Source organism: Pseudomonas sp. 28 E 9, from assembly GCF_900004785.1.
GTDB classification, from domain to species: Bacteria; Pseudomonadota; Gammaproteobacteria; order Pseudomonadales; family Pseudomonadaceae; genus Aquipseudomonas; species Aquipseudomonas orientalis_A.
On record NZ_CVTK01000054.1, the window covers coordinates 125,543 to 183,213 of the forward strand.

The following is a 57,671-nucleotide window of genomic DNA, read 5'->3' on the forward strand; positions in this document are numbered from 1 at the left end:
CCGATATACAGCCCGACGTGACTGACCCGCCCCTGCCCATTGCCTTTGAAAAAGACCGCGTCGCCCGGCTTCAACGCCGTGCGCTTGATGGTCGCGGCCGTTGAACGGTGCATCGCAGCCGTGGTGCGCGGCAGCTGGATATTGGCTTGGGTCTTGAACAGATAGACCAGGAAACTGCTGCAATCGAACCCTTGCTCAGTGGAGGTACCGCCCCACTTGTAGGGTGTACCGAGCAGTTGATGGGCGCGGTCGATCACATTTTCGACCGAAGACGGTGCATGGGCGGAAACAAACGTCGGCGGCTGTTGAAGAGTGGCCGAGGCTGAGGAAATAAGACAAGACAGACTGACAATGACGGAACAGATAAGTGACTTGAACATGATGAACATCGCGGCGGATTAAACACGGCGCGAATCTTAAAGAACCACCACGTAAGCTCACGAAGGCCAATTCTCTGGCTCTTGTAGGATTATTCCTTAAAGGCAGATGAAGAATTGTATGAAAGACATTTCATGCAATTCATCGGCTTACTCCACGCAAAATGCCCCCTCCTGGTGCCGAGCGCCGCTCAAACGCACCAAATTGCAACACGCTCGCCCTGTACGAATGCCCTGCCGTGTAGCGCTCGCGCCCTGCTGACAGGGATTTCCTACGCGCCAGCCGGGTTGGCAAGGCCCTTGCTCTACCACCTTTATAGCCCCTTTATCGTTAATAGCTGGAAACCCTCCGATGCTGGTGATCCACCGCCGAATCGCCCCCCAGGCCCTCTGGGCCGCCGAGCTGCTGCTGAACTTCGAAGCCCGCAGCAAAAGCCGCCTGCGCTGTTTCAGTGCCGACGGTGAAGACGTCGGCCTGTTTTTGGAGCGTGGGCAACCGCCGCTGCACGATGGCGAATTCCTGCAAGCCGAGGACGGACGCGTCGTACGTGTCTGCGCACGCCCTGAGCAACTGCTGCATGTCACCTGCCGCAACGCGTTTGAACTGACCCGCGCGGCCTATCACCTGGGCAATCGCCATGTCGCCCTGCAGGTCGGCGATGGCTGGCTGCGCCTGCTCGATGACTATGTGCTCAAGGCCATGCTGGAACAGCTGGGCGCCGATGCGCACCCCATCGAGGCGCCTTTCCAACCCGAGCACGGCGCCTATGGCGGTGGTCATCACCACTCGCGCCACGGTGACGAAGACTTCAATTACGCGCCCAAACTGCATCAGTTCGGCGTGCGTCCATGAACCCGGCCTGGGCGCTGTTGCGCCTGGCCAGTCCGCAATTGCCGATTGGCGGCTACAGCTACTCCCAGGGCCTGGAAATGGCGGTGGAGAACGGCCGCGTCAACGATGCCGCCAGCGCGCGACGCTGGATCAGCGATCAATTGCTGCTCAACCTCGCGCGTTTCGAAGCGCCCTTGCTGCTCGCCCACTGCCGCGCCGCAGCGGAACAGGCCTGGCCGCGCCTGGCGCAGTTGTGTGAAGAACACCGTGCCAGCCGCGAAACCCGCGAGCTGTATCAGGAGAGCCGGCAGATGGGCTACTCCCTGCAACAACTGCTCAGTGGCTTGCCCGAGTTGGACGCCGACGCCCGTGATTTCCTTGACCAACAGCCTGAACCCCATCTGGCCCTTGGCTGGGCCCTGGCCGCACGGGCCTGGGCCATCCGCCCCGACGACGCCCTCGCCGCCTGGCTCTGGAGCTGGCTGGAAAACCAGTTGGCCGTGCTGATGAAAACCCTGCCCCTGGGCCAGCAAGCCGCGCAGCGCCTGACCAGCGAACTGCTGCCGCTGTTGCAGCAGGCCCAGCACGAGGCTGGCCGCGTCGAACCCGATCACCTTGGCAGCGCCGCGTTTGGCCTGTCTTTGGCGTGCATGGCCCACGAGCGCCAGTACAGCCGCCTGTTCCGTTCCTGAGGCTTTTTTGGAGAACCCACCATGAACACACAACCCCTGCGCGTCGGCATCGGCGGCCCGGTCGGCTCCGGCAAGACCGCCCTGACCCTGGCCCTGTGCCTGGCGCTGCGCGACCGCTACAACCTGGCAGTGGTTACCAACGATATCTACACCCGCGAAGACGCAGATTTTTTGGTGCGCAACCAGGCCCTGGCGCCGGAGCGCATCATCGGCGTGGAAACCGGCGGCTGCCCGCACACGGCGATCCGCGAAGATGCCTCGATCAACCTGGAGGCGGTGGACCAGCTCAACCGCCGGTTTCCAGGCCTGGACCTGATTCTGGTGGAGTCCGGTGGCGACAACCTGTCGGCGACGTTCAGCCCCGAGCTGTCGGACCTCACCATCTACGTGATCGATGTGTCCGCCGGCGACAAGCTGCCGCGCAAGGGCGGGCCCGGTATTTGCAAATCCGACCTGCTGGTGATCAACAAAATCGACCTCGCGCCGCTGGTGGGCGCCTCGCTGGAATTGATGAACAGCGACACCCAACGCATGCGCAATGGCAAACCCTTTGTGTTCAGCAATCAGAAAACCGGCGTCGGCCTGGATGAAATCGTCGCCTTTATCGAACGTCAAGGCCTGCTGACCGCTGCCTGATTCCCCTACGGAGCCTGTTTATGAACCTCAAGAAACTGTTCGCCACCGCCGCGCTGCTGCTGGCCCCCGCCCTCGCCTTCGCTCACCCGGGCCACGGCGACAATGGCCTGGTCGCCGGTATCAGCCACCCATTGGGCGGGCTCGACCACCTGCTGGCCATGGTTGCGGTCGGCCTGTGGGCGGCGCAGCAAAAAGGCAACGCACGCTGGGCGCTGCCGTGTGCCTTCGTCGGCACCATGTTGATCGGTGGCATGCTCGGTTTTGAAGGCCTGCAACTGCCGGCACTGGAAAGCGGGATCGCCGCATCGGTACTGGCGCTGGGCCTGGCGGTAGCGCTGGCAGTGCGGCCACCGCTGTGGGTGGCGGTGGGGGCAACGGCGTTGTTTGCGTTGTTCCATGGCGTGGCCCATGGCCTGGAACTGCCGGACATGTCCAGCCCCTGGGCGTACGCGGCAGGGTTTGTCGGCGCGACGGCTGCGTTGCATGCGGCGGGTTACGCGGTGGTGCGTTTCCTGCCTGCGGCGGCGGCACCGTTGGTACGGGTGGCGGGGGCGGCTTCGGCGGCGACCGGGGTTTGGTTGTTGGCGGGCTGATCTTCAGCGCTGCTGAAGGCCTCATCGGGGCATCTAAACAACTCTGTAGCGCTCAACCGTACCCACGATGCGAAGCGAGTCGCCCTTGATCTTGATCTGCTTTTGATCTTGATCTCAGGCGCCCCGTTAAACCACGCTGGCCGAACGCAGGCTTGAATCCGTGGGCAACCCGGCAGGACGCCGGGTTAGCCGCCCCGCGCCATGGATGGCGCGTGGCGGCGGCCCACGGATTCAAGCCTGCGTTCGGGCACACCGAGCCTAAGCGAGGTGCCGAGTGGTGGGGCAAGAGCGTTTTGCTTACTTTTGCGCTTTTCAAAAGTGAGCCGCCGTTGGGCGGAACCCTAAGTGGCCGTTACCGCAGAAACGGATATGTACTCGGTCTAATCCAACACCCTGGTCGGCCCTGAGGGCCCCATCGGGGGCAAGCCCCCTCCCACACTTAGATTTGTGAATACAGTCAAAAGGTGGGAGGGGGCTTGCCCCCGATAGCGGCGCCACAGACACCACAGTTCTCAAGCCTGATAACATGCGCGCCACACCCCTGCCGTGACGACGCCAGCCAATGCCCATCGCTTCTCCACCCGCTTTGAATTCCGTGCTCACGCACTTCCATGACCTGATCGTGCCGCTGTGGCAGGGCCCGGGCTGGAATGCCGACCTGGCACTACCGTTTGAGGCGCTGGACGCCGAGCATCGGCCACTGCCCCCGCAACGCTACCGCGCCATGGCCTGCGCCCGCCAGTTGTACCTGTTTGCCAGCCTGATCGGCGAGCCCGGCACGGACTTCGCGCAAGCGCGTGCGGCGCAGTTGTTCCGTTCCCTGCAACAGCATTTCCACGACGCCGAACACGGCGGCTGGTTCTACAGCATCGACCCGGCCGGGCAGCCACTGGATAAACGCAAAGACCTCTACACCCACGCCTTTATCATCTTTGCCTGCGCCCAATACTGGGCCAAGGTACGTGAACCCTTGGTGGAGTCGGTGCTCAACGCCGCGCTGGAAGTGGTCGCCCAACGCTTCGCCACCGGTGACGGCCTGTACGAAGCGGTGCTGGACCGCAACTGGGCCTCGCTCAAGTCCGGCCCATTGCAAAACCCGTTGATGCACCTGGCCGAAGGCTTCCTCGCCACCCTCGCGGTGCGTGAGGACGCCGAGGTACAAGCGGCCCTGCTGGCATTGGCGACGGCCATGCAGCAACGCTTCATCGACCGCGAACATGGCGTGATGCTGGAAAAACCGCTGGGTGCTGTGGACAACTGGTTTGAACCGGGGCACCAGTTCGAATGGTTCTTTTTGCTCGAGTCCTCGCCCGTACTGCGCGGCACACCGCTGCATGCGTCGCTGACACGGGCGTTCGCCTATGCCGAACACACCGGTGTGGATAAGTTGAGCGGTGCGGTCAGTGGCATGCTTTCAGTGGATGGCGCGGTGCGCGACGGCACCCAGCGTATCTGGGCCCAGGCCGAGTACCTGCGGGCATTGACCTTGCGCCCCGGCAGCGAGGTGGTGCTGCAGCGTCAATTGCTGGCGCTGCAAGAGCATTTCCTGCATGAGAAGGGCTGGCATGAATGCCTGGATGCCGAGGGCACGGTGAGCCGGCGGGATATGCCGTCTACCACGCCTTATCATTTGGCGACTTGCTATCAGGGTCTGATCCAGTATTTGGGCTGATCTTCAGGGCCTCATCGGGGTCTAACAGCCCTCACGCAATCCACTTGCGATCCCCAGTAAAACTGATCGTCAACCAGCGCGCCGCATCCGGCGTGCCCAGCGCTGTGGATATCTCTTCGCGCAATCCGTCGAGGGTCGCGACCTTATCCACCGGGTAATCGGCCGGCAACACCACATGAATTTCAATGAATCGTGCCCGCCCGTGCTTCTGCACGTAGGACACGTAGTCGTCGAAGCCATGCCGGGCCTGCGCCGCGTCCATCACTTCGCGCACGGTGTCGTCCAAGTGATCCGGAGCAATCCCCAGCACCTCACGCAAGGCCGGGCGCAGGATCTTGAACGCCGGCGCGAGCATGCTCAGGGCCAGCAGAATCAGGATCAGCGGGTCGACGTACACCGCCCACTCGCCATAGCCCTGGGATTTGAGCAACAGTGCCGCCAGAAAGCTGATCAGCAAGCCCACCGACAGCATCGCGTCCACCAGCCAACTGATGTTGTCGAACTGGATCAGCGATGACTTGAGCGTGCGATTGCGGTAACGCACATAGAAGAAGTAGGCGAATTCCACCACGGTAAACACCGCCGCATACACGATCACCAGCCCCAACTCGATGTCGCGACCGCCATTGATGATGCCGAACACACCGTTGAGAAACGCATAGATGGCGATCAGCAGCAGGAAGCTGCCTTCGATCAACAGCACCATCGGTTCCAGGTGCCAGTAGCCGAACTGGAAACGCTCGTTGCTTTTCTTGGCGATCAGCTTGGCCGTGATCAGCATCAGCACCTTGATGGCGGTGGCGATCAGCGAGAAAAAGCCGTCGAACAGAATGGATTGGGCGCCGGATATCACACCCGTGACGATCCCGGCGATCGCGACGGCGAACATCAGGATGGTCGATTGTTTGAGCAGTGCCTGCTCACCTCGGTTACTCACATTTCCTCCCGTCAAAACCTTTAAACCGCAGGGTGCGGTGGGGTTTCCAGGCGCGGAGTGTACCTTATGGCCTGTTTTTGGCCGATTTGACGTCATCGGGGGCAAGCCCCCTCCCACACTTGAATGGATTACAAATCAAAATCTGTGAACCCGATCCAATGTGGGAGGGGGCTTGCCCCCGATGGCAGCGCCTCGGTCCAAAGCCTTACTTGGCCCCACGCTCAATCGCAAACCCAGCCCAGGTCTGGCTCACCGGCATCAGCTCCAGCCGGTTGATATTCACGTGCGCGGGGGTGTTGAGCACCCAGAAGATTGTGTCGGCAATATCCTGCGGCTGGATCGGCTCGGCGCCGGCATAGGTCGCGTCATAGCGCGCCTGATCCCCACCGAAACGCACCAGGGAAAACTCGCTCTCACACAGGCCCGGCTCGATGTTGGTCACACGCACGCCAGTGCCTTGCAGGTCGCAGCGCAGGTTCAGCGAGAATTGCTTTACGAACGCCTTGGAGCCGCCGTACACGTGGCTGCCCGGGTAGGGGTAGCTGCCGGCGATGGAACCCAGGTTGATGATCCCGGCGCCACGGCCATGGGCGATCAGGCGCGGCAACAACAGGTGGGTAGTGGTCAACAGGCCCTTGATATTGGTGTCGACCATGGTTTCCCAATCGTCGAGGTTGCACTTGGGCGCAGGGTCGGTGCCCACGGCCAGGCCGGCGTTGTTGATCAGCCCGCGCAGCGTGGCGAACGATGGCGGCAGGCTGGCGATGGCCTCTTCCATGCCTTGGCGATCACGCACGTCCACCACCAGGCCATGCACTTCGGTCTGACGGGAGAGCTCTTCGACCAGCGCGTTCAAGCGCTCGGCCCGCCGACCGGTGAGTACCAGTTTCCAGCCGGCCTCGGCAAAACGGCGGGCGCAGGCTTCACCGAAACCTGATGTGGCGCCAGTAATAAACAGCGTGTCGGACATGGTGTTCTCCTTGCGGGCAACGAAAAAAGTTGCCAGCAGAATGCCCTTACGCCGCCGTTGCGGCAACCGCTATACGCACGCCTACATGCTGGCTTGATCATTTTTTAACCACACCTGGCAGCGCTATATGAATCGCGGCCTGCAGCCATGTACGCGCAGGTTATCCACAACTGCGCCCACAGTCTTTGGGGGCAAGTGCATATCGCCTCGGGCCACGGTATACAAGGCTTGCAGGTGTTTGCAGAAAGTTTTTTGCTTGACCAGGACGCAGGGCGTATGCAGGCAATTTCACTCGATGGGATACGAACGATGGCTACAGGCCAGTCATTCCGGCCTCTGCGGCGGTCTTTCCAGAGTTTAATCACAGACTTATCCACAGGCTGAACTGACCTGTTTCGGTCATATACCTGTGTCTTTAAACAGGTTGACAAAACCCTCGGACGGTCGTGAAAAAGCCCCTGATCAAAAAACAACCACGAGCCTGCAGGCCGCGTATTCAAAGGCTTGCAGCCAGGTACTCCCACGTTACCCACAGCCGGTTCCACAGTGGATGGGGACAAGTCAAAACTGTGACAAAACAGGGATTTGCGGCGGCTATATGTCGCGCTTCAGAGGAGGGCTGGAATTGTTTTCCACAATTTCAAAAGCCACTCGAAATCAAATGTGGGAGGGGGCTTGCCCCCGATGGCGGTGGGTCAGTGTCAGATGTGCTGACTGACGAATCGCTATCGGGGGCAAGCCCCCTCCCACAGGGTATTGCGCAGTCAGTGACCGCCGAGGTAGGCGTTGCGCACTTCCTCGTTCACCAGCAATTCCTTGCCGGTCCCCGTCAGGCGAATCTCACCGTTGACCATCACATACGCCCGGTCCGAGAGGCGCAGGGCGTGGTTGGCGTTCTGTTCCACCAGAAAGATGGTCATCCCGGTGGAGGCCAGCTCGCGCAGGGTGGAAAAGATCTGCTTCACCACAATCGGCGCCAGGCCCAGGCTCGGCTCATCGAGCAGTAACAGCCTGGGCCGGCTCATCAGCGCGCGGGCGATGGCGAGCATTTGCTGCTCGCCGCCGGACATGGTCATCGCCCGCTGGTTGCGCCGCTCCTTGAGCCGTGGGAACAGCTCGAACATGCGCTGCATGTCCTCACCGGCGAACTTGTCGCCAATGGGAATGGTGCCCATCAGCAGGTTTTCCTCGACGGTCATGTCGGGGAATACCCGCCGCCCTTCCGGCGACTGCGCGATGCCGTTGGAGGCAATGTAGTGGGACGACTTGTGGGTGATGTCCACGCCGTTATAGAGAATCTGCCCCGACTCGGCCCGTGGCTGGCCGAAGATCGACATCAGCAGCGTGGATTTGCCCGCGCCGTTGGAGCCGATCAGGCTGACGGTTTCGCCTTCGTTGATGTGCAGCGAGACTTTTTTCAGGGCCTGGATCGGGCCGTAGAACACGTCCAGGTCCTTCATTTCGAGGATAGGCCCGCTCATACCAGCTCCTCTTCGTCCGCGCCCAGGTAGGCGGCAATCACTTTCGGGTCGTTGCGGATCGCGTCCGGCCCGCCTTCGGCAATCACGTTGCCGTGGTCCAGCACCACGATGTGGTCGGAAATACTCATCACCATGCCCATGTCGTGTTCGATCAGCACTACCGTGAGGTCGTGTTCGTCGCGCAGCAGGCGAATCATCGCGCTGAGGGCTTCGGTTTCCTGGGGGTTGAGGCCCGCTGCCGGTTCGTCCAGGCAGATGATCTGCGGCCGGGTGCACATGGCGCGGGCGATTTCCAGGCGGCGTTGCTGGCCGTAGGAAAGCTCACCGGCCAGGCGGTTGGCGCAGTCCACCAGGTCGACCACTTCCAGCCAGTAGAACGCGTGGTCGAGCGCATCGCTTTCGGCCTTGCGGTAGCCCTTGGTGTTGAGGATGCCCGCGAGCATGTTGCGGTTGACCCACATGTGCTGGGCCACCAGCAGGTTTTCCAGCACCGACATTTCCTTGAACAGGCGAATGTTCTGGAAGGTCCGCGCCAGGCCGGCGCGGTTCACCAGGTGGGTGCCGCCGAACATCTTGTAGTACACGCGGCTGAGGAAGCTTTTCGGCGATACGAAATCGCTGGCCTTGAAGCGCTCGCCCAGCAACTGGATCACGTTGGTCTGCTTGCCGCGCACGTTGAGTTCGATCTTGCCGCCACTGGCCTTGTAGAAGCCGGTGAGGCAGTTGAACACCGTGGTCTTGCCGGCGCCGTTGGGGCCGATCAGGGCGAAGATCGAGTTGCGTTCGACCTTGAGGCTCACATCGCTCAAGGCCTTGATGCCACCGAAGTGCATCATCAGGTGTTCGACGGACAGCACTATTTCCTTGCTCATGGCGCCACTCCTTTACGTGGCGTCACACCGGTGCGGCTGATGCGGATCAGGCCGCGCGGTCTCCAGATCATCATCACCACCATCAACACGCCAAACAACAGCACGCGGTATTCAGAGAAACTGCGCAGCAGTTCCGGCGCAACGGTCAGCACGAACGCCGCGATGACTACGCCGACCGTCGAGCCCATGCCGCCCAGCACCACAATGGCCAGGATCAACGCCGACTCGAAAAAGGTAAACGACGACGGGTTGACGAAGCCCTGGTAGCTGGCAAAGAACACCCCGGCCAACCCGGCGGTGGAGGCGCCGATGGTGAATGCCGAGAGTTTGACCAGCACGTGATTCAGGCCCATGGACCGGCAGGCGATTTCATCTTCGCGCAAGGCTTCCCAGGCGCGACCTACCGGCATACGGGTCAGGCGATGCTTGATATACAACACCGCCAGCACCACCAGGAACAGCACGATGTAGATGAACATGAACTTGATGTTGGGGTTGTAATCGAGACCGAAGAACTCGTGGAACGGAATCCCGCCATCTTTGGCACGCTTGCCGAACTCAAGGCCCAGGAACGTCGGCGAAGGCACCGGCATACCGTTTGGCCCGCCGGTAAACGACAGCCAATTGTTCAGCACCAGGCGGATGATTTCACCAAAACCCAGGGTCACGATGGCGAGGTAGTCCCCGTGCATTCGCAGCACCGGGAATCCGAGTATGCACCCCGCCAAAGCCGCCGCGATCGCCGCCAGTGGCAGCACGCTCCAGAAGCCCAGGCCGAGGTATTGATAACCCAGCGCCAGGCCGTAGGCACCGATGGCGTAGAACGCCACGTAACCCAGGTCGAGCAGACCGGCCAGGCCCACCACGATGTTCAGCCCCAGGCCGAGCAACACGTAGATCAACCCGAGGATCACCACGGTGAGCAGGTACTTGTTGGCGAAAATCGGGAACACGATGGCGATCACGATCAGTGCCGGAATGATCCAGCGCAGCCGCGATTTGTAGTCCGGCGGCAACACGTGCACGCCGGAGCCGCTGCTTTCGAAACCCTGCAGGATCTTCACGCCCTTGGGGGTTTGCAGGAACAGGCTCAAGGCAAAACGCCCGGCCATCACAATGGCGACCAACGTGGCAACGCGCGCAGGTTCCAGGTTGAAGCTGTAGCCGTCGAGCACCACGCCTACGATCGGGCCGAACACGATCAGCGAAATCAGCCCGGCGAGGACCGTATCGACCACGCTTTTCTTGATATCAATGGATTTGGCAGCAGACATGTTTACACCTTCGCCACGAGTGGGCGACCAAGCAGGCCCTGGGGACGGAAAATCAGAATCACCACCAGCAGGGAGAAACTGAACACGTCTTTGTAGTCAGAGTTGATCAACCCCGCGAACAACGACTCGGAGATACCGAGGATGATCCCGCCCAGCATCGCCCCAGGCAGGGAGCCGATGCCGCCGAGCACCGCTGCGGTAAACGCCTTGATGCCGATAATGAAGCCGGCATAGAAGTCGAAGGTGCCGTAATTGAGGGTGATCAGCACGCCGGCCAGGGCAGCCATGGCGGCGCCGATGACAAACACGTAGGAGATCACGCGGTCGGTGTTGATGCCCAGGATCGAGGCCATCTTGCGGTCTTGCTGGGTGGCCCGGCACATGCGGCCGAGCTTGGTGTACTTGATGATGTAGGTGAGCAACGCCATGCCGGCGAAAGCCGCCACGAGGATGAACACTTTAGTGTAGGTCAGTTGCACGAAGCCGGTGCCGATATCCACGCGCCAGGCGCCGGCGAGCAGGGTGGGAATGCCTTGTTGCTTGGCACCCTGGGCGATCTGCGCGTAGTTCTGCAGGATCAGGGAGATGCCGATGGCGCTGATCAGCGGTGCCAGTCGGGTGGAGTTGCGCAGCGGTTTGTAGGCGACACGTTCGATGACCCAACCGTACACGCCGGTAACGACCACGGTGAAGATCAGGGTGCCGAGAATGAGCAGCGGGAAGGATTCGATGCCGAAGTAAGCCAGCAGTGCCAGACTGATCGCCGCGAGGTAAGCGGAAATCATATAAACCTCGCCGTGGGCGAAGTTGATCATGCCAATGATGCCATAGACCATTGTGTAGCCGATGGCGATCAGGCCATAGACCGACCCGAGGGTCAGGCCGTTGACCAGTTGCTGCAGGAAAATACCATCCATAACGCAATCTCACGCGGTGAGCACCTGCACACCGGTGGGTGTGCGGTGCTTCTGGAGGAAAACAGAGGCTAGGCACGCGCCCTCCCTTGTAGGAGCGAGCTTGCTCGCGAAAAACCAGAGAACGCCGTGTGCATCCAGGAAACCAGCGTTATCGTTGACGTTCTTCGCGAGCAAGCTCGCTCCTACAGGGAGGTCATGCAGTCGGTTGAATTACTTCTGTTTTTCCAGCTGGTGGTATTTGCCGTCTTTATCCCACTGGTAAACCACGTAGTCGGAGATTTTCAGGTCGCCTTTGGCATCCCAGGTTTTTTCGCCCATGACGGTTTTAACCGGGTTGGCCTTGAGCCACTTGGCAGCGTCCTCACCCTTGTTGGACTTGGCGCCGTTGAAGCCGGCGGCCAGGGCCTGGATCGAGGCGTAGGCATACAGGGTGTAGCCTTCCGGCTCGTACCCGCTTTTACGGAAGGCATCCACCACTGCCTTGCTCTCTGGCAACAGACGCGGGTCAGCACCGAAGGTCATGTAGACGCCATCCACGTACTGGTTGCCACCGGCGGTTTTTGCCAGTTCATCGGTCACTACGCCGTCATCGGACATAAACGCGGCCTTGAGGCCTGCCTCGCGAATCTGGCGAACCAAAGGACCGGCTTCGGGATGCAGGCCACCGAAGTACACGACATCGGCGTCAATGGAACGGATCTTGGTGACCAGGGCACTGAAGTCTTTCTCGCCACGGGTCAGGCCTTCTTCCAGCACCGGCTTGACGCCGCGCTTGGTCAGCTGGGCAGCGGTGGCGTCGGCCAGGCCCTTGCCGTAGGTGTCCTTGTCATTGATGACCGCGACTTTCTTGCCCTTGAGCACGTCGACGATGTAGTCGCCGGCGACGATGCCCTGCTGGTCATCGCGCCCGCACATGCGGAACATGGCGCCCAGGCCGCGCTCGGTGACCTGTGGGTTGGTGGAGCCGGGCGTGATCGCGATAATGCCCGCTTCGTCGTAGACCTCAGACGCCGGGATGGTGTTGGACGAGCAGAAGTGCCCGACCACGCCGATCACTTTGTCCTGGTCGGCCAGGCGGTTGGCCACTGCGACTGCCTGTTTTGGCTCGCAGGCGTCATCGCCGGCCACCAGCTTGATCTGCTCGCCGTTAATGCCACCGGCCTTGTTGATAACATCGGCTGCCGCCTGGGCACCCTTCATGTACTGCTCACCGAAAGCGGCGTTGGCGCCCGTCATCGGGCCTGCCACACCAATTTTCACATCAGCTTGAACAAACGTAGAAACACCCAGCGCCGCTGCAACGGCGAGGGCCAGAAAACCTTTCTTGTAAAACGTCTGGGACATGAGTGGTGCTCCGATATTTTTGATTTTTGGCACGACAACTTGCATTCAAACCTTTCACTGAAAGCTCAGAGCAAGCCGCGTGCCATTACTTTTTTATTCTTCAAAAAGACACGGTGTCATTGTTATTGCAGGCGTTTCGCGTCCCCCCGCCAGGACGTGCAACCGTCTAGTCTCGACAGGTGCAACCAGCAAGCCAAAAAAGTGCAACCTTGAACGGTGGCACCTGCAACCGAAGGGATAAACGACAGCTCCAGGTGCTGTAACCCCGTGCGTAACGGAACTGCACATTTACAGTGCGTGATTGCTACGACTTGCACCAATACAGATGGGTAGCCGGCTAAGAAAATACCGGCTAACGAGCGCTGTTACGCGGGTCAGACCACGATCCGCAGGCATTGCCCAGCGTGGTACAGCGAGAACCCCGCTTCATAGAGGCAACTGCGCAGGCCCGCGCCCGCCAGGGGTTGCATCGGTGCGAAGGGAATCGGCAGCGACTGGGGATTGTGGTGACACAAATAGTCGGCAAACGCCTTGCCGACCACGCTGCCGGTGGTCACGCCGCGTCCGTTGTAGCCGGTGACCGCCACCAACCCGGGCGCCGGCTCGAACAAACGCATCAAGTGATCGGGGGTAAACGCGATGCAGCCGGTCCAGGTGTATTCCCACTGCACCGATTTGAGATAGGGAAAATAATGCTGCTGCACCCGATCGGCCCACGCTTTGAGGAACCAGGTCGGCTTCTGGTTGCCGTTGCCCAGGCTGCCGAGCAACAGACGACCATCGGCGTCGCGGCGAATGCTGCTCAGCACCTGGCGCGTGTCCCATGACCCCTGGCCGCCAGGCAGGATGCGCCCGGCGGCGTCATCGGTGAGCGGCGCCGATGCCACCTGATAGTAGTAACCGGGGAAGAAATTACGCCGCAGTTCGGTCCATTCACCTTCGGTATAGGCATTGGAGGCGATCACCACCTGGGCGGCCTGCACCGCGCCCTGGACGGTCTGCACAGACCAGACTGCACCCTGGCGCTCAAGCCGGGTGACGGGGGAATGATCGAACAACTGCCCGCCCAACCCGACGGCCGCATTCGCCAGACCGCTGGTGTAGGCCATGGGGTTCAAGGTGCCGGCGCGGCGGTCCAGCAAGGCGGCGGCGATTTTCGTAGTGCCGGTGGCCTGCTCGCAGGCTTGCCCGGTGAGCAACTCGACCGGCGCGCCACGGCGCTTCCATTGTTCTTCACGACTGCGCAGATCCGCCTCGCCACGGGCGTTATGCGCCATGTGCAGGGTGCCCTCGCGGCGCAACTGGCAATCGATGTTGTACTTGTCGATCAGGCCGAACACCAGCGCCGGCGCCGCGCCCAGCATGCGGTTGAGCTGGCTGCCTACGGCTGTGCCGAAACCGGCTTCGATCTCGTCCGGCGGGATCCACATACCGGCGTTCACCAGGCCGACGTTGCGCCCCGAACCGCCGTGGCCGGTGCGATGGGCCTCCAGCACCGCAACGCTTTTACCCTGTTCGAGCAAATGAATGGCGGCCGACAAACCGGTGATGCCGGCGCCGATCACGCACACATCCACCTTGACCTCACCTTTGAGCGCGGCACGATCCGGCCGGTTGGGGGTGAGGTGTTCCCATAAACATGTTTCGCGCAGCGCCATTGCCAGACTCCGATGAGACCTAACAGACCACAATCTTGACGTGTAAATGAGATCAACTGTGGGAGGGGGCTTGCCCCCGATGCGGTGTATCAGTCAAAAAATGTGCAACTGACCCACCGCAATCGGGGGCAAGCCCCCTCCCACATGGACTCAGTCGAACGTAATGCCCTGCGCCAACGGCAACTCCAGCGAGTAGTTCACGGTATTGGTCTGCCGGCGCATATACCCGCGCCACGCATCCGAGCCCGACTCACGCCCGCCGCCGGTCTCTTTCTCACCGCCAAACGCGCCGCCGATCTCCGCGCCGCTCGGGCCGATATTGACGTTGGCAATCCCGCAGTCACTGCCCACCGCCGACATGAACTGCTCGGCTTCACGCACATCGGTGGTGAAGATGCACGACGACAAGCCTTGTGGCACCGCGTTGTTCAGGCGCAGCGCTTCGGCAAAGTCGCTGTAGCCGATCACATACAGAATCGGCGCGAAGGTTTCGGTGCACACCACGTCGCTCTGCTCGGGCATTTCCACAATCGCCGGCGCCACGTAGTAAGCGTTGGGGAACTGGTCTTGCAGTTGACGCTTGCCGCCGAACACCTTGCCGCCCTCGCTCAAGGCCTGCTCCAGGGCATCCTGCATGTTGTCGAAGCCGTGCTTGTCGATCAGCGGGCCGATCAGGTTGCCTTCCAGCGGGTGGCCGATGCGCACCTTGGCGTAGGCAGCCTTGAGACGGGTGACGATTTCCGCCTTGACCGATTCGTGGGCGATCAGCCGGCGCAGGGTGGTGCAACGCTGGCCGGCGGTGCCGACGGCGCTGAACAGGATCGCACGCACGGCCATGTCCAGGTCGGCGCTCGGGCCGAGGATCATCGCATTGTTGCCGCCCAGCTCAAGGATGCTGCGGGCAAAGCGCGCGGCGACTTTGGGCGCCACTTCGCGGCCCATGCGGGTGCTGCCGGTGGCGCTGATCAGCGCCACACGCGGGTCATCCACCAACGCGGCGCCGGCATCGCGGCCGCCGATGATCACTTGGCTGAGGTACTGCGGCGCATCCTTGAAATTCTTCAACACACGCTCGAACAGCGCCTGGCAGGCCAGCGCGGTGAGCGGGGTCTTTTCCGACGGTTTCCAGATCACCGCATTGCCGCACACCAACGCCAGGGTGGTGTTCCACGCCCACACCGCGACCGGGAAGTTGAACGCGCTGATCACGCCGACCACGCCCAGCGGGTGCCAGGTTTCACGCATATGGTGACCGGGACGCTCGGAGGCGATGGTCAAGCCGTACAACTGGCGCGACAAACCGACGGCGAAGTCGCAGATGTCGATCATTTCCTGAACTTCCCCCAGGCCTTCCTGGGTGATCTTGCCGGCTTCCCAGGAGACCAGCTCGCCCAGGTCGGCCTTGTACTCGCGCAACACGTCGCCGAACTGGCGTACCAGCTCGCCGCGACGTGGGGCCGGTACCTTGCGCCAGGCGTCGAATGCATGCTCGGCGCGACTGACCTGCTGCTCCACCTCGGCGGCCCCTTCCCAGTTCACGGCGCCGATGCGGCTGCCATCGATCGGTGAATGCACAGGCTGTGTACCCGCCTGGTACAGCGCCGGGTTTACGCCTAGACGGTCAAGCAATGCAGCAACCATGGGGTACTCCTTCAAATCTGCAAACACAAAATTGCGCCGCCGCAGACACGGCGATCCAGGCCTCATTTGTAGCTGGCCCAAGACTTGCCAACAAACGACGATTAGGCGAGATATCATTCCGTTTATTCATGCGAAGAATAAAAAGAGGCATGCCGTGCTGAACAAAAGACATTTGCCCTCGATCACCGCCCTGCAGTGTTTCGAAGCCGCCACGCGTCACCTGAGCTTTACCCGCGCCGCCGAGGAACTGAACCTCACGCAAAGCGCGGTGAGCAAACAGGTGGCGCAGTTGGAAGAGTTGCTGCAGCACCTGCTGTTTCGCCGCGTGCGGCGCCGCTTGCAGATGACGCCGGCGGGCGACTTGTACCTGGTGGAAGTGCGCAAGATCCTCTCCCTGGTGGAGATGTCCACCCACTACCTGCGCTCCTACGGCGGCGAAACCGAAGTGCTGCGCGTGTCCACGCCCTACACCTTCGGCGCGCGCTGGCTGGTGCCGCGCCTCAAGGGCTGGCGCCTGCGCCACCCAAACATCCACCTGGACCTGTGCAACGAACAGGAACCGGATGAGCTGCTGCAGGGCAAGGCCGACATGGCGTTCTATTTCGGCCAGGGTTCACGCCCCGGCACCGAGAGCGTGAAGTTGTTCAGCGAAGAGCTTGTACCTGTGTGTTCGCCCGAGAGCCTGCCGGCAGAGCCATTCACCGACCCGACCCAACTGAGCGAACTGGTGCTGCTGCAGAACGCCTCGCGGCCCCAGGGCTGGCATGACTGGTTCGCCAGCCAGGATTTGCACACCGAGCACAGTTATCACGGGCCGCGCTTCGACACCTTTTATATGTGCATTCGCGCCGCGCAGGTCGGCTGCGGCGTGGCACTGTTGCCACGGTTTCTGGTGGAAGAGGAATTGGCCGAGGGTAAGTTGGTGATTCCCTGGCAGCATGGGATGCCGAGCCAGGATGCGTATTACCTGGCTTATCCGGAGCATGCGGCGGAGGTGCCCAAAGTGAGGGAGTTTGTGAAGTGGATGCTGGAGCAAGTTATTTAGTGCCTGAAATATAGCCATCGGGGGCAAGCCCCCTCCCACATTTGCAACGCATTTCAACCTGTGGGAGGGGGCTTGCCCCCGATGAGGCCAGTAGCCACACCCAAAAAAATCACTGGCAATACCCCACAGGTCTATGCGCCACTAGCCCCCTTCCTCAATTGTGCGTAAAGGCCGACGCCCAGCGTCGACCCGTCTGGAGATTCCCGTTATGAGCGAGAGTGTGTTTGCCGATCGCATCGTGCAGAACCTGCTCGACACCGACTTCTACAAGCTGACCATGATGCAGGCGGTGCTGCACAACTACCCCAACGTGGAAGTTGAATGGGAGTTCCGTTGCCGTAACAGCGAAGACCTGCGCCCGTACCTGGCGGAGATCCGCTACCAGATCGAACGTCTCGCCGAGTTAAGCCTGAGCCCGGACCAATTGGGCTTCCTGGAACGTATCAGCTTCATGAAGCCGGATTTTTTGCGCTTCCTCGGGCTGTTCCGCTTCAACCTGCGCTACGTGCAGACCGGCATCGAGAACGGCGAGCTGTTTATCCGCCTGCGCGGGCCGTGGCTGCATGTGATCCTGTTTGAGGTGCCGATGCTGGCCGTCGTCAGCGAAGTGCGTAACCGCTACCGCTACCAGACCGTGATCCTGGAACAGGCCCGCGAGCAGCTGTACCGCAAGTTCGACTGGCTGACGGCGAATGCCGCCAGCGATGAACTGTCGGAGCTGCAAGTGGCCGACTTCGGCACGCGTCGGCGCTTCTCGTACCGGGTCCAGGAAGAAGTGGTCAGCGTACTCAAGCACGACTTCCCCGGCCGCTTCGTCGGCACAAGCAACGTGCACCTGGCCCGCGAATTCGACATGAAACCGTTGGGCACCATGGCCCATGAATGGATCATGGCGCACCAGCAACTCGGCCCGCGCCTGATCGACAGCCAGATCGCCGCCCTTGACTGCTGGGTCCGCGAATACCGTGGCCTGCTGGGCATCGCCCTGACCGACTGCATCACCACCGATGCGTTCCTGGGCGACTTCGACTTGTACTTCGCCAAGCTGTTCGACGGCCTGCGCCACGACTCCGGCGACCCGGTGCAGTGGGCGGAAAAGGCCATCGCCCACTACCATAAGCTGGGTATCGAGCCGATGAGCAAGACCCTGGTGTTCTCCGACAGCCTGACGTTGCCCAAGGCCCTGGAGATTTTCCGCGCCCTGCGTGGTCGCATCAATGTGAGCTTTGGCATCGGCACCAACCTGACCTGCGACATTCCAGGGGTGGAACCGATGAGCATCGTGCTTAAAATGACCGCGTGCAATGGCCAGCCCGTCGCCAAGATTTCCGATGAAGCGGGCAAGACCCACTGCACCGACCCCAATTTTGTCGCCTATTTGCGCCACGTTTTCAAAGTACCTGCCCTATCCAGCAAGGAGTGAAGCATGCAAGCCGTACAGCGTGAGATTGCGCAGCAGCTCAAGGTGCAAGCGCCGTTCAAAGACCAGGCCGCCCTTGAGGCAGAAGTCGCCAGGCGCGTGGCCTTTATCCAGGACTGCCTGCGTAATTCCGGGCTCAAGTCGCTGGTACTGGGCATCAGTGGGGGTGTCGACTCCCTGACCGCAGGCCTGTTGGCCCAACGTGCCGTGCAGGAACTGCGCGTCAGCAGCGGCGACGCGGCCTATCGTTTCATCGCCGTGCGCCTGCCCTACGAAACCCAGTTCGACGAACTCGATGCCCAGGCTTCGGTGGACTTCATCGAGCCGGACGAGCGCCACACCGTCAACATCGGTCCGGCGGTCAAAGCCCTGGCCAATGAAGTCGCGGCCTTCGATGACAAACCGGCGGCCTCCCGCGATTTCGTGCTGGGCAACACCAAGGCGCGCATGCGCATGGTCGCGCAGTACACCATCGCCGGCGCGGCCGGTGGGCTGGTGATCGGTACCGACCATGCGGCGGAAGCGGTGATGGGCTTTTTCACCAAGTTCGGAGATGGCGCCTGCGACCTGGCGCCACTGAGCGGGCTGGTGAAAAACCAGGTGCGTGCGATTGCGCGGCATTTCGGGGCGCCGGAGTCGTTGGTGGAGAAAGTCCCGACCGCCGACCTGGAGGACCTGTCGCCGGGCAAGCCGGACGAAGCGTCACATGGCGTGACCTATGCCGAAATCGACGCGTTCCTGCACGGTGAGCCCGTGCGTGAAGAGGCGTTCAGGATTATCTGCGAGACGTACCGCAAGACCGAGCACAAGCGGGTGATGCCGTTTGCGCCTTGAGGTGAGGCAGGTAGTTTGCATTGATTGCCAGAATGCCATCGGGGGCAAGCCCCCTCCCACATTGACTGTGTTCACAAATCAAGTGTGGGAGGGGGATTGCCCCCGATGAACGATAACGCGGTCTTACTTGACGGTCACAGTGCCTTTCATCATCGAAATATGGCCTGGGAACGAGCAAAAGAACATGTAGTCCGTGCCCGCTGTCAGCTTGGACACATCGAACGTCACCGAATCTTTCTCGCCGGCACCAATGAGCTTGGTGTGGGCGATGATGCGGTCGTCGCCTTCCTTGAGGTAGTTTTTGTCAACACCGGCGGCCATGCCGTCGCTGGCAACCGGCTGCATGTTGGCGGCGCTGGTCAACACCCAGTTATGGCCCATGACATTTTTCGGCAGGTTGCCCGAGTGCGTCAGCTCGACGGTGAACTGCTTGCAGCTTTTGTCGATGGTGATTTCTTTGGTGTTGAACGACATCTGGTCGGTGGAGTCGACAGTGACCTTGCACTCTGCAGCAAGCAACTGGCCGCTAGCCAGAGTCAGCAGGGAAACAGCAACGAGTTTGGCGAACATGTGAATCTCCAGGGCAGGGTTGGAAAACGCGTATTGCGACAAAGGGTGCCTCAAGCAGGCTTAAGTTCTTATGATCTGCATCAACAGATTGTATACAACTTTAGGCTATCAGGCTGATCAACACAATCTAACATCCGCCTCCACGGCAACCGGATATGATCGGCCCATCCCCCACTGGAGCCCGCACCATGCCCCTCAATCAACTGTTCAACGGCCTGTTTGCCGCTTACGCCAGCGGTAAGTGAAGGCCAAGCGCGCTGCGAAGCTGCTACCATAGCGACCCAAGGCAGCCGCGCGCCGCCCACCCTCACCTTCGACCCTAGAGGATCGCCCATGGCCAAACCTAATTACTCCTTCGCCAAACGTCAGAGAGACTTGGCCAAGGAACAGAAGAAAGAGGAAAAGCTGCAACGCAAGAAAGCTGCTGCTGATGAAGAAGCGGGCGCACTGAACCCGGACGTCGACGCTGAAGCAACCGGCGATGACACTGAAACACCAAAAGATCCGGCTGAATAATTGATCGTTCCCACGCCCTGCGTGGGGATGCAGCCTGGGACGCTCCGCGTCCCGGCGCACCTGAAGCACGATCATTCCAGCGGCATCACCGTCACCCGCACCTCCGGGTCATGGTTCCCTCCCCCCAATATCACCCCGCGCAACGGCGACACATCGGAAAAGTCCCGGCCCCAGGCCAGGGTGATGTGCTCCAGCGCCGGCCGCACGTTATTCGTCGGATCGAAATCCACCCAACCCGACACCGGACAAAACACCGACACCCAGGCATGAGACGCATCGGCGCCGATCAGCCGTGGCTGGCCGGGCGGCGGCTGGGTGAGCAGGTAGCCGCTGATATAGCGCGCCGCCAGGCCCCGCGAGCGCAGGCAGGCGAGCATCAGGTGGGCGAAGTCCTGACATACGCCACGACGGCGCTCCAGCACTTCCACCAGCGGCGTGGCAACCTGGGTGGCTTCGGCATCGAAGGTGAATTCGCTGAAGATCTTCTGCATCAGCGCCTGCACGCCTATCAACAGGGGTGCGCCGGGCGGGAAGCAGCTTTCGGAGAACTCGACGAAGGTTCTTTTCAAATGCACGTAAGGCGATTCGAAGCGATAGCGGCAGGCTTCGATGACCTGCGGCGACAGCGGCTGGCTGCTGTAGGTAAAGCTGTCCCGGGTGCGGTCCCACGCCGGCGACTGGCGCAAGTCCAACGGCGGCCGCGCCAGCACTTCCACAGTCAGGCCGGCATTGATCAGCAATTCGTCATGGGGCCGTTCGAACGCCAGGCGGGTGATCGGGTTGCCGAATACGTCCAGCTCATCGCGGCGTGAAGAGGGCTGCGGGCTGATATCCAGGGTCTGCCAGGTGCACCGTTGCCACGCACAGGGTCGCGGCCATAAATGCGCCAGCTGCTGGGCTAGGGACACCGGGCTGTCGTAGTGATAATGGGTGTCATGGAAAATCTGGTAGCGCGCACTCATCACACCGACACCGTTTGCTGGCTGACATCATCCACATGGGCAAAGTGGCGCAGGGCGAGGCGGTCCGACACTTGCCCGCTTTCATCGGCGACCGCTTGCAGCAGGTCGGCCAGGCCATCCAGGGCGGCGCGCACGCCGGATTCGCCGAACAGCGGGTTCTCCAGGCATCCCAGATCGAAACGCGCCAACTGTTCCACCAACGCTCCCAGGCCGGTTTCCCGTGGCACGCCGAAATCATCGTTCAAGCGACGCAAGGTGCGGCTCACCAGCTTGAGCTGGAACAGCACCGCATGGGGGTTCTGCTCGTCGAGCAACAACAGGTCGAGCACCGGAATCAGTTGCGGCACCGCCAGGTACCGCGAACGGTAGGTGATGCTGCTGTTGCCCAGTTCCAGCAACCATTCCAGCCCGGCCTGATCGAAGACCGCCACCCCGCGCAGGAACGCGGCAAGGCTGCTGCTCAGAAACTGCAGGCGCTCGATACGCCGGCCCATCATCAGGAAGCGCCAGCCCTCGTCGCGGGTCATATCGTCCAGGGCAAACCCGGACAGCGCCGCCAGGGACATCACCAGACGGTTGAGGAAGTCCAGCAACTCGCCGAAGTCCGGGGTTTCACGCTCCAATTCCATGGCTTCGCGTTGCAGCTCCACCAGGGCCTGCCAGTTTTCCCGGGACAACTTGCCGCGCACCTGGGACGCCGCCCACTGCAAGCGCTGCAAATTGGCGCGCAGGCTCGAGGGCCAGTCATCGCCGAGCAAGGCGGCCAGCAAGCGCTCGGGCAACTCGCCCTCTTCCGGCAACAGCCGCAGGCTTTCGCCCAGTTCGACCGCCGCCTGCAAGGCCAGCGGGTCGTCGCCGTCGACATAGCGCGCCAGCACAATACGCAGCCAGCGCGCACTGTCATCGCAACGCTCGCAATAACGGCCAAACCAGAACAGGTTCTCCACCACCCGCGACGGCAGATACGGATCGCGGCGCACCAGGTCGTGCGCGCCAATCACGCGCTGGGCGCGCCACTGCTCGCCACCGGGCGCACGTTCGCCGAGTACCCAGGTGTCCTTGCTCGCTCCGCCGCGTTGCATCGACACCACTTCGGCATCGGCTTCGGCGGCTACGCGGGTCAGGCCGCCGGGCAGCACACGGTAGCCGTCGTCACTGGCTACGGCGTACACGCGCATGCCGATGGCGCGGTGTTGCAAGTGGTCGTCCACGGTGTGCCACACCGGCGCCTGGGACAGCTGCGCCAGCTCCTGGGCAACATAGGCGTAGGGCCTGGCGCGCATGCGGTCGGCCAGGGCCTGGCGTTGCTCGGCGTTCAGGTCGCGACCGAACACCGGGGCGAAACTCTGCGAAGGGAACGCCGGCTTGATCAACAACTGCGGCAGCTTCTCCAACGCCTCGGCCAGCACCGGCGCCTCGCCGCACCACCAGGTGGCGATGGACGGCAGGATCAGTGCTTCGCCAAATAAAAACTCATTGATCTTCGGCAGAAAGCCAAGCAGGCCCGGGGACTCCAGCACACCGCTGCCCAGGGCATTGGCCACCAGCACATTACCCTGGCGCACGGCATCCAGCAGGCCGGGGACGCCGAGGGCCGAATCGGTGCGCAGCTCCAGGGGGTCGCAGAAGTCGTCATCCAGGCGCCGCATGATTGCGTGAACGCGGCGCAGGCCACTGAGGGTCTTGAGAAACACGGTGCTGTCGCGCACGGTAAGGTCGCCGCCTTCCACCAGGGGGTAGCCGAGCTGACGCGCGAGGTAGAGGTGTTCGAAATAGCTTTCGTTGAAGCGCCCCGGCGTCAGCAGCACGATCAGCGGTGGCTGGTCATCGCCGGGCGCCTGGCGGGCCAGGGTTTCCTGGAGCGTGCGGAAGAAACCGGTGAGGTGTTGCACCTGCAGGTCACGGTAAAGGTCCGGGAAGGCGCGGGACACGATGGTGCGGTTTTCCAGGGCATAACCCGCGCCCGATGGGGCCTGGGTTCGGTCGGCCGTCACCCACCAGCGTCCATCCGGCGTACGGGCCAGGTCCACGGCGTACAGGTGCAGGAAGGCACCGTCCGGTGGCTGGATACCCTGGCACGGCCACAGGAAGTTGTTGTGACCAAATACCAGCTCGGCGGGCAGCAGGCCTTCCTTGATCAGGCGCTGCGGGCCATAGAGGTCGGCGAGCACGGCATTGAGCAGGCGCGCCCGCTGGGCAATGCCGGCCGACAGGTGCTGCCACTCGTCAGCGGCCAGCACGTGGGGCAACAGGTCCAGTTCCCATGGGCGATCGGCGCCCTTGGGGTCGGCGTAGACGTTGTAGGTCACGCCGTTTTCCTGGATCTGCCGGGTCAGCAAAGCCTGGCGCTGGGCCAGTTGGGCCGGCGTGCTGCGTTGCAGGTGGTCGAGCAGACGCTGCCAGTGGGCACGCACTGCGCCGCTGTCATCCAGCAGTTCGTGATAGGTGCCCGGAGTCAGCGGGTAACGGTCGAGCAAATCGGACATGGAACGCTCGGCAGAGGCAAGGGGGCTCAGGTTAACTCAACAAACACTGCAAATCCTTGTGGGAGGGCCCTCCCACATTTGGATTGTCATTCAATCATTTTTATTAGGGAAGCGGCGCAAATCCAGCGTCATTGGCAATTCATCGTTCACCACCACAGTCGGCACGCAGAGCTTGCCTGGACTATGCCCCAAGCGGAAAAACCGCGCCATCCGCCGGCTCTCGGCTTCATTGGCATTCACCGGCAAGCTGTCGTAATTGCGCCCGCCCGGATGGGCCACATGGTACTGGCAGCCACCCAGCGAGCGCTGCATCCAGGTGTCCACCAGGTCGAACACCAGCGGCGCGTGCACCGCGATGGTCGGCTGCAGGCAGTTGGCCGGTTGCCAGGCGCGGTAACGAACGCCGGCGACAAACTCGCCGACGCGGCCGGTCGGCTGCAGCGGCACCGGGATGCCATTGCAGGTCAGCACATAGCGTTGCGGCGCCAGGCCGCTCAACTTCACTTGCAGGCGTTCCAGGGACGAGTCCACATAGCGCACCGTACCGCCGACCGCGCCCTCCTCGCCCAGCACATGCCAGGGTTCCAGGGCCTGGCGCAGTTCCAGTTCGATGCCGCTGACGGCATAGTCACCGACCTTGGGAAAACGAAACTCCAGGTGCGCGGCAAACCACTCGGCGCGCAGCGGATAACCGGCGGCATTGAGCTCGGCGATCACATCGGCGAAGTCCTGCTCGATAAAGTGCGGCAACAGGAAGCGATCATGCAGTTCGGTGCCCCAGCGCGCCAACTTCGGTGGCGCGTAAGGCTCACGCCAGAACCGCGCGACCAGCGCCCGCAACAGCAACTGCTGGGTGAGGCTCATGCGCGCATGGGGCGGCATTTCAAAGGCGCGCAGTTCCAGCAGGCCCAGGCGGCCGGTGGCGCCATCGGGGGAATAGAGCTTGTCGATGCAGAACTCGGCGCGATGGGTATTGCCCGTGACGTCGATCAGCAGGTTGCGCAGCAGACGGTCGACCAACCAGGGCGGGCATTCTTCACCCGGCGCGGGCATTTGCGCAAAGGCGATTTCCAGCTCATACAGCGCGTCGTTGCGCGCTTCATCCACTCTCGGCGCCTGGGACGTGGGGCCGATAAACAGGCCGGAGAATAAATAGGACAGCGAGGGGTGGTTGTGCCAATAACTGATCAAGCTGCGCAGCAGGTCGGGCCGGCGCAGAAACGGTGAATCCTTGGGCGTGGCGCCGCCCAGCACAAAATGGTTGCCGCCGCCGGTGCCGGTATGACGACCGTCGATCATGAACTTTTCCGTGGTCAGGCGGGTTTGCCGCGCCTCTTCGTAGAGGAATTCGGTGCGCTCCACCAACTCGTCCCAGGTGGCGGACGGTTGCACGTTGACTTCGATCACGCCGGGGTCCGGCGTCACTCGGAAATTGCTCAGGCGTGTATCCGAAGGCGGCTCGTAGCCTTCCAGCAGCACCGGGCAATGCAGTTCTTCGGCGGTCGCCTCGATGGCGGTCACCAGCTCAAGGTAATCCTCGACACGCTCCAAAGGCGGCATAAACAGGTACAGGCGCCCTTCCCGCGCTTCGGCGCACAGCGCAGTGCGGGTCAGCCAGTCGGCGGATTCATCGACCTTCGGCACGCGCTCATCACTCGGGGCCGGTTCGTCATGACTGTGCAGTTGGGCAGTGGTAGGCAGCGCCGGTTGGTCCTGATTCGGGTCGGTGGGATGCACAAACGGATATTGCGCTGCCGTCACCCACGGCTGCGAGGCCAGCGGCAGTCGATAACCCAACGGCGAGTCGCCCGGCACCAGGCGGCAATGATTGTCGCGCAGGTACCAGCGCCCGCTCTGCCAGCGATCGTTGGCGGCGGTGCGCGCCAGCGGCAGCACCTGGCCGATGACTTTATCCAGGCCCTGGTTGAAGACTTTGCGCAGGCGCTCGCGCTCCAGGTCATCGCTCACGCGCGGGTCCTGGGCGGTGACGTTTTGCGGTAGCGCGCCCTCGCGCCACAGGTAGTAGAAATTGTCTTCGAACGCCGGGAACACGAAACGGGCCGGCAGCTTGAGACGCTCGGCGACGCTGGCCAGGAAGCGCCCGGCCAGTACGCCATCCGCGCCGTAGTCGGCTTGTTCATCGGCGATCAACGCGCTGTTGTGCCAGATCGGCACGCCGTCGCGGCGCCAGTAGCAGTTCAGGGACCAGCGCGGCAACTGCTCGCCGGGGTACCACTTGCCCTGGCCGAAATGCACCAGGCCCTGCGGCGCGTAGTGCCTGCGCAGGCGCTGGAACAGCTCGGCGGACAGGCGGCGCTTGTCCGGGCCCAGGGCGGCGGTATTCCATTCGGCGCCGTCGGGGTCATCGATAGAGACGAACGTCGGTTCGCCGCCCATGGTCAGGCGCACATCGTCCCTGTGCAGGTCAGCATCGATCTGCCGGCCCAGGGCCTGGATCGCCAGCCATTGCGCTTCGGTGTAGGGTTTGGTCACCCGTGGCGCTTCCCAGAGGCGTTCCACCGACATCTCGTGGCTGAACTCGCACTCGCACGGCTCAACCAGGCCACTGATCGGCGCAGCGGACGACGGATCGGGGCTGCAGGCCAACGGGATATGGCCTTCACCGGCGAACAAGCCCGAGGTCGCGTCCAGGCCGATCCAGCCGGCGCCGGGCAGATACACTTCGCACCAGGCGTGCAGGTCGGTGAAATCCACGTCGGTGCCGGAGGGGCCATCCAGGGCTTTGACATCGGCGGTGAGCTGGATCAGATAGCCGGAGACAAACCGCGCCGCCAGCCCGAGGTTGCGCAGCAGCTGCACCAGCAACCAGGCCGAATCGCGGCATGAGCCCGAGGCATTTTCCAGGGTGAACTCCGGGGTTTGCACCCCCGGTTCCATGCGGATCAGGTAGCCGATATCGGCGGCCAGGCGCTGGTTGAGTCCGACCAGAAAATCCACGGCCGGCAACGGCGTACGGTCGATACCGGCCAGGTAGGCGGCAAACTTCGGCGTCAGCGGCAACGTTTCCAGGTAGGGCGCCAGTTCGCGCTGCTCATCGGCGGCATAGCTGAAAGGGATGTTTTCGGCGTAGGGCTCAAGGAAAAAATCGAATGGATTGAATACCGCCATCTCGGCGACCAGATCGACCTCTACGCGCAGCTCGTCAGTCTTTTCCGGGAAGACCAGACGCGCCAGGTAATTGCCCTGGGGGTCCTGCTGCCAGTTGATAAAGTGCTGCTCGGGCAGCACCTTCAGCGAGTAGGACAGTATCCGCGTGCGGCTATGGGGCGTCGGGCGCAAGCGCACAATTTGCGGGCCGAGTTCGACAGCACGGTCGTAGCGGTAATGCGTAACGTGGTGCAACGCGACATGAATCGACACGGCGGCCTCCTGCGAGCCAGGGCATGGGCACAACGCGCGCAAGACTTATGCCAGAGCGGCGGTCATTGCGCTTTATCGTAAGACCCGGTGCAGTACAGCACCAAAACGACGCCAACGGTGGGGTCATGGTGCAGGCGCTGCACATATTTGTGGCGTGAGTGGGTGCAGCGGTAGCGATTGGGTGTGCGATGAGGTGGGGAATCACCTCGGTTTTTTTATTCTGATGATGGCGCGCTCGTGTTGGCGGCGCTTGTTGATGGCGGCTTGGACTTTTGCGCGCAGGTGGCGGAGTTCTACGGCTTTTGCACGAAATTCTTGGTGGCGTTTGCTGCGAAGCAGCAGTAGGCCGACCAGCGGCCAAACGATACTTTCTGCGAAAATGAATGGATGCGGTGAAAAACGCAAAGCCGGCAAAGCGACCAACAGACAGGCAATGAAAAAGCCATACATACCCCAAACCCACTTGGGACGCCCATAGCCAATCATGACATTGCACAGGGTGGTAAAGAGGGCCAACACTACACAGGCTTCCTCAGCAGAAGACGCCGATAAAGCCCACGGGGCTGTACGCGGATAATAATGTTCCAGCAGCGCCACAACGGCGGTCCCCCCCAAAATGCTCATAAAAATCGCACCGATGAAGACGGGAAAGTAACGCAAAAGAAATGGGCGTACCGGTATGAGGTATGTCCGTCTGAAAAATCTCATTCTGAAATTTCCTCATACAGCCCAACTGCGATGATCCGGATGTTCCCGGCCCGTACACTGCCAGCAACGGCCGATACGGCACCAAGAGCATCCAGCATCTGCAAGAGGGTTCCATGCTTTACTTCTGCCGAGGTATAGCGCTTGGGTATCTCTCCAGCCATTTGTTTCAGCTTGATCATTTTCCGGGTCATGTCCGGATGGTTGATACTCAGTAGCTCCCTGGTGAGCTTGACCCGCTCCTGCCGATTTAGCCCCTTGAGTACCTGATGCGTATTTTTCCCCGTTGCCTTTTTAAGCGTACTGACCATTCGAATCGTAGACATTGCTGTGTTGCCAGCACCTAATAACGAAGCGGCGTCTAGCCCAATCGTTATGGCTTGGTACCATTCATTGCGGTCCAGTTCGTCATTCAGCGCTGGGTCTACAAATTCATTTCGCGTTCGTCGAATACCCAGGGCGCATTGAAACGTGCTGGCTGACGCGCCTACCACGCTTATCGCAGCCGCGACCCCAGAGCCCCCAAAAGTAAAAGGACTCAATGCTAATCCTCCCGCGATCACCAACCAGCTGATCACCGCAGAAGTACACGCCAACGCTGTATTCACCGCCTCAAACGCCACCTGCGACTCACGCGGCTCATTCGCCAAGCGCCGAGCAAACTCCACCCGCCCGACATAGCCCGGCGCCTCACGCAAAAGCACCTTCTTCGGCGCCACACTGCAAATCGGCTGAAACTCGCGCAGCACTATCACCCGCATCTGCGCATCCAGATACACCACCCCCGCACCGACGATGGCGGGATCGGCATCAATCGCCGCAAACAATTTTCGTAGATCAATGCTGCTTTCAATCCACTCCCGCGTCGCGAGGTGCGCACTGGGAAACCCGTCTTTCAACACGCTGGAAGTCATCCCTTTACTCCGGCTTTTCACAAGAGCGCAGAGGTTAAAGAGTGGCTACCTACAAAAAATGTCAGAAGCTTCGCTTTATCAAGACAGGCACTTCCTGATCATGATGCAGCGTCTTGTAGGCCATATCCCGAATAGGAAAAAGTACGCCCCGCGCCACTCCCGGCGAACACTCAAACAGGGAGCGACCATGGCAACTGATATGTTTTTAAAGCTCGCAGACATCAAGGGTGAGTCCAAAGACCAGGGGCATCGCGATGAAATCGAAATCAGCAAATGGGGTTGGGGCATGTCCCAGACAGGCTCCATGCACACCGGCAGCGGCGGCGGTGCCGGCAAGGTCAATATTGAAAATCTGTCTATCTCCAAGGTCATGGACAAGTCTTCACCCAACCTGATGATGGCCTGCTCCACCGGCAAGCATTACCCCGAGGCCAGGCTGGTGGTGCGCAAGGCCGGCGGCAGCAGCGCCGTGGAGTATCTGGCAATCACGATGAAGGAGGTCATGGTCACCTCCTACCAAACCGACGCAGTAACGACGAGCGACGTACTGACTGAAGTAATCGGCCTGAATTTCGCCACCATCGAAGTCAGCTATCAGCCGCAGAAGGCCGACGGAGGCAAAGACGGTGGCGCGGTCAAATACGGCTGGAACATTCGCCAAAACGTCAAAATCTGACACCGCAAGCCGGAACTGCCCTCCAGCCTCGGCCGGCTCACGTTTGTGCCAAGGAAGGTTGGAGCGCAAGCCAGGTGACGACTCTACTCAGTCAACGAGCTTTTCGCTGCGCGATAACGACTTGCCGCAGGTGGCGAATTTTCACCAATTTGGCCCGCATCTCGCGCTGCCCCTTGCTGTTGAGTATCAGCAGCCCGAACAGTGGAAAAACCAGCGCCAACCCATAAAGAACAGGATGAGGGGCGTATTGGAACATCGGCAACACAAACAGCAGGCAGGCCACGTAGATACCGACCATCAACCATGTCCAGGAGGGTTTGCCGCGCAAAATCATAAAGTTGCTGTGCACCGTCAGCAGCGTGAACACGGCCCCGGCCAGCATGATCTTGCGCCCGACTTGCGCAAGGGGCGCATCATCAAAATAGGTCACGAACGCCAGCGCCATGACCAACGCCAATGAAAAATACGCCGCAAATACGCCGCCCAGAAATGTCAGAAAATAGTGCTTGAAAAAGTCCCGTAGCGTCATCAATTCGCCCATTCTTTGGCCAGGGGGTTGCCCATGGGGTGTTCTTCCTTGAAGAGGTAGAGACTGAAAGGACGCTATCGGGGGCAAGCCCCCTCCCACATTCGACTGCATTCTCATGCTGGAACTCAGTCAAGTGTGGGAGGGGGGCTTGCCCGCGATAGCCATTCAATGGGCGCCACCCTATCAAACGGGTTCACCACCGACCACAAAGCGAAACGCCAACCCGAGACTGGCGCTTTACAGGTCAGGGCGGCCGGCTGGTTTAGCGAGATATCCTAAAGCGGGCCAGACCTTCTGGTGAAGGTGCGAACACAGGTGGTGAATCTACCCAATCAACGGCGTTTATGTTGGGCAGTCATGGTCTGGCGCAGGCGGCGGACTTCGACCAGTTTGCGGCGCATTTGGCGGTGGCGTTTGCTGTTGAGCAGCAACAACCCGAGCAGCGGAAACAGCAGGCTCAATCCATAGGACAGAGGATGAGGACCAAAGGCAATAGTGGGCAGTACCGCCAGAACACAGAGTGCGAGCAGCGCCGCCAGCGGCCATACCCACTGCGGTCGCCCGCGGGCGATCATGAAATTGCACTGCACGATGCCCCACGTCAGCGCGAGGCCACCCAGGAAGGAATACTTGAGGTTGTCGTCCATCGGCAAGCTTGGGAAATAACTGTCGAAAATCAGTGGCACCGCAAACACAAGGCTGAACACCGCCGCGAAAATAGCGCCCATGAAGACCGGAAAGTACTGCGCCAGAAAACTGCGAATACCAGGTAGCTCATTCATCGCTCATTTCCTCATACAGCCCCACGGCAATGGTGCGCACATTCCCGGAAATTGCGCTGCCGGTAAAGCCGATGGCCGCGCCCAATGCATCCTGTATCTGGGTCACTGTGGCATGCCTGACCTGAGCGGGCGTGAACCGCTTGGTCGTCTCGCCGGACAGCTGCTTCAACTTGAGCATTTTGGCGCTCATGCGCGGGTCCTTGATGCTGAGCAGCTCCTTGGTAAGCTTGGCGCGCTCTTGCCGGTTCAATCCGCGCAGCACGTCCCGCACGCTTTTGCCGGTGGTCGCCTGGTTCAACCGCACCAGTTTTACCGTGGTCAACGTCGATGCACCGACCCCGATCAACGACGCCGCGTCCAGCGCGATCATCGTGTACTGGTACCACTGCGAGCTATCAAGCTTGTCATTTTTGGAGGGGTCGCTGATCTCATTGCTGACGCGATAGCCGCTGGCAAAACACTGGAGCGTGCTGGCCGTGGCAGCGGTATAGCCGATGGCCGTAATCACAGTGCTGGCGCCCGCCGTGAACGGCACAGCAACGGTGCCGCTGAGCACAACGATCCAACCGATAATCGCGCCCGCGCAGGATAGGGAGGTGTTGATCGCCTCCCCCACCAGGCGCGATTCGCGGGGGTTGTCCTGGACCTGTTGCGCAAACTGCGCCGGGGCGATGTATTTCTGCGCCTCACGCAAAATAACGCGCTTGGGGGCAATGCTGCAGATAGGCTGGAACTCACGCAGGGTCACCACGTTGAAGTCGGCGTCGATATACACCACGCCCGCACCAACAATGCCGGGGTCTGCGTCAATGGCCGCGAACAGCCGCGGCAGGTTGATCTGGCTTTCAATGCGCTGTCGCGCCATGAACTGGGAGCGGTTGGAGTCCATGCCGATGCTGAGCAGGGGGTTGCTCATGGAGGTGCTCGTCCTTGAAGGGGGGTGACTGAACTGACGCTATCGGGGGCAAGCCCCCTCCCACATTCGACCACATTCTCATGCTGGAACTCAGTCAAGTGTGGGAGGGGGCTTGCTCCCGATGGCAATCTAATGGGTGCCACCTTACCAAACAGGCTCACCACCGACCACAAAGCAAACGCCAAGCCGAGACTGGCGCTTTACAAGCCTGGGCGGCCGGCTGGTTTAGCGCGAGATCGCAACGCGGGCCAGACTTCCTGATGAGGGTGCGAACACAGGTGGTGAATCTACCCAATCAACGGGCTCTACGCTGGGCAACGACGGCCTGTCGCAGGCGCCGTATTTCAAGTAGCCGCTGACGCATTTCGCGGTGGCGCTTGCTGTTTAGCAACAGCAAGCCCAGCAGTGGGAACAACACCGCCGAGCCGTACACCAGGCGGTTGAGGTCGTACTGAATCATCGGCAAGACGAACAACAGGCATGCGCCGAGGTATCCCGCCACCAGCCTGGCCGCCCAGGGATAGCCACGCGCGATCATCACGTTGCCAAACACCAGCACCACCACCAGCAGCAGAATCGCAGCCCCCGAATAGCTGGACTTGAGCGCTGGCTCTACCCCACGCAAATAGGTCACGCCCGCCGTGGAAACTGCGACCGAGCCGGAGAAGATCGCCGTGAAGACGGTGCCCATGAACACCGGAAAATAACGGGCGAGAAAACTGCGCATATCGGGGAAGCCGCTCATTCGGTCAAATCCTCGTACAAGCCGATCGCAATGGTGCTGGTCGTACCGACATGCCCGGTTCGATAGCTACCGGCGATGCCCAATAGGCCGCCCAGCGCATCTTTCAATTGGGTCAGCGTGGCGTGGCGGATTTCGGTGGAGCTGTAGCCAAATCCGCATTGGGCGCTGCTCGCCAGCGCCGCAGTGACGCCGATACCCACCACAAACGCACTGGCACCGGCAGTGAACGGCACAGCGACGCTGCCGCTGAATACAACGATCCAGCCGATCACCGCTGCGCCGCAGGAAAGACCCATATCAAATGTCTCCTTCTGGAAGCGTCCTTCACGGGGATGGCCGCGAACAGCCGTGGCAGGTTGATCTGACTTTCAATGCGCTGGCGCGCCATGAACCGGGAGCGGTTGGAGTCCATGCCGATGCCGGCCAGGGGTTGCCCATGGGGTGTTCTTCCTTGAAAGGGTGGAGACTGGACTGACGCTATCGGGGGCAAGCCCCCTCCCACATTCGACCGCATTCTTATGCTGGAACTCAGTCAAGTGTGGGAGGGGGCTTGCCCCCGATAGCAATCTGATAGGCGCCACCATACCAAACAGGCTCACCACCGACTAGAAAGCAAAACGCCAGCACGAGGCTGGCGTTTGGCAGATCAGGCTGCGATCAACGCGGCACCACCGGCTTGCGCACAGGCTTGCCGCCTTTGCCCTTCGCCGCATCGGTACGTTCCTTCGCCGCCTGCTTGTTGCGCGCCTGCGCCGCCGCTTTGGCTTGTTCGCGCTTGTCCCACGGGTTGCTGCCGTCGCTGCCACGCGGTGGCAGGCCGGTGTGCTGGGTGAGGATTTTGGTGGTGGTTTCCCTGGCGACCTTGTGGCTGCCGGCCGGCGTCGAGTTCTTGCGACGCGCGCTCTGGTAGCTGTCGGTGCTCGGCTGGTGCAGCGGAATCAGTTGGTCCTTGCCCGGCCCGATCAGGTCGGCGCGGCCCATGCGGGTCAGCGCTTCACGCAGCATTGGCCAGCCTTTCGGATCGTGGTAGCGCAGGAACGCCTTGTGCAGACGGCGCTGCTCTTCGCTCTTGACGATGGTCACCGCATCACTCTTGTAGGTGACCTTGCGCAGCGGGTTCTTGCCCGAGTGGTACATCGCGGTGGCGGTGGCCATCGGCGACGGATAGAACGCCTGCACCTGGTCGGCACGGAAGCCGTTGCCCTTGAGCCACAGTGCCAGGTTCATCATGTCTTCATCGGTGGTGCCGGGGTGGGCGGCGATGAAGTACGGGATCAGGTACTGCTCCTTGCCCGCTTCCTTGGTGTACTTCTCGAACATGCGCTTGAACTTGTCATAGCTGCCGATGCCCGGTTTCATCATCTGGTTGAGCGGACCTTCCTCGGTATGCTCCGGGGCGATCTTCAGGTAGCCACCGACGTGGTGGGTCACCAGTTCCTTGACGTATTCCGGCGACTCGACGGCCAGGTCGTAGCGCAGGCCGGAGGCGATCAAAATCTTCTTCACACCCGGCAACGCACGGGCGCTGCGGTACAGTTGGATCAGCGACGAGTGGTCGGTGTTCAGGTTCGGGCAGATACCCGGGAACACGCACGACGGCTTGCGGCACGCGGATTCGATTTCCGGGCTCTTGCAGGCGATGCGATACATGTTCGCGGTTGGCCCGCCGAGGTCGGAGATCACGCCGGTAAAGCCAGGCACCTTGTCGCGGATCTCTTCGATCTCGCGAATGATCGACTCTTCGGAACGGTTCTGGATGATGCGGCCTTCGTGCTCGGTGATCGAGCAGAAAGTGCAGCCGCCGAAGCAGCCACGCATGATGTTCACCGAGAAGCGGATCATGTCGTAGGCCGGGATCTTCTCCTTGCCGTACGCCGGGTGCGGGACACGGGCGTAAGGCATGCCGAACACGTAGTCCATTTCTTCGGTGGTCATCGGAATGGGCGGCGGGTTGAACCACACGTCCACTTCACCATGCTTCTGCACCAGGGCACGGGCGTTGCCCGGGTTGGTTTCCAGGTGCAGCACGCGGTTGGCGTGGGCATACAGCACCGCGTCGCCACGGACCTTTTCCACCGACGGCAGGCGGATCACGGTCTTGTCGCGGGTCATGCGCGGGCTGGCCAGGATCTGCACCACCTTGGCCTCGTCCGGATCATCAACCGGCCCTTTCTCCTGCTCGATGGCGCAGGCCTGGGTGTCCTGGGTGTTGACGTACGGGTTGATGATCTTGTCGACCTTGCCCGGGCGGTCGATGCGCGTGGAGTCCACTTCGTACCAGCCCGCCGGGGTGTCACGGCGAATGAACGCGGTGCCGCGCACGTCAGTGATGTCTTCGATCTTGTGGCCCCACGACAGGCGCTGGGCCACTTCGACGATGGCCCGCTCGGCGTTGCCGTACAGCAGGATATCGGCGGTGGCGTCGATCAGGATCGAGTTGCGCACACGGTCCTGCCAATAGTCGTAGTGGGCGATGCGGCGTAGGGAGGCTTCGATACCGCCCAGCACGATCGGCACGTTCTTGTAGGCTTCCTTGCAACGCTGGCTGTACACCAGGCTCGCACGGTCCGGGCGTTTGCCGGCCATGCCGCCAGGGGTGTAGGCGTCGTCGGAGCGGATTTTCTTGTCGGCGGTGTAACGGTTGATCATCGAGTCCATGTTGCCGGCCGCGACGCCGAAGAACAGGTTCGGCTCGCCGAGCTTCATGAAGTCGTCTTTGGACTGCCAGTTCGGCTGGGCGATGATCCCGACTCGAAAGCCCTGGGACTCCAGCAGCCGGCCGATGATCGCCATGCCGAACGACGGATGATCAACGTAGGCATCACCGGTAACGATGATGATGTCGCAGGAATCCCAGCCAAGCTGATCCATCTCCTCCCTGCTCATCGGCAGGAATGGCGCAGGACCGAAACATTCGGCCCAGTACTTGGGATAGTCAAATAACGGCTTGGCTGTTTGCATGACGGTGACCGGTGTTGAGATGAAAAATCGCGGGCGCGGAATATAGCACAAATTTTGACCAATTCCGACGACAGTGGTCGGCTTTTAGCCACGCCGCGCCCGACGGCGCTTATAGCCCGGTTTTGCTGGTGGCAGGGCCCGCATGGGGGTGCTGATCACTCGTCGTCATTGACGGTGCAAGGGCCGGGGCGTTTTCAGCGCACAGCTTTATGCACCGCTTCTTTCGATACTGTCCGCCCTAATGTCGCTCGGTCCTTTCAACAGAGCGCCTGCCAGGCTGCCATGCCAAGCGCTCTCTTCCTGAGCACACACCATGACCAACTCAGTCACCCCTGATGCAGAGCAACCTGCATTACTCACCAATGCAAGCTGGGCCGAACAACAGATTTATCAGCTGATACAGGAAAACGTAACCGCCTTCATGGGCAAGATGGGCGTGGATGAGCAAAAAGAATACCTGCGCCTGAGCAAAGAGCTGGTGGAGCGCGAGCAAACCCTTGGCAACGCCCTCACAGCTCTTTACGACGACCTGAGCCAGCAAATGGTCGACGCTCTGGAGCGCGCGCTGAAGAGCAAAACCGGCACGGCCATCAATTCGCGTACTACCTACCTGAAGACGCGGATCCGGCAGTTGCCGGTCTCCCAGGATGACCTCCCCGCCAACGATCGCCTGGGCAACAACGTGCGTATCTACAAAGAGGACCTGGGCGTACGTGAGTACGAACGCTCGATCACCTTGCTGGAGGCCGCGTATCGCAACTTCGGGTTTACCGCGTATTTCTCCACCGAAGAACAACGCGCCAGCTCTATCAGCGGCGACGTCATCAGCGTCAAAGAGTTCGTGGGTGTGGCAAGGAGCGTGGACATCGGCAAGCGCATCAGCGACTACATCGAAAAAGAGTTCATGAAGCGCCTGTCCACCCCGCTCTCCGGCCTGCAAGGCACCAAGCTGCTGGTCGCTTTGAGGGACGCCTATCGCACCAATGAGTCCTGGAGTATCGGCGAGCGGGAATTCAATGACCTCAAAAGCTGGCTGTTCGACACCAGCGTGCATTGGGACCTCTACCAACTGGACGCCGGCGGCGACAAGATTGCCTTGCCGTTTTTCACTCGTCGCTTTGATACGCCAGACGGTTCTTGCGTCTACAGTTATTTCCCGGACCGCCCCAACGGCGCACTACGGCGGCACGCCTCTGGGCAAGAAGCCGTGGACGCCCTGCAGAACCAGATCCGCAACGACGTGGGGCTGGCACACTTCAGTTGGTTCATGAAGGCCATCTCCCTGAACAGTCAGGAAAAGCTGCGAACCTTCATCAAACCGCTGAATGTCAACCGGGACGACCTCTCCTGGCACGCACGGATCCTGTATGACCTGTTTGCCAGCAAGACCCCAAACAGGCAAAAACTGGCGGTGGAAAAAATCGGCACGGACATCCGCAGCCTCGCCCTCACCTTGCCGATCTACCAGTCGTGGCCAATCCAATCGGACCTTATCCGACTGGCGCGCACCAATAAAATGGCGGACCGCGAGGCCGCCGTTGCGTTGGCCACCTATCTGGTCAGCGAGACCTTGTCGATGCTGCTGATTCCGCTCCCCGGTGGCGTGACCGGCTTGGGCAAAATCATGCTGGTCGCAATGCTGGGCACCCTCGTCTACCAGGCCTGGTCTGCCATTGCGGCGCTGCGCCGGGGCCAGCAGGCAGAGCTGGTGCAAGCCGTCGGCGACATTCTTGACCTGCTGGTGGGGCTGCGTTTACAGGGGGCGGCGGCCAAGTTGTCTGCCCGCCGCACCCGTCGGTTGATGAGCGCGCTGGGCAACCCCAACTACGCTATTGCCACAGACGGCAAGCCAGGATTGTGGTTCATCAACGACTACACACAAATCGACCCGAACTACCTGACAGGACTTGAACAAAACCCTCAAGGCCTGTTTGAAAAGCGCGGCCGCAGCTACATCAAGCTGCAGGTCGACAACCAAACCAAATTCGCCCAGGTCACCCTCGAGAAGCGCTCCGGGCGCTATCAACTGGACATGCCGGGCACTTCAAGCATTCACCCCTATGTCACTTACTCGGCCAAACATGACCGCTGGACACTCGACTCCATCGATACCCGCGCGCTGAACGAAGCCCAATTGCTGCAGCACATGATCTCGCCCAGCGAACTGCCGTTGAGCCCGACCGCCAGCAAGCGCGCGTTGGATGTCGCGGCCGTTGATCGCCAGGAATTGCTGGATATCTGGTTCGATCGCCGGCCCAGCCCTGTCGCCTTGACACAAGCCATCGAGAATCAGCAACTGCGCGAAGGGCTCACCCAGCTGCAAACAGCGCTAGGGCGCAGCGATGGCCCGCTGCCGCCCATCGCCGACCAGATCATGCCTGCACTGCTGGCAGACCTGGGCACCTGCACGATCAAGCTGTACACCCCTGACGGCAAAACCTTGCTGTCCAGCTACACCCCGGTGCTCGCGCCCCACACACAACCATTGGCCACCATCGAGCTGCGCCAGGAGGGGCGTGATCGTTACCTGGCACCGGCATTTGGCTCGCCGGTCGGCTCACTCATGCAACAGGTCTTGCAGGAACATGAACGACTCATCCCGGCCAGCACGTTGGGTCAGGCAGGTCACGGCAGTGAAGCGCACCACCTGGCGAGCCGATTGCTTGAGCTGAGAAAAAAACTCGCGGCCCACCTTCAGACGCATCAAGCAGCCGTGTATGAGGCGTTACGTGATGGCCGACTGCGCGACCACATGAATGCACAACATCCAGCCACTCGGTTTGCACCCACGGCACTGTTTGAGCAGACAGCCGGTGGTGACCCCGCCATCAGCCTGTTGCGGCGTCGCTTTCCGGACCTGTCACGAGCAATGGCCGCAGATTTGCTACGGCTTCATCCCGCACTACGTGACATCGGCCTTTACTCGTTCCTGGAGGCTCCAGTACGCGAAGCCATTCACAAGAGTATTCAACAAAGCACCATCACTGAGGCGCTCAACGCACTTTCGGACCCGAGCGGCCTCGGGCTCAACGCGCACAGCCAGGCCCTGTTCTGCAACCTGCTGACGCTCTTGCCGGGTTGGCCGAGCGACCTCGGTGTAAAGGTTTACCAAGGCGCCACCGATCAGACCGGGCGGATCACCCACCGAGGCTCACTGCTGGACACCTATGGGAGCGAAGACGCAGACAGCTTCGTCATGCTGGTCAAGTCCGGCACTGAATATACCGGCTACCTACAGGGCAGTGGCGAACTGAAAACGGCCGTGGCCGGGCAGAACAGCCTACTCGGCGCCACCCTGCGCGCGCTCACCGAAACCCAACGCAATGAGTTGGGCCTTGAGCCCCACGACATCGCCGTGCTGGCCCAGGACGTGCTTGAACAGGCGCGCGTACAACAGGCGCATCTGCCGCAATTCCTCACACCTTCGCGGGAGGCGCCGCTATCAACCTCAAGCATCAGTGCTTTCCGGATACCCCACTGGCATGTGCCAGACAATGCCGATGCAGACGGCATCCACGCCATGGGCGAGCGTCGATACGTGACCATCGACAACGGCACCTACCGGGTCATGCTCGACCGCGACGCTTCCTCGGCGACTGGCAAAGTCTGGCGCATCGTCAAACCGGGCGATCCGGTAGCGATGGACGAGGCTAACGTCTACAACAGCAGCCGCCTCGGTGAAAGCCATGCCATCCGGCGCAATGCCGCCAATGTGTGGGTCAGCGCCCTCGTCGGTGCTCCGGGGGGTGTACGAGGCGAATGGCATGACTGGTCATTCTTTCGGCAATTGGCCGACAGTGCCAGCGCCCTCTTGAATCAACTGCGCAGTCCGCAGCGGCGAGTACACACACTGTTTCCGTCGTTTGACCAGGGACAGATCAACGCCTTTATCCAGTCTCTGGGCAACGACATTGCCGGCGGACTGGCTCGACGAGAAACCGAATACAGAACCCTCGGCAGGGAGTTGAAAGCATGGCGGCATGCGAACGCATCCGAATCTGCAAGCTGGCCCAGGCTCGTTACCGATGAGGTCAAACGCTGCTGGCGTCGTGAGACCGGGACATCACTCAGGATGCCGCCGGGTACGGCTGCGCTTCCAGGACTGAAAGCCGACTTCAGCCATGTACGGAAGTTGGATCTTGTGTCGATCAACTGGTCGGACGGGGCCGATACGTTCCTGGGCAATTTCTCCAACCTGGAGCGACTGAGCATCACCCACTCCAAACTCGACAGGCTTCCCACAGCGGTCAGCGAAATGAGCCAATTGACCTCGCTGAACGTGAGCTCGAACCAGATCAGGCTGGATGTACCCAGCGCTGAAAAATTGGCCGGTCTGGCCCAGCTTGAACATATCGATCTGTCGGAAAACCCGCTGGGGATAACACCCGATTTCAGTGGCATGCCGAAACTGCAAACCCTGGACCTCAGCAGTACACAGATCGATCAATGGCCAACAGGCCTGCTGAGTCAAACCAACCTGAAAAGCGTCAAACTGCTCAATAACCGCCTGCGCGCAGTGCCTGAAACATGCCTGAACCCACCGATCGATCAATTGGAGGCCATCGTCCGGATCAATAACGTCACGCAGCTGCAAGGCAATGACTTCCCCGCTAAATACTGGAGAAAATTCGACAGCTATTGGCGCAATCTGCATGAAAACCATCCGAACCTGATCAAGAACGCAATCGACAGCGCGTTTGACTGTGGCAATCCAAGGGTTGAAAGGTATCAGCGGATGTATCCGGGCAAGAACATCAAGCAAACTCGAGAGTTTCTCTGGGGGCTCCCCAAAGGAACAGTGGCGGCAGAGCTGGACAGGCTGGAACTTGAGTTCAATCAACTCCAATCACAGTTGGACGCCTGGGCCTTTTCGGGAGGCGTTCGCCGTCAGGGCTACGTTCGCGCAGGCCAATTGGCAACCAATGCAGTGACTCGGGGGGATCGCGACATCGCTAAAGCTCGTATTCTGAGTTGCTGGAGACGAGAAACACCACAGATGCTGGCCAATGACGGCACACCGATCGGCCTGCAACTCGATCTCAGTGGACTGGCACTGCCGAGCCTGCCGGACCTTGACGTAGACTTCAGCCACGTAGGCTCACTCAAGCTGAATAATATGAACCTGAGTGTTTCCCCGGAAAGCTTCCTGACGCGATACCGACACGTACGCTGGCTGAACCTGGCAGACAATCAGCTCAGGGACCTTCCCCCGGCATTGGGTGAGATGCACGGCCTCACGCGCTTGTATCTGCATAACAACCGTATTCGCCTGACCCCGGACACCGCCCGCATCCTGGCGGAACGCGTCACGCTCAGAGCGCTCTTGTTACAGGGAAACCAACAGCTCGGCGTGACCCCCGACTTCAGCCAGATACCCGATATCCGCTCGATTAATCTGTCGGGCACAGGCATTGAGACATGGCCGACGGGCCTGGCGGAGCAGCCGCTGCTGGACACGATCAACCTGAACGCCAACCGGATTACAGAGATCCCTGACGCCGTCATCGCGCCTACAGATGCGCTCCTGGCCCAGGCGGCCCGACTCAATAACGTCACCTCTGTTACCGGCAATCCATTGTCCGATCAAACGTTGACGCGGGTCGCGCAATACGCAGAACGGTTGATCACAGCCGGGCTCGCCCAAGTGGGGCAGCCGAACCGTCTAGTGGTCACATCCACCGAAAACAGGTCACCGGCACCCTTTAGAAATCGGGGCGACGAGTCGTTTCGACGCTTGACCAACGGACTGGCCTCCGCCCAGGTTTCCGCCAGGCGGGCGCAATGGAATATGCTGCGCGAACAGCAGGGAGCGGAGCCTTTCTTCGACCTGCTCAGGCGCCTGGAGCAACTGGATACCGGCCAGCAGGATCACCGGCGAAGAGTCTGGGAGTTGATCGACGCCATCTCCGAAAACAGTCCGGAGTCCGAACAGCTGCGCAGAGAAGTTTTCGATCGGGCCGGCGAACCTGCGTGCTGCGACCGAGCGGCGTTCTCGTTTGGCAACCTGGAGGTCGCGGTCCTGGTATACAGGGCCCTGAGTCAGGCCATGGACCAATCACAAGGCAAGGCGCTATCGGCATTGTCCAGAGGGCTGTTCCGTTTGCATGAAGTGGACAAGTTCGCCTCAGCCGACATCCAGCGCAGCGAGATGATCGTCAACGATCCGACGGTATCGGAAGAAGGGAAACGCCCCCATCGCCTGCGCCTGAGTGAGGAAGTCGAGATCAGGCTGGCTTATCGCTACGGTCTCAAGGATCGCCTCCAACTGCCCGGACAGCCTCAGCGGACGGCCTTTACCCAGATGGGTGACGTCACTCAGGACAGGCTGGATAGCGCTTATGAAAAAATCGTGGCCCTGGATAATTCACCTGAGGAATTCCAGGCCCTCGTTTCCAGGGAGTTCTGGCAGGTCTATATAACCAACAAATACCGAGCGCAATTCGAAGCGCAGCGCCAACCCGCTCAGGAACGATTGAATGCATTACGCGACAGTTTTGTCGCCGGACTACTGCCGGAAGCGGACTACAAGAAGCAAACCGATGACGAGCAGGCCCAGCTCGCTATCGAAGAAGCCGAGCTGATCCAGACACTGACCCGGCAAGTGCTGGCCGAATGATCCCGGCCAGCGGTTACTCGTCGTCGTCGAAGTTGTAACTGCCCGGCGCCAGGTTCTCGAAGCGCGTGTACTTACCGATGAACGCCAGGCGAATAAAGCCGATCGGGCCGTTCCGCTGCTTGCCGATGATGATCTCGGCGATGCCCTTGTGTTCCGTTTCGGGGTGGTACACCTCGTCGCGGTACACGAACATGATCACGTCAGCATCCTGCTCGATCGCCCCGGATTCCCGCAAGTCGGAGTTCACCGGACGCTTGTTGGGGCGTTGTTCCAGGGAACGGTTGAGCTGGGACAGCGCCACCACCGGGCAGTTGAATTCCTTGGCCAGGGCTTTCAGGGAACGGGAGATTTCGGAAATCTCGTTGGTTCGGTTGTCACCGCTGGAGCCCGGGATCTGCATCAACTGCAGGTAGTCGATCATGATCAGGGCGATGTCACCGTGTTCACGCACCAGGCGGCGGGTACGCGCACGCATCTCTGAAGGGCTGATACCGGCGGTGTCATCGATGAACAGCTTGCGGTCGTTGAGCAGGTTGACCGCCGAGGTCAGGCGTGGCCAGTCGTCGTCTTCCAATTGGCCGGAACGCACCTTGGTCTGGTCGATACGGCCGAGCGACGACAGCATACGCATGATCAGCGATTCGCCTGGCATCTCGAGGGAGTACACCAGCACCGCCTTGTCGCTGCGCAGTACGGCGTTTTCCACCAGGTTCATTGCGAAGGTGGTCTTACCCATCGACGGACGGCCGGCGACGATGATCAAGTCGGACGGCTGCAGGCCGCTGGTCTTCTCGTCGAGGTCGGTGTAGCCGGTGGAAATGCCGGTAATCGCCGCATCCGTGTTGAACAGGGTGTCGATGCGGTCGATGGCCTTGGTCAGCAGGTCGTTGACGCTGACCGGCCCGCCGGTTTTCGGACGGGCTTCGGCGATCTGGAAGATCTGGCGCTCGGCTTCGTCGAGGATCTCGGCGGCGGTGCGGCCTTCGGGGTTGAAGGCGCTGTCGGCGATTTCGGTGCTGATGCCGATCAACTGGCGCAAGGTGGCGCGCTCGCGGACGATCTGCGCATACGCCTTGATGTTGGCGACGGACGGCGTGTTCTTCGCCAGCTCACCGAGGTAGCCCAGGCCGCCGACCTGGGAGGTCTGGCCTTCCTTGTCCAGTTGCTCGGCCAGGGTCACCACGTCGATCGGTGAGTTCTGGTCGGCCAGCTTGGCGATGGCGCGGAAAATCAGGCGGTGGTCATGGCGATAGAAGTCACCGTCCGAGACTTGATCCAGCACGCGTTCCCAGGCGTTGTTGTCCAGCATCAAGCCACCGAGCACGGCCTGTTCGGCCTCGATGGAATGCGGCGGCACCTTCAGGGCAGCGGTTTGCAGATCATATTGCTCAGGAGCGGAGATTTCGTTCATGGCCACTTGAAATTTGGGGTGTGTAAAAAAACAAAAGGCACGACCTGTAAACAGGATCGTGCCCGATGTTAACCGGCTGGCACACGAGGTGCCAGTCAGTTAGGTGCGACTTAAGCTGCTACCACGACAACGCGTACGGTGGCTTCAACTTCGGCGTGCAGGTGCACGGCTACGTCGAATTCGCCTACGTTGCGGATGGTGCCGTTCGGCAGACGAACTTCGCTCTTCTGCACTTCAACGCCGGAGGCGGTCAGTGCATCAGCGATGTCGTGGGTGCCGATCGAACCGAACAACTTGCCTTCGTCACCGGCAGTGGCAGTGATAGTCACTTCCAGCTCAGCCAGTTGGGCAGCGCGAGTTTCGGCCGAAGCTTTTTTGTCTGCTGCGGCTTTTTCCAGCTCGGCACGACGCTCTTCAAACGCAGCCAGGTTGGCAGCGGTTGCAGCGGTGGCTTTGCCGTATGGCAGCAGGTAGTTACGACCGTAGCCGGCCTTAACGTTCACTTTGTCGCCCAGGTTGCCCAGGTTGGCGACTTTTTCCAGAAGGATCAGTTGCATGTGAAAATCCTCTAACTTTTAACCTTCACCGTTCGCGCTATCGGCATCTTTCGACGCCAGACGTCCGCGAAAATCAATCAGGCCGTCGACAATGGCCAGGACCACGAGTAACGGATAGATCAGCTGCATGAACAGCAACAGCGTGACGTACAACCCCACCAGCCAGAACCTGGCCAGGCGCTTTCGCGCCACCAGCCCATGAATGAGGGCCAGCCCGGCAAACACCAGCGGTACGCTGCAAATCGGCGCCAGCAAGGCCATCTGTGGACCGAAGTTCGGTCCGACAACCATGCACGCCAGCAGCAACATCGCCGGTCCCGCGGGAATCCTGATACTGCGAAACTCGCGACCAAAACCACCCGGGTTATACAACAACGCCTGCCAATAACGCCCAAGAATCAGGCTCAGCACGCTGACAACCTGCAGCAAAGCCGCAATCAGGCCGGTCAGGACCGGCGCAATCAGTGACGCAAACCGCGCTCGCTCATCTACCGACAATTGCCGGTAGAGATCCCCGAGGGCCAGCGGCAGGATCTTGATGATCTCCTGCGCCAGCGCCTCGATTTGCGGGCGGAAAGCCGCGCCAAGCATCACTGAGTACACCAACCCCACTGCCACGCTGACCAGCAGCGTACGGACCCAGGACTCACTTGCGCGCAGAACCAACGCAAGGCTCGATGACCCCAGCAGTACCAGAAGTACCCGTGGATCACCCATTTGCAGCCACCAGATCAAGGCCGGCAACAAACCCAGGGCAAGAACGCCCAGGGCGTCCTTCAAACCGCGCCGCAGGAGCACAAGGCAACCTGCGGCAGCACCCAACCAATAAAGCAACGGCAATGCCGCACAGCCAGCCACTACCAGAGTGGCCTGCACACGACCGCGCATGATGAACTCAGCTAAGGCGCGCATGCATTCAATCCCTTACTACTTGTCGACTGCCCGGTCTCAGCGGCCGTGGCTGTCGGTGTAGGCCAGCAGGGCCAGGAAGCGGGCGCGCTTGATAGCGGTGGCCAGCTGACGCTGATAACGTGCTTTGGTACCGGTGATACGGCTTGGAACGATTTTGCCGGTCTCGGATACGTAGGCTTTCAGAGTGTTGAGATCTTTGTAATCGATCTCTTTCACGTCTTCAGCGGTGAAGCGGCAGAATTTACGACGACGGAAGAAACGTGCCATTTGATAGGCTCCTTAAAAGGTCCGTGGATTACTCGTCAGCGTTATCGCTGTTGTCGCTGTCATCACTATCAGCGCTATCAGCGCCTTCGTGCTCAGGACGGTCGCGACGCTCACGGCGCTCACTGCGGTTTTCTTCAGCCTTGAGCATCTCGGATTGGCCGGTAACGGCTTCTTCGCGACGGATGACCAGGTTACGGATCACTGCATCGTTGTAGCGGAAGTTGTCTTCCAGCTCGGCCAGGGCCTTGCCGGTGCATTCAACGTTCAGCATCACGTAGTGAGCCTTGTGAACATTGTTGATTGCGTAGGCCAGTTGACGACGGCCCCAATCTTCCAGACGGTGGATTTTGCCGCCGTCTTCTTCGATCAGCTTGGTGTAACGCTCAACCATGCCGCCGACTTGCTCGCTTTGATCCGGGTGGACCAAAAAGATGATTTCGTAATGACGCATGAATGCTCCTTACGGGTTGTAGCCTGCCGCTCAAAAACGGTCAGACAAGGAGTGAATGACACTTATGGATCTTGCCGCAGGGGAGGCACATGCGTGCCTGCCTGGTGGGCAAGGGGCGCAATTGTAGAGAAGGGGGAGAAAGCGCGCAAGGTGATTGGTGATTATTTGAACAATCGCCCAAACACCACAAACACACATGTAGGAGCGAGCTTGCTCGCGAAAAACTCACAGACACCGCGCTCATTCAGGAAGCCCGCGTTATCGTTGACGCTTTTCGCGAGCAAGCTCGCTCCTACATTAGGTTTGGGACAAGCCCCACATGTTGATTACTTCTTGGGCTTGGCCTTGGCTTTCGCACCACGCTGACGCTGGGCTTCAAACAGGCAAACCCCCGTCGCAACCGACACATTGAGGCTGCTGACGCTGCCGGCCATCGGCAAGTGCACCAGGTAATCGCAATGCTCGCGGGTCAGGCGACGCATGCCCTTGCCTTCGGCGCCCATGACCAGGATGGTCGGGCCGGTGAGGTCCTGGTCGTAGATGCTGACTTCGGCCTCGCCTGCCGTGCCGACAATCCACAGGCCGCGCTGCTGAAGCTTCTCCAGGGTGCGCGCCAGGTTGGTCACGGCCACCAGCGGAATCACTTCCGCCGCGCCGCAGGCCACTTTACGCACGACCGGCGTGAGGGTGGCCGACTTGTCTTTAGGCACGATCACTGCCAGCGCGCCGGCCGCATCCGCCGAACGCAGGCAGGCGCCGAGGTTGTGCGGATCGGTCACGCCGTCCAGCACCAGCAGCAACGGCGCACCTTCGGTACGGTCGAGCAGCTCGTCGAGCATGGCTTCGCCCCACACCTGGCTCGGGCTGACGTCGGCCACCACGCCCTGGTGAACGCCTTCTACCCACACGTCCATTTCACGGCGTTCGGCCTGGCCGATGGCAACCTTGTTCTGGGTGGCCAGCTCAACCAGCGTCTGCACGCGTGGCTCGCTGCGACCTTCCGCCAGCCACACCTGCTTGACGCGCTTGGGGTGGTGACGCAGCAGTGCTTCTACGGCGTGCACGCCGTAGATTTTTTCCAGACTCATGACTTGGCCTTAGGTTTGCGCGACCCGCCGCTTTTCGCGGGGGCCGAACCCGCTTTAGGCGGGCCTTTACGGTGTTTACTCGGCTTGCTCGACGGTTTTTCCGCCCCTTGGGACTTTCCCCCAGACGCCGCTTTACCACCGCTTTTGGCTTCGTTGAGCAACTGCTGCTTCAACTCACGGCTCTTGCGCAGCTCGGCATTTTTCGCCGCGGCGTCGCTTGGACGGTAGGCTTCAGGGGCCTTGTCCTTGGCCGAAGAACGACGTCCGGTCTTGGCAGGTGCAGGCTCGGCAGCCGTCTTCGCGCTGGAAGCCTTGCCTTTGGACGCCGGCGCTGCGGTTTCGCTGCCACGCTTTTTGCGGCCAGCCGGCTCTGCGGGCTTGTCAGGCATGCCGAAGTCGATCTTGCGCTCGTCCAGGTCGACACGCATGACCTGCACTTCCACGGTATCGCCCAAGCGGAAGCTGCGACCGGTGCGCTCGCCTGCCAGGCGGTGGTGCACAGGATCGAAGTGGTAGTAGTCACCCGGCAAGGCGGTGACGTGCACCAGACCCTCGACGTAGATGTCGGTCAGCTCGACGAACAGGCCGAAACCGGTCACGGCGGTGATCACACCCGGGAACGACTCGCCCACGCGGTCCTTCATGAACTCGCACTTGAGCCAGTTCACCACGTCGCGGGTGGCTTCGTCGGCGCGACGCTCGCTCATGGAGCACTGCTCGCCCAACTGCTCAAGCGCCGCTTCGTCGTACGGATAGATCCGTGCCTTCGGAATGGTCATGGCACCGGCGCGCTTGACGTGCGGGGTGTTCTGCTTGGAATGGATCACGCTGCGGATCGCGCGGTGCGTGAGCAAATCCGGGTAACGGCGGATCGGCGAAGTGAAGTGGGTGTACGCCTCGTAATTCAGGCCGAAGTGGCCCTGGTTATCGGCGCTGTACACCGCCTGGCTCAACGAGCGCAGCATCACGGTCTGGATCACGTGGTAATCCGGACGGTCCTTGATGCTGGCCAGCAGGGCCTGGTAATCCTTCGGCGTCGGGCCGTCCTTGCCTTTGTGCAGGGACAAGCCGAGCTCGCCAAGGAACGCGCGCAGTTTTTCCAGGCGCTCCGGCGGCGGACCGTCGTGGACGCGGTACAACGCAGGAATCTCGTGCTTCTTCAGGAATTCAGCGGTGGCCACGTTGGCCGCCAGCATGCATTCCTCGATCAGCTTGTGCGCGTCGTTACGGGTGGTCGGGGTGATTGCAGCGATCTTGCGCTCGGAACCGAAGACAATCCGGGTTTCCTGGGTTTCAAAATCGATCGCGCCACGGGTGTGGCGGGCGCCCAGCAGCACCTTGTACAGGGAGTACAGCTGCTTGAGGTGCGGTACCACGTCGGCGTATTCGCCGCGCAGGGCCTTGGCTTCACTGGTCTTCGGCGCTTCCAGGATGGTGCTGACCTTGTTGTAGGTCAGGCGCGCCTGGGAGTGAATCACCGCTTCGTAGAACTGGTAGTCGGTCATTTCGCCGGTTTTGGAGATGGTCATCTCGCACACCATGGCCAAACGGTCGACTTTCGGGTTCAGCGAGCACAGGCCGTTGGACAGCTGCTCCGGCAACATCGGGATCACGCGCTCAGGGAAGTACACGGAGTTGCCGCGCACTTGGGCTTCGTTATCCAGGGCTGAACCGATCTTCACGTAGCTGGACACGTCGGCAATCGCGACGTACAGCTTCCAGCCGCCGGAGAACAGGCGCAGCTTGCCCGGCTTGGCTTCACAGTAGACCGCGTCATCGAAGTCGCGGGCATCTTCGCCGTCGATGGTGACGAACGGCAGATGGCGCAGGTCGATGCGTTTTTCTTTGTCCTTGTCTTCAACTTCCGGCTTGAGCTTGGCGGCTTCTTTGAGCACAGCCTCAGGCCAGACGTGAGGAATATCGTAGGTGCGCAGCGCAACGTCGATTTCCATGCCCGGCGCCATGTAGTTGCCGACCACCTCAACGATATCGCCCTGGGGCTGGAAGCGCGCAGTCGGCCAGTGGGTGATTTTCACCTCGACGAACTGGCCGACCTTGGCGGCGCCATTGCGGCCCGGGGTGATCAGCACTTCCTGCTGGACCTTCGGGTTATCCGGCACCACAAAGCCGATGCCGCCCTCTTCGAAGTAACGACCGACGATGGACTCGTGGGCACGGGACACCACTTCGACGATCACGCCTTCGCGACGACCACGACGGTCCAGGCCGGACACGCGCGCCAGGGCACGGTCGCCATCGAACACCAGGCGCATCTGCGCAGGGCTCATGAACAGGTCGTCACTGCCGTCGTCCGGGATCAGGAAGCCGAAGCCGTCCCGATGGCCGGCGATGCGGCCCAGGATCAGGTCGAGCTTGTCGACCGGCGCGTAGGTGCCACGGCGGGTGTAGATCAACTGAGCATCGCGCTCCATCGCACGCAAACGGCGGCGCAGGGCTTCGAGCTGGTCTTCGGTGGTCAGACCGAATTCTTCAACCAGCTGCTCGCGGCTAGCAGGCGAACCACGATCGGCGAGGTGCGCCAGGATCAGTTCGCGGCTAGGAATAGGGTTTTCATATTTTTCCGCTTCACGAGCGGCCTCGGGATCGAGGGACTGCCAATCGGCCATTAGAGAGTTTTCACCTTGTCTATATGCGGGTTAGTTTGGCATACGCGTATTGAAACGGGAAATTTCAGACGTCATCAAGCCTTTTAAAAGCCCTTTGCAGCCCTCGGCGCGCACCTTGCACGACCATTGGCGAAATTTTCCAGGCTTTTTTCATGGCAGGGGTTTACAGGGTAAATATCGCTCCGTATAGTGCGCGCCATCGACGACGGCAACGTTGTCAGATAATGCCCAGGTGGTGAAATTGGTAGACACGCCAGCTTCAGGTGCTGGTGATCGCAAGGTCGTGGAAGTTCGAGTCTTCTCCTGGGCACCAAATTCAGATCAAACCCGCGAAAGCGGGTTTTTTCGTTTCAGACCTTTGATTTTTAACGGAAAAATTGATTTATATTTTTCGAATCAGGGGTTTACAGATTAAAAAGCCCGCCGTATAGTTCGCCCCATCAACAGCGGCAACGTTGCTTGATAATGCCCAGGTGGTGAAATTGGTAGACACGCCAGCTTCAGGTGCTGGTGATCGCAAGGTCGTGGAAGTTCGAGTCTTCTCCTGGGCACCAAATTCAGATCAAACCCGCGAAAGCGGGTTTTTTCGTTTCCGGGGTTTGAAAAATCCGGCTTGAAAACGTTCCCCGCGATTACCCTCAAGCCCGCACTTGAGAAGCTTTATCGTTTATCCTTGTAGTGATTTGTTGCACATAAGCGAGGAACACTTCGGATGATGATCCGCGATACCCGATTCAAGACATCCCTTCTGCGTGGCCTGTCTCTTACTCTGCTCGGCCTGACCCTGCTCTCACCCGCCGCCTATTCTGCCGACAAGGTCTCCCTGACCCTTTACAACGGCCAACACAAAGAAGTCGGCGATGAACTCGCCAAAGCCTTTGAAGCCAAGACCGGCATTCATGTCAACGTGCGCAAAGGCAGCAGCAACCAGCTGGCCAGCCAGGTCGTCGAAGAGGGTGACCGCTCCCCTGCCGATGTGATCTACACCGAAGAATCGCCGCCGCTGAACAAACTCGGCGAGCAAGGCTTGTTGGCGAAGATCGATGCCAGCACCCTCGACGTGCTGCCCAAGGATTACGTCGGCAGCAATGGCGACTGGATGGGCGTCACTGCACGCACCCGCGTCGTCGCTTTCAACCCCAAGCTGATTGCCGAAAAAGACCTGCCCAAATCGGTACTGGATTTCGCCGGCCCCGAATGGCAAGGCAAGGTTGGCTTCGTGCCCACCAGCGGCGCATTCCAGGAACAGGCGGTGGCGATCATCAAGCTGCACGGGCGTGAAGCGGCCGAAGAATGGCTGACCGGCCTGCGCGCCTTCGGCAAGGTGTACAGCAACAATATGGTCGCCCTCAAGGCCGTTGAAAATGGCGAAGTGGCCACCGTACTGGTGAACAATTATTACTGGTTTGCCTTGAAGAAAGAGAAAACCAACCTCGACTCCCAGCTGCACTATTTCACCGACGGCGATGCCGGCGGCCTGATTACGGTGTCTTCGGCTGCCGCGCTGAAATCCAGCAAACACCCCAAGGAAGCCCAGCAACTGCTGGCCTTCATGGCCAGTGAAGAAGGCCAGCGCGTGATCACCAACACCTCGGCGGAATACCCGCTGCGCAAGGGCATGCAATCCAACCGCGGCCTGAAGCCCTTCAACGAACTGCAACCGCCGAAAGTCACTCCCGCCGACCTGGGCAATGCCGAGGAAGCCCTGGAACTGGAACGTGACGTTGGCTTGAACTGATGACCCCGTCGCTCAGCGCTGCCGGCTTTCGCCCCCGGCGCAAACGCCCTTCAATCTGGCTGCTGTTGCCGGTGCTGTTCCTGGTCGGCCTGAGCCTGCTGCCCCTGGTGTATGTCGGGCTCAAGGCCTGGCAAGCCGGCTGGGCAGAGGCGGTGCATCTGCTGTGGCGGCCTTATGTGTTCGGACTGCTGCGCAATACCCTGTCGCTGATGGTCGGCGTGACGGTCGTGTGCGGCGTGGTCGGCCTGTCCCTGGCCTGGTTGCTGGAACGCAGCAACCTGCCGGGGCGACGCCTCTGGGGCGTGATCCTGTGCCTGCCGTTTGCGGTACCGGCGTTTGTCAGCAGCTTCACCTGGGTGTCGCTGAGCGCCAACTTCGAAGGCCTCGGCGGCGCGATCCTGGTGATGAGCCTGTCCAAGTATCCGCTGGTCTTTCTGCCGGTAGCCGCCACGCTGCGCAATCTTGACCCCGCCCTGGAAGAATCGGCGCGCACCCTGGGGCTGAATCGCTGGGGCGTGTTCCGGCGCATTACCCTGCCGCTGCTGTGGCCGTCGCTGGTGGCGGGAGCACTGTTGATTGCATTGCACATGCTGGTGGAGTTCGGCGCCCTGTCGATCATCGGCTTGCAGACCTTTACCACCGCGATCTACCAGCAGTTCGAACTGGAATTCAGCAACGCCAACGCCGCGATGCTCTCGGCGGTGCTGCTGGTGATGTGCCTGAGTTTGTTGTGGCTGGAGCTGCGCGTGCGCGGCAAGGGCCGCCATGTGCGAATCGGCCAGGGCACGGCGCGACAGGCCGAGCAGGTGAAACTGGGCAAATGGGCGCTGCCTGGCCAACTCTATTGCCTGGCGCTGGCGATCATTGGCAGCGGCATTCCCCTGGGGATGCTCGGTTATTGGCTGGCCATGGGCTCATCGGCGGCGTTTCCGGTCGCCGCCATCAGTGAGGCGCTGTTATCGTCCCTGGCACTTTCCCTGGGTGGCGCGGCGTTGTGCCTGGTGCTGGCGGTGCCGGTAGGCTTGCTGGTGGTGCGTTACAAAGGCCAGCTGGCGATCTGGGCCGAACGCCTGCCGTACCTGCTGCACGCCCTGCCCGGCCTGGTGATTGCATTGACCCTGGTGTATTTCGCGCTGCATTACGTGCCGGCGCTGTATCAGACGTCGGCGCTGTTGCTGATCGCCTATGCGCTGTTGTTCCTGCCCCTGGCCCAGGCGCCGATTCGCACGGCGCTGAACAAGGCTGCACCACAGCTGGAAGAGGCGGCGCGCACGCTCGGCGCATCGTCGTTCAGTGCGTTTTGCCGGGTGACGCTGCCGATTATTTTCCCGGCATTGGGTGCCGCGTTTGCGCTGGTGTTTCTGGATGCGATGAAGGAATTGACTGCGACCTTGCTGCTTAGTCCGACCGGGCTGAACACCTTGGCCACTGCCGTGTGGGCGCATACCTCGAATGTGGAGTTTGCGGCGGCGGCGCCTTATGCGGCGTTGTTGATTCTGGTGTCGGGGTTGCCGGTGTACCTGCTTACGACGCGGATGTATTTGAGCCGCTGAGATGGCTATCGGGGGCAAGCCCCCTCCCACATTTGGAATGCGTTTCAACCTGTGGGAGGGGGCTTGCCCCCGATGAGGCCGGCACAGACAACCCTAAGCCCGAAACTGCCCCAGACTCGCCTTCAACTGCGCCGCCAAGCCATCCAGCACCTTGCCACTGGCCGTGGTCTCCACCACCGCCTGCGCGGCCCGCTCAGCCTGGGCATGAATCACCTCAACCCGCCCACGCACCGCATGCGCACCCTGGGCCTGATGCTCGGCCGCGCGTGTCGCCAGGCCGATCGCCGCATGCACCTGCTCCACCGAGGCCTGCACGGTCTGCTGCAAGCGCACGCTGTCGCGCAACACCAGCAAGCCCTCATTGGCCTGGCGCCCCGCCTTGCCAATGGTTTCCACCGCCTCACGCGCGCCCTGCTGCAACGCCACGATATGCGCCTGGATATCGCCGGTGGAGCTTTGGGTCTTGCTGGCCAGCGCACGCACTTCGTCCGCCACCACCGCAAAGCCGCGCCCGGTCTCGCCGGCCCGTGCCGCTTCAATAGCCGCATTGAGCGCCAGCAGGTTGGTTTGCTCGGCGATACCGTGAATCACCGTCAGCACCACTTCAATCTGCTCGCTTTGCTGCGCCAACCGCTCGATCACCTGGGAGCCAGCCTGCACCTGCCCGGCCAACGCCTCGATCAAGCTGCCGACTTCGGCAGAAGTGCGCGAGTTTTCATCCGTGGCCTGGCGAATCTCCACCACCTGCTGCAAGGCCGCCTGCATGGCATGGCTTTCGGCCTGGGCCTCGTCGGCCATTTGCGAGAGTGCGCGCAGGCTTTCTGCAACCTCGTCGCGCTGCAGGCCGGCCGCTGCATCGGCACCGGCATTGCGCAAGGTCATCGCGCCGATTTCCATGCCGGTGCGCTGGGCCACATCGCCCGCCTCGCGCACGATGGGCTGCAACTTATCCACAAAGCGATTGACCGCCGAAGCCATGTCGCCAATTTCGTCCTTGCTGCTGATCTGTACACGTTTGGTGAGGTCGCCCTCGCCTGCCGCCAGGTCATCCATGGCCGCGATCAACAGCTTCAGGCGATTGACGACCCGGCGGCCGAGCACAATGGCGATCAGCAGCAATACACCGAGACCGACCAGCGCCAGGCCCATGCCGATACGCCAGCGCAAGGTGCCGGCAGCCTCTTGAACCGCACTGGTGGTATTGGCCGCCATCTGTGTGGCCGTGACTTGCGCCGATTGCAGGCGCGCGCCCATGGCGGCGGCGCTATCGGCCGCGGCGCCTTTGAGGCTGTCGCCGACCAGTTGATCACCGCTGGCAATCAGCGCGGCGAAACGGCTGTCCAGTGCTTGCAGGTCGGCCTCGACCGATGCGGTCGACACCCCCATGCGGACTTTGCCGATCTCAACGCCGTTGGGGCTGATCGAGGCTTCGACGTAATACACCGAAGGATCAGCCTTGGCCGCGTCCAGTACTTTATCCAGGGCACGCTCCCCCGCGCCTTTGGCCAACAAGGCCTGGTTGATCGGATTTTCACGGTTCAGGTAGCGGGTCAAATGCTCGCCCGCAGCGTCGTCATACACCACGAACAACACGTTGGGATTACGCTGCGCACGCCGGGCAAATTCCGATAATGTCGGCACGTCGCTGTCCCACATGGCACGCGGCGCCACCGAAGCCAGCAACTGCGCCATGTCATTGGCGGAGTCCTGCAGGTCTTTTTCCAGGGTCGCCCGCAATTGCTTCTGCTCTTGCTGAAGACGCGTGGAGAGCCCTGCGGTCAGACGCTGGCGAGTGCTGGTGGACAGACTATCCAGGCTGGAGGTGACTTCCTTGCCGGCCTGGGCCAATTCGCCGGACAGCTTCTGGCTATCGATGCCCAGGCGATTATCCAAATCGGCCTCCAGGGCCGTGACCGTGCTCCGCGTCAGCGCGACGGCCACCAGCACTTGCACCAAAAGAGCGATACCTAGGGTAACGAACACCGGCCGCAGCAGACGGCTTTGTAACAACGAGAGAACGGCAGACACTGGAAATCCCTCCACCACGGGTGCCATTAAATTGATAGCACCGCGAAAAAGAGAAACACAGCAAGGGTCGTGCCGCTTGCCAGGCAGAAACGACAAAGGGCTCCCGAAGGAGCCCTTTACTTTTTACATCAACAGCTTATTAAGCGAACGGGTGACGCAGAACGATGGTCTCGTTGCGGTCCGGGCCCGTCGAAATAATGTCGATCGGTGCGCCGATCAGCTCTTCGACGCGCTTGATGTAGGCGCGGGCGTTGGCTGGCAGCTCTTCCAGGGTCTTGGCGCCCACGGTCGATTCGGTCCAGCCCGGCACTTCTTCGTATACAGGCTGCAGGCCCACGTAGCTGTCAGCGTCGGTCGGCGCAACATCATTGCCTTGCGCGTCTTTGTAGCCGACACAGATGTTGATGGCTTCCAGACCGTCGAGTACGTCCAGCTTGGTCAGGCAGATGCCCGAGATGCTGTTCACGTCGATAGCGCGACGCAGGATAACGGCGTCGAACCAGCCACAACGACGAGCACGGCCGGTGGTGGCGCCGAATTCGTGACCCTGCTTGGCCAGGTGTGCGCCGACGTCGTCGAACAGCTCAGTCGGGAATGGACCGGAACCTACACGGGTGGTGTAAGCCTTGGTGATGCCCAGGATGTAGTCGAGGAACATCGGGCCAACGCCCGAACCGGTGGCAACGCCGCCGGCGGTGGTGTTGGAGCTGGTCACATACGGGTAGGTGCCGTGGTCGATGTCGAGCAACGAGCCCTGGGCGCCTTCGAACATGATGTCCTTGCCGGCGCGACGCAGGTCGTGCAGCTCGGCCGTCACGTCGAGCATCAGCGGCTTGAGCAGCTCAGCGTATTCCTTGCACTCGGCCAGGGTCTTTTCGAACTCGATGGCCGGCTCTTTGTAGTAACCCACCAGCATGAAGTTGTGGTAATCCACCAGTTCACGCAGCTTGTCTTCAAAGCGTGGCATGTTGAGCAGGTCGCCCACACGCAGGCCACGGCGCGCCACCTTGTCTTCGTAGGCCGGGCCAATGCCGCGACCGGTGGTGCCGATCTTCAGCTCGCCACGAGCCTTTTCACGGGCCTGGTCCAGCGCCACGTGGAAGGACAGGATCAGCGGGCAGGATGGGCTGATACGCAGGCGCTCGCGCACCGGCACGCCCTTCTCTTCCAGCTTAATGATCTCGCGCAGCAGGGCGTCCGGTGCAACCACTACGCCGTTGCCGATCAGGCACTGCACGCCTTCGCGCAGTACACCCGATGGGATCAGGTGCAAGACGGTTTTTTCGCCATCGATGACCAGGGTGTGGCCCGCGTTGTGGCCACCCTGGTAGCGCACTACGGCGGCAGCATGTTCGGTCAGCAGATCAACGATCTTGCCTTTGCCCTCATCACCCCATTGGGTGCCCAGGACTACGACATTCTTACCCATAACACTTGTCCTCATTCGCGCAAACTTGGTGCCGGCGATGGCCGGCAGGAAAACTCAAGAAGCCAGTGGCGATACTTGCCAAAGCCCGTTCTGCTGAATCAATTGCCGGTCGCAGTCCGCTTCACGGGCGGCGGCCAATGGCTGCCCAGGCAAAGCCTGGACGACACGCTGACCCTCACTGCGCAACTGGCAGACCTGCTGCCAGAGTGCCGCGTCCGTACTGTCGGGCATCCAGATGCCACCAGACGGCAGCTCGACCTCAGCACGCCCCAGGGTCACCAGGGTTTTCAAATCGGTGGAAAAGCCGGTGGCCGGACGGGCGCGACCGAAGTCGGCGCCGATATCGTCATAACGACCACCCTGGGCGATGGCCTGGCCAACACCCGGAACGAACACCGCGAACACCACACCGGTGTGGTAGTGGTAGCCGCGCAACTCGCCCAGGTCAAAATACAAAGGCAACTGCGGGAAGCGCGCCGACAGTTGCTCGGCAATCGCCAGCACATCGTTCAGGGCGGCCAGCACCGGCGCCGGCGCGTTGGCCAGGCGCTCACGTGCAGTGACCAGCACTTCACGGCCGCCGCACAGGTCGACCAGCGCACGCAGCATGTCGGCCAGTTCAGCCGGCACGCCGGCGGTCAGGGCGATCACTTCATCGATGGCCTTGCGTTGCAGCGCATCGAACAACTGTTGCTCAACTTCACCGGACAAGCCGGCCGCACGGGCCAGGCCGCGGTAGATCCCCACGTGGCCCAGGTCCATGTGCACGTCCGGCACATCAGCCAGTTGCAGCATGGCCAGCATCAGGCTGATCACTTCAACGTCGCTGCTCGGGCTCGCATCGCCATACAACTCGGCGCCCAGCTGGATCGGGCTGCGTGAAGATGACAAGGCACGCGGCTGGGCATGCAGCACGCTGCCGGCGTAGCACAGGCGGCTGGGACCTTCGCGGCGCAGGGTGTGCGCATCGATACGCGCCACCTGCGGCGTGATGTCGGCGCGGAAACCCATTTGCCGGCCCGATTGCGGGTCGATGACCTTGAAGGTGCGCAGATCCAGGTCCTGGCCCGCGCCGGTCAGCAGGGATTCCAGGTACTCGATATGAGGGGTCACGACAAATTCGTAGCCCCAGCTCTGGAACAGATCCAACACCTGGCGACGCGCTATTTCAATACGCGCAGCTTCTGGTGGCAGTACTTCTTCGATGCCATCTGGCAGCAGCCAGCGGTCTACCGTTGCCATTACGCCATTCCCCTTTGATCCGGGCGGCCAGCCCTCGGCCGAGCCTTGAGTGAAGCAGAAAATACCCGCCGCCTGCATAAACCACGCGCAAGAGCGACGTGACGAACGGCCTGCAAACGGCCTCGTCGGGCACTTTCCTCGAAAAACCTGTCACGCCTGCCGAATCGAACACGCAGACGCAAAAAAGCCGGGAATTTCCCGGCTGCCGCATCATACACCCGTTTTCTGAAAGGATCACCCCGCCAGGCATTTTAGCCGCCCGACGGAGTGGTCCTGCAGAATCACAGGCCTGTTACTTGGACTTTTCCAGGTAGCGGAAGAAATCGCTGCTTGGGTCCAGCACCAGCACGTCGGTCTTGTTCGCGAAGCTTTCACGGTAGGCGCGCAGGCTACGGTAGAACGCGTAGAACTCCT

The 57,671-nt window shown here is 61.0% G+C and carries 45 protein-coding genes, 2 tRNA genes and 3 pseudogenes (2 of these 50 running past the window's edge); 15 read left to right on the forward strand and 35 right to left on the reverse strand.

The genetic code is table 11. The annotated features are described in order from the left end of the window. Positions 1-380 carry the 5' portion of a C40 family peptidase gene (locus tag BFQ00_RS22360; protein ID WP_065934904.1) on the reverse strand. 118 nt of this gene lie to the left of the window's left edge, so only the first 380 of its 498 coding nucleotides appear in the window; its start codon is at positions 378-380; its stop codon lies off the left edge, out of view. A gap of 349 nt (positions 381-729) precedes the next feature. Here BFQ00_RS22360 and ureE point away from each other — a divergent pair, with 349 nt between their 5' ends. The 5 genes from ureE to BFQ00_RS22385 all read left to right on the forward strand — a co-directional run bounded on the left by ureE (position 730) and on the right by BFQ00_RS22385 (position 4,802). After that, positions 730-1,230: an urease accessory protein UreE gene (gene ureE / locus BFQ00_RS22365; protein WP_065896742.1), complete on the forward strand. Its 501-nt coding sequence runs from the start codon at positions 730-732 to the stop codon at positions 1,228-1,230. Next, a complete protein-coding gene (locus BFQ00_RS22370) occupies positions 1,227-1,901 on the forward strand; it encodes an urease accessory protein UreF (RefSeq protein ID WP_065883366.1) in 675 nt (224 codons plus the stop codon). The genes ureE and BFQ00_RS22370 overlap by 4 nt, the downstream gene beginning before the upstream one ends. A gap of 21 nt (positions 1,902-1,922) precedes the next feature. Next, positions 1,923-2,537, forward strand: coding sequence for an urease accessory protein UreG (gene ureG, locus BFQ00_RS22375; protein ID WP_017849719.1), 615 nt, complete (start codon positions 1,923-1,925; stop codon positions 2,535-2,537). Between the two features lie 20 nt (positions 2,538-2,557). Next, positions 2,558-3,130, forward strand: a complete 573-nt coding sequence (locus BFQ00_RS22380; RefSeq protein ID WP_065883363.1) for a HupE/UreJ family protein — start codon at positions 2,558-2,560, stop codon at positions 3,128-3,130. Positions 3,131-3,692: 562 nt separating this feature from the next. Next, positions 3,693-4,802, forward strand: coding sequence for an AGE family epimerase/isomerase (locus BFQ00_RS22385; RefSeq protein ID WP_065934790.1), 1,110 nt, complete (start codon positions 3,693-3,695; stop codon positions 4,800-4,802). A 31-nt stretch (positions 4,803-4,833) separates the two neighbouring features. Here BFQ00_RS22385 and BFQ00_RS22390 read toward each other — a convergent pair whose 3' ends face one another. From BFQ00_RS22390 to BFQ00_RS22430, 9 genes are all read right to left on the reverse strand, one after another. Next, a complete protein-coding gene (locus BFQ00_RS22390; protein ID WP_065896739.1) occupies positions 4,834-5,739 on the reverse strand; it encodes a cation diffusion facilitator family transporter in 906 nt (301 codons plus the stop codon). 205 nt (positions 5,740-5,944) lie between these two features. Then, positions 5,945-6,709, reverse strand: a complete 765-nt coding sequence (locus BFQ00_RS22395; RefSeq protein WP_065883359.1) for an SDR family oxidoreductase — start codon at positions 6,707-6,709, stop codon at positions 5,945-5,947. 764 nt (positions 6,710-7,473) lie between these two features. After that, a complete protein-coding gene (locus BFQ00_RS22400) occupies positions 7,474-8,190 on the reverse strand; it encodes an ABC transporter ATP-binding protein (protein WP_065934791.1) in 717 nt (238 codons plus the stop codon). Beyond that, the gene (locus tag BFQ00_RS22405; RefSeq protein WP_065934792.1) at positions 8,187-9,062 is read right to left on the reverse strand and encodes an ABC transporter ATP-binding protein; all 876 of its coding nucleotides are present in this window, start codon (positions 9,060-9,062) and stop codon (positions 8,187-8,189) included. Before BFQ00_RS22405 ends, BFQ00_RS22400 begins: the two co-directional genes overlap by 4 nt. Then, positions 9,059-10,336, reverse strand: a complete 1,278-nt coding sequence (gene livM / locus BFQ00_RS22410; protein WP_065883355.1) for a high-affinity branched-chain amino acid ABC transporter permease LivM — start codon at positions 10,334-10,336, stop codon at positions 9,059-9,061. Before livM ends, BFQ00_RS22405 begins: the two co-directional genes overlap by 4 nt. A gap of 2 nt (positions 10,337-10,338) precedes the next feature. Then, positions 10,339-11,253 (reverse strand): ABC transporter permease subunit, encoded by a 915-nt coding sequence (locus tag BFQ00_RS22415; RefSeq protein ID WP_034125666.1) that lies wholly within the window; start codon positions 11,251-11,253, stop codon positions 10,339-10,341. A gap of 210 nt (positions 11,254-11,463) precedes the next feature. Continuing rightward, complete coding sequence (locus BFQ00_RS22420) at positions 11,464-12,597, reverse strand: branched-chain amino acid ABC transporter substrate-binding protein (protein WP_065894532.1); 1,134 nt, start codon at positions 12,595-12,597, stop codon at positions 11,464-11,466. Between the two features lie 374 nt (positions 12,598-12,971). After that, complete coding sequence (locus tag BFQ00_RS22425; RefSeq protein ID WP_065934793.1) at positions 12,972-14,255, reverse strand: L-pipecolate oxidase; 1,284 nt, start codon at positions 14,253-14,255, stop codon at positions 12,972-12,974. A gap of 150 nt (positions 14,256-14,405) precedes the next feature. Further along, entirely contained in the window at positions 14,406-15,896 is a 1,491-nt protein-coding gene (locus BFQ00_RS22430) for an L-piperidine-6-carboxylate dehydrogenase (protein WP_065934794.1), read from the reverse strand. A gap of 154 nt (positions 15,897-16,050) precedes the next feature. On the opposite strand from BFQ00_RS22430, the gene BFQ00_RS22435 reads away from it, so the two are divergent. The 3 genes from BFQ00_RS22435 (at position 16,051) to nadE (ending at position 19,195) form a co-directional block, all read left to right on the forward strand. Further along, positions 16,051-16,941 (forward strand): LysR family transcriptional regulator, encoded by an 891-nt coding sequence (locus BFQ00_RS22435; protein ID WP_065934795.1) that lies wholly within the window; start codon positions 16,051-16,053, stop codon positions 16,939-16,941. Between the two features lie 208 nt (positions 16,942-17,149). Beyond that, positions 17,150-18,364, forward strand: a complete 1,215-nt coding sequence (gene pncB / locus BFQ00_RS22440; protein WP_065934796.1) for a nicotinate phosphoribosyltransferase — start codon at positions 17,150-17,152, stop codon at positions 18,362-18,364. Positions 18,365-18,367: 3 nt separating this feature from the next. Then, positions 18,368-19,195 carry an ammonia-dependent NAD(+) synthetase gene (gene nadE / locus BFQ00_RS22445; protein ID WP_065934797.1) on the forward strand — a complete coding sequence of 276 codons (828 nt, stop codon included), beginning with the start codon at positions 18,368-18,370 and terminating at the stop codon, positions 19,193-19,195. Between the two features lie 123 nt (positions 19,196-19,318). Here nadE and azu read toward each other — a convergent pair whose 3' ends face one another. Then, positions 19,319-19,765 (reverse strand): azurin, encoded by a 447-nt coding sequence (gene azu / locus BFQ00_RS22450; RefSeq protein ID WP_065883471.1) that lies wholly within the window; start codon positions 19,763-19,765, stop codon positions 19,319-19,321. A gap of 333 nt (positions 19,766-20,098) precedes the next feature. Here azu and BFQ00_RS22455 point away from each other — a divergent pair, with 333 nt between their 5' ends. Beyond that, a complete protein-coding gene (locus BFQ00_RS22455; protein WP_065883342.1) occupies positions 20,099-20,281 on the forward strand; it encodes a hypothetical protein in 183 nt (60 codons plus the stop codon). A gap of 71 nt (positions 20,282-20,352) precedes the next feature. On the opposite strand, the gene BFQ00_RS22460 is transcribed toward BFQ00_RS22455, so the two are convergent. The 5 genes from BFQ00_RS22460 to BFQ00_RS22480 form a co-directional block, all read right to left on the reverse strand. Further along, complete coding sequence (locus tag BFQ00_RS22460; protein WP_065883341.1) at positions 20,353-21,243, reverse strand: transglutaminase family protein; 891 nt, start codon at positions 21,241-21,243, stop codon at positions 20,353-20,355. Beyond that, entirely contained in the window at positions 21,243-23,729 is a 2,487-nt protein-coding gene (locus tag BFQ00_RS22465) for a circularly permuted type 2 ATP-grasp protein (protein WP_065883340.1), read from the reverse strand. Before BFQ00_RS22465 ends, BFQ00_RS22460 begins: the two co-directional genes overlap by 1 nt. 90 nt (positions 23,730-23,819) lie before the next feature. Further along, on the reverse strand, positions 23,820-27,110 hold the full coding sequence (locus BFQ00_RS22470; protein WP_065934798.1) for a transglutaminase family protein: 3,291 nt from the start codon (positions 27,108-27,110) through the stop codon (positions 23,820-23,822). A gap of 201 nt (positions 27,111-27,311) precedes the next feature. Beyond that, on the reverse strand, positions 27,312-27,818 hold the full coding sequence (locus tag BFQ00_RS22475; RefSeq protein WP_065934799.1) for a hypothetical protein: 507 nt from the start codon (positions 27,816-27,818) through the stop codon (positions 27,312-27,314). Next, entirely contained in the window at positions 27,815-28,729 is a 915-nt protein-coding gene (locus tag BFQ00_RS22480; protein ID WP_065934800.1) for an NAD synthetase, read from the reverse strand. Before BFQ00_RS22480 ends, BFQ00_RS22475 begins: the two co-directional genes overlap by 4 nt. 187 nt (positions 28,730-28,916) lie before the next feature. Here BFQ00_RS22480 and BFQ00_RS22485 point away from each other — a divergent pair, with 187 nt between their 5' ends. After that, entirely contained in the window at positions 28,917-29,405 is a 489-nt protein-coding gene (locus tag BFQ00_RS22485) for an Hcp family type VI secretion system effector (RefSeq protein WP_065934801.1), read from the forward strand. A gap of 91 nt (positions 29,406-29,496) precedes the next feature. Here the strand turns inward: BFQ00_RS22485 and BFQ00_RS22490 are convergent, their stop codons facing one another. The 7 genes and pseudogenes from BFQ00_RS22490 to BFQ00_RS29710 form a co-directional block, all read right to left on the reverse strand. Continuing rightward, on the reverse strand, positions 29,497-29,946 hold the full coding sequence (locus tag BFQ00_RS22490; protein WP_065934802.1) for a hypothetical protein: 450 nt from the start codon (positions 29,944-29,946) through the stop codon (positions 29,497-29,499). Between the two features lie 320 nt (positions 29,947-30,266). Then, positions 30,267-30,716 carry a hypothetical protein gene (locus BFQ00_RS22495; protein WP_065883329.1) on the reverse strand — a complete coding sequence of 150 codons (450 nt, stop codon included), beginning with the start codon at positions 30,714-30,716 and terminating at the stop codon, positions 30,267-30,269. Then, the gene (locus tag BFQ00_RS22500) at positions 30,709-31,632 is read right to left on the reverse strand and encodes an NAD synthetase (protein ID WP_065883328.1); all 924 of its coding nucleotides are present in this window, start codon (positions 31,630-31,632) and stop codon (positions 30,709-30,711) included. The genes BFQ00_RS22495 and BFQ00_RS22500 overlap by 8 nt, the downstream gene beginning before the upstream one ends. Positions 31,633-31,927: 295 nt before the next feature. Further along, the gene (locus tag BFQ00_RS22505) at positions 31,928-32,377 is read right to left on the reverse strand and encodes a hypothetical protein (RefSeq protein ID WP_065883326.1); all 450 of its coding nucleotides are present in this window, start codon (positions 32,375-32,377) and stop codon (positions 31,928-31,930) included. Continuing rightward, a pseudogene (locus tag BFQ00_RS22510) lies at positions 32,374-32,789 on the reverse strand (hypothetical protein). The gene BFQ00_RS22505 and the pseudogene BFQ00_RS22510 overlap by 4 nt, the downstream one beginning before the upstream one ends. A 245-nt stretch (positions 32,790-33,034) precedes the next feature. After that, positions 33,035-35,338, reverse strand: a complete 2,304-nt coding sequence (locus BFQ00_RS22515; protein ID WP_065883324.1) for a YgiQ family radical SAM protein — start codon at positions 35,336-35,338, stop codon at positions 33,035-33,037. Positions 35,339-35,690: 352 nt separating this feature from the next. Next, a complete protein-coding gene (locus BFQ00_RS29710) occupies positions 35,691-36,134 on the reverse strand; it encodes a hypothetical protein (RefSeq protein WP_170827583.1) in 444 nt (147 codons plus the stop codon). Here BFQ00_RS29710 and BFQ00_RS22520 point away from each other — a divergent pair. Further along, positions 36,075-41,954 (forward strand): NEL-type E3 ubiquitin ligase domain-containing protein, encoded by a 5,880-nt coding sequence (locus tag BFQ00_RS22520; RefSeq protein ID WP_170827584.1) that lies wholly within the window; start codon positions 36,075-36,077, stop codon positions 41,952-41,954. The two genes, BFQ00_RS29710 and BFQ00_RS22520, sit on opposite strands and share 60 nt — an antisense overlap. A 13-nt stretch (positions 41,955-41,967) precedes the next feature. Here the strand turns inward: BFQ00_RS22520 and dnaB are convergent, their stop codons facing one another. The 7 genes from dnaB to rnr all read right to left on the reverse strand — a co-directional run bounded on the left by dnaB (position 41,968) and on the right by rnr (position 49,267). Next, positions 41,968-43,365, reverse strand: coding sequence for a replicative DNA helicase (gene dnaB / locus BFQ00_RS22525; protein ID WP_003188079.1), 1,398 nt, complete (start codon positions 43,363-43,365; stop codon positions 41,968-41,970). 110 nt (positions 43,366-43,475) lie between these two features. Then, the gene (rplI, locus tag BFQ00_RS22530) at positions 43,476-43,922 is read right to left on the reverse strand and encodes a 50S ribosomal protein L9 (protein ID WP_003171376.1); all 447 of its coding nucleotides are present in this window, start codon (positions 43,920-43,922) and stop codon (positions 43,476-43,478) included. An 18-nt stretch (positions 43,923-43,940) separates the two neighbouring features. After that, entirely contained in the window at positions 43,941-44,834 is an 894-nt protein-coding gene (locus tag BFQ00_RS22535; RefSeq protein WP_065934804.1) for a hypothetical protein, read from the reverse strand. Positions 44,835-44,870: 36 nt separating this feature from the next. Next, positions 44,871-45,101: a 30S ribosomal protein S18 gene (gene rpsR, locus BFQ00_RS22540; RefSeq protein WP_002551829.1), complete on the reverse strand. Its 231-nt coding sequence runs from the start codon at positions 45,099-45,101 to the stop codon at positions 44,871-44,873. Between the two features lie 28 nt (positions 45,102-45,129). Then, on the reverse strand, positions 45,130-45,552 hold the full coding sequence (gene rpsF, locus BFQ00_RS22545) for a 30S ribosomal protein S6 (protein ID WP_003236224.1): 423 nt from the start codon (positions 45,550-45,552) through the stop codon (positions 45,130-45,132). Positions 45,553-45,878: 326 nt separating this feature from the next. Beyond that, complete coding sequence (gene rlmB / locus BFQ00_RS22550) at positions 45,879-46,640, reverse strand: 23S rRNA (guanosine(2251)-2'-O)-methyltransferase RlmB (protein WP_065934805.1); 762 nt, start codon at positions 46,638-46,640, stop codon at positions 45,879-45,881. Then, positions 46,637-49,267 (reverse strand): ribonuclease R, encoded by a 2,631-nt coding sequence (rnr, locus tag BFQ00_RS22555; RefSeq protein ID WP_065934806.1) that lies wholly within the window; start codon positions 49,265-49,267, stop codon positions 46,637-46,639. Before rnr ends, rlmB begins: the two co-directional genes overlap by 4 nt. Before the next feature lie 226 nt (positions 49,268-49,493). Here rnr and BFQ00_RS22560 point away from each other — a divergent pair. The 4 genes from BFQ00_RS22560 to BFQ00_RS22575 all read left to right on the forward strand — a co-directional run bounded on the left by BFQ00_RS22560 (position 49,494) and on the right by BFQ00_RS22575 (position 52,558). Beyond that, positions 49,494-49,580, forward strand: a tRNA-Leu gene (locus tag BFQ00_RS22560). A gap of 154 nt (positions 49,581-49,734) precedes the next feature. Beyond that, a tRNA-Leu gene (locus tag BFQ00_RS22565) sits at positions 49,735-49,821 on the forward strand. 158 nt (positions 49,822-49,979) lie between these two features. Beyond that, positions 49,980-51,005, forward strand: coding sequence for an iron ABC transporter substrate-binding protein (locus tag BFQ00_RS22570; protein ID WP_065934807.1), 1,026 nt, complete (start codon positions 49,980-49,982; stop codon positions 51,003-51,005). Next, the gene (locus tag BFQ00_RS22575; RefSeq protein ID WP_065934808.1) at positions 51,005-52,558 is read left to right on the forward strand and encodes an ABC transporter permease; all 1,554 of its coding nucleotides are present in this window, start codon (positions 51,005-51,007) and stop codon (positions 52,556-52,558) included. The genes BFQ00_RS22570 and BFQ00_RS22575 overlap by 1 nt, the downstream gene beginning before the upstream one ends. 93 nt (positions 52,559-52,651) lie before the next feature. Here the strand turns inward: BFQ00_RS22575 and BFQ00_RS30515 are convergent. The 5 genes and pseudogenes from BFQ00_RS30515 to hflC all read right to left on the reverse strand — a co-directional run. Then, positions 52,652-53,167: pseudogene (locus BFQ00_RS30515) on the reverse strand (methyl-accepting chemotaxis protein); the annotation flags it as partial. 390 nt (positions 53,168-53,557) lie between these two features. Continuing rightward, positions 53,558-54,613 (reverse strand): annotated as a pseudogene (locus BFQ00_RS30520) (methyl-accepting chemotaxis protein); the annotation flags it as partial. A 112-nt stretch (positions 54,614-54,725) separates the two neighbouring features. Next, positions 54,726-56,015, reverse strand: coding sequence for an adenylosuccinate synthase (locus tag BFQ00_RS22585; RefSeq protein WP_065886517.1), 1,290 nt, complete (start codon positions 56,013-56,015; stop codon positions 54,726-54,728). 54 nt (positions 56,016-56,069) lie between these two features. Then, entirely contained in the window at positions 56,070-57,257 is a 1,188-nt protein-coding gene (locus tag BFQ00_RS22590; protein WP_065886518.1) for an ATP phosphoribosyltransferase regulatory subunit, read from the reverse strand. Between the two features lie 292 nt (positions 57,258-57,549). Continuing rightward, positions 57,550-57,671 carry the 3' portion of a protease modulator HflC gene (hflC, locus tag BFQ00_RS22595; protein WP_003188064.1) on the reverse strand. Its footprint extends 745 nt past the window's final position, so the window shows 122 of its 867 coding nt (coding positions 746-867); the start codon falls outside the window, past its right edge — the gene reads right to left on this strand; the stop codon is at positions 57,550-57,552.

What these genes read in the sequence shown, in the direction of transcription:
- ureE (WP_065896742.1), top strand. Translation starts at nt 730, where the DNA reads ATGCTGGTGATCCACCGCCGAATCGCCCCCCAGGCCCTCTGGGCCGCC.
- BFQ00_RS22370 (WP_065883366.1), top strand. Translation starts at nt 1,227, where the DNA reads ATGAACCCGGCCTGGGCGCTGTTGCGCCTGGCCAGTCCGCAATTGCCG.
- ureG (WP_017849719.1), top strand. Translation starts at nt 1,923, where the DNA reads ATGAACACACAACCCCTGCGCGTCGGCATCGGCGGCCCGGTCGGCTCC.
- BFQ00_RS22380 (WP_065883363.1), top strand. Translation starts at nt 2,558, where the DNA reads ATGAACCTCAAGAAACTGTTCGCCACCGCCGCGCTGCTGCTGGCCCCC.
- BFQ00_RS22385 (WP_065934790.1), top strand. Translation starts at nt 3,693, where the DNA reads ATGCCCATCGCTTCTCCACCCGCTTTGAATTCCGTGCTCACGCACTTC.
- BFQ00_RS22395 (WP_065883359.1), bottom strand. Translation starts at nt 6,709, where the DNA reads ATGTCCGACACGCTGTTTATTACTGGCGCCACATCAGGTTTCGGTGAA.
- BFQ00_RS22400 (WP_065934791.1), bottom strand. Translation starts at nt 8,190, where the DNA reads ATGAGCGGGCCTATCCTCGAAATGAAGGACCTGGACGTGTTCTACGGC.
- BFQ00_RS22405 (WP_065934792.1), bottom strand. Translation starts at nt 9,062, where the DNA reads ATGAGCAAGGAAATAGTGCTGTCCGTCGAACACCTGATGATGCACTTC.
- livM (WP_065883355.1), bottom strand. Translation starts at nt 10,336, where the DNA reads ATGTCTGCTGCCAAATCCATTGATATCAAGAAAAGCGTGGTCGATACG.
- BFQ00_RS22415 (WP_034125666.1), bottom strand. Translation starts at nt 11,253, where the DNA reads ATGGATGGTATTTTCCTGCAGCAACTGGTCAACGGCCTGACCCTCGGG.
- BFQ00_RS22420 (WP_065894532.1), bottom strand. Translation starts at nt 12,597, where the DNA reads ATGTCCCAGACGTTTTACAAGAAAGGTTTTCTGGCCCTCGCCGTTGCA.
- BFQ00_RS22425 (WP_065934793.1), bottom strand. Translation starts at nt 14,255, where the DNA reads ATGGCGCTGCGCGAAACATGTTTATGGGAACACCTCACCCCCAACCGG.
- BFQ00_RS22430 (WP_065934794.1), bottom strand. Translation starts at nt 15,896, where the DNA reads ATGGTTGCTGCATTGCTTGACCGTCTAGGCGTAAACCCGGCGCTGTAC.
- pncB (WP_065934796.1), top strand. Translation starts at nt 17,150, where the DNA reads ATGAGCGAGAGTGTGTTTGCCGATCGCATCGTGCAGAACCTGCTCGAC.
- nadE (WP_065934797.1), top strand. Translation starts at nt 18,368, where the DNA reads ATGCAAGCCGTACAGCGTGAGATTGCGCAGCAGCTCAAGGTGCAAGCG.
- azu (WP_065883471.1), bottom strand. Translation starts at nt 19,765, where the DNA reads ATGTTCGCCAAACTCGTTGCTGTTTCCCTGCTGACTCTGGCTAGCGGC.
- BFQ00_RS22455 (WP_065883342.1), top strand. Translation starts at nt 20,099, where the DNA reads ATGGCCAAACCTAATTACTCCTTCGCCAAACGTCAGAGAGACTTGGCC.
- BFQ00_RS22460 (WP_065883341.1), bottom strand. Translation starts at nt 21,243, where the DNA reads ATGAGTGCGCGCTACCAGATTTTCCATGACACCCATTATCACTACGAC.
- BFQ00_RS22465 (WP_065883340.1), bottom strand. Translation starts at nt 23,729, where the DNA reads ATGTCCGATTTGCTCGACCGTTACCCGCTGACTCCGGGCACCTATCAC.
- BFQ00_RS22475 (WP_065934799.1), bottom strand. Translation starts at nt 27,818, where the DNA reads ATGAGATTTTTCAGACGGACATACCTCATACCGGTACGCCCATTTCTT.
- BFQ00_RS22480 (WP_065934800.1), bottom strand. Translation starts at nt 28,729, where the DNA reads ATGACTTCCAGCGTGTTGAAAGACGGGTTTCCCAGTGCGCACCTCGCG.
- BFQ00_RS22485 (WP_065934801.1), top strand. Translation starts at nt 28,917, where the DNA reads ATGGCAACTGATATGTTTTTAAAGCTCGCAGACATCAAGGGTGAGTCC.
- BFQ00_RS22490 (WP_065934802.1), bottom strand. Translation starts at nt 29,946, where the DNA reads ATGGGCGAATTGATGACGCTACGGGACTTTTTCAAGCACTATTTTCTG.
- BFQ00_RS22495 (WP_065883329.1), bottom strand. Translation starts at nt 30,716, where the DNA reads ATGAATGAGCTACCTGGTATTCGCAGTTTTCTGGCGCAGTACTTTCCG.
- BFQ00_RS22500 (WP_065883328.1), bottom strand. Translation starts at nt 31,632, where the DNA reads ATGAGCAACCCCCTGCTCAGCATCGGCATGGACTCCAACCGCTCCCAG.
- BFQ00_RS22505 (WP_065883326.1), bottom strand. Translation starts at nt 32,377, where the DNA reads ATGAGCGGCTTCCCCGATATGCGCAGTTTTCTCGCCCGTTATTTTCCG.
- BFQ00_RS22515 (WP_065883324.1), bottom strand. Translation starts at nt 35,338, where the DNA reads ATGCAAACAGCCAAGCCGTTATTTGACTATCCCAAGTACTGGGCCGAA.
- dnaB (WP_003188079.1), bottom strand. Translation starts at nt 43,365, where the DNA reads ATGAACGAAATCTCCGCTCCTGAGCAATATGATCTGCAAACCGCTGCC.
- rplI (WP_003171376.1), bottom strand. Translation starts at nt 43,922, where the DNA reads ATGCAACTGATCCTTCTGGAAAAAGTCGCCAACCTGGGCAACCTGGGC.
- BFQ00_RS22535 (WP_065934804.1), bottom strand. Translation starts at nt 44,834, where the DNA reads ATGCGCGCCTTAGCTGAGTTCATCATGCGCGGTCGTGTGCAGGCCACT.
- rpsR (WP_002551829.1), bottom strand. Translation starts at nt 45,101, where the DNA reads ATGGCACGTTTCTTCCGTCGTCGTAAATTCTGCCGCTTCACCGCTGAA.
- rpsF (WP_003236224.1), bottom strand. Translation starts at nt 45,552, where the DNA reads ATGCGTCATTACGAAATCATCTTTTTGGTCCACCCGGATCAAAGCGAG.
- rlmB (WP_065934805.1), bottom strand. Translation starts at nt 46,640, where the DNA reads ATGAGTCTGGAAAAAATCTACGGCGTGCACGCCGTAGAAGCACTGCTG.
- rnr (WP_065934806.1), bottom strand. Translation starts at nt 49,267, where the DNA reads ATGGCCGATTGGCAGTCCCTCGATCCCGAGGCCGCTCGTGAAGCGGAA.
- BFQ00_RS22570 (WP_065934807.1), top strand. Translation starts at nt 49,980, where the DNA reads ATGATGATCCGCGATACCCGATTCAAGACATCCCTTCTGCGTGGCCTG.
- BFQ00_RS22575 (WP_065934808.1), top strand. Translation starts at nt 51,005, where the DNA reads ATGACCCCGTCGCTCAGCGCTGCCGGCTTTCGCCCCCGGCGCAAACGC.
- BFQ00_RS22585 (WP_065886517.1), bottom strand. Translation starts at nt 56,015, where the DNA reads ATGGGTAAGAATGTCGTAGTCCTGGGCACCCAATGGGGTGATGAGGGC.
- BFQ00_RS22590 (WP_065886518.1), bottom strand. Translation starts at nt 57,257, where the DNA reads ATGGCAACGGTAGACCGCTGGCTGCTGCCAGATGGCATCGAAGAAGTA.